Origin of the sequence: Methanobrevibacter sp. (genome assembly GCF_045636185.1) — an archaeon.
In the GTDB taxonomy this organism is placed as follows: Archaea; Methanobacteriota; Methanobacteria; order Methanobacteriales; family Methanobacteriaceae; genus Methanocatella.
In genome coordinates this window covers 1-57,671 of the sequence record NZ_JAZTXC010000109.1, presented here as the reverse complement: position 1 = coordinate 57,671, position 57,671 = coordinate 1, and the positions used below count along the sequence as shown (strand labels likewise).

Sequence of the window (57,671 nt, the reverse complement as noted above, 5' to 3'; positions counted from 1 at the left end):
GCAGTCAAATCCTCTTGGAAATTGAAAGTCACATTAATGGGGATTTTACTTTTGATTGTTTCATTTTTAAATTGTTTTAGGCTTTCATGTGTCTTTGCAGAATAGCTAATGAAAACCTCTGTTCCAACTTTAACAAGACGTGTAGTATCAATAATGATTTCGTTTTCATCCTGCTTTATAATGTTTTCAAGATAAATTCCTTTGATTTTGCCGTTATATTTAAATGCAATTCCATCGCCTTTTTCTAAAATTACAGGAATTTCTCTGTTTTTAATTTTAATAGTTACTTTTGTCCCATCAATGTTGGTAATGTCACCAATATATAATCCTTCATGTCCGGAACTGCCTCTTCCCATCACTTCACCGGGCTTATCGTTCATTATATATCCGTTGGTAAATTGCCTGTTGAAAACAAGGTGCAGGTCTTTTTCCCAATCTCCAGGATTTCCATCAATAATGTTTCTGTAGCTATTGACAATGGTCCCAATATAGTCTCCAGATTTCATTCTTCCTTCCAATTTAAGGGAAGTTACTCCAGTATCGGATATTGCGTGAATATTATTGTATGTTGCAAGGTCATGTGTTGACAGCAAAAATCCATTCCCGACATTGTATCCTCTGTATTTTAGACGATATTCTCTTCTGCATGGCTGTGCACAGGCTCCACGGTTTCCGCTTCTTCCGCTATTGTATGAAGACATATAACAGTTACCTGATACGCAGTAACACAGTGCGCCATGACCAAAGGCTTCAAGTTCCAAATCAATATTTTCTTTCTTCAATTGATTATGGATTGCTTTAATTTCTTGAATGTTTTTTTCCCTTGGAAGAACAATCCGTTTAATGTTATTTTCCCAAGCCCATTTCATTGCACTATAATTACTTAACGCCATTTGAGTAGATGCATGAACTTCTAAATCCGGAATTAATTTCTTTAATAGTTGTATCAATCCGAAATCCTGCACGATGACTGCATCAACGCCGATTTGATATAATTTGAATAGATAATCGATTACATTTAATATTTCAAAATTGTTGATTAATGTGTTGACTGTAACATGGACTTTAACATTATTTAAATGAGCATATTTAACTGCTTTTTCAATTTCTTCCATTGTAAAGTTTTTAGCAAAAGCCCTGGCACCATAATTCTGACCTGCGAAATAAACTGCATCGGCACCAGCATTTACTGCTATCACCAGTACTTCATAAGAGCCCGCTGGAGCTAATAATTCTGATAAAACCATTTTTTATTTACACCTTAATAATTTTTAGCACTTAAAGATTTGTTTTTTGTATTATTTAAAAATGAAGTTAATTGTCATATTTTAAATAATATTTTAACTAAAATTAATTCTATGTATATTGTTTTTGAAGGAATTGATGGTGCTGGTAAATCCACTCAAATTCAAATGTTGAAAGAATGGTTAGAAAATAATGGTTTGGAAGTTGAAACGATAGTGGAACCAACTGATTCAGAAGTTGGTAAATTAATAAGAGAAATCCTGCAGAGACCGGATGCAGAAACGGATAAGGTTCAAAAAACATTAGGATTGCTTTTTGCAGCAGACAGGATGCTCATAATGGATAAATTGTCTGATGATAAAAAGGTTTTCATATCTGACAGGTCATTTATTTCAAGCTTAGCTTATCAAGAACCTGCTGAGTGGATTCGTGAACTCAATAAATATGCGAAAAAGCCGGATTTGGTTTTGCTTCTGGATTTGGATGTTAAGACATCAGTTGCAAGAACCTCTGGTGAAGATGAATTTGAAAATGAGGAATTCTTAACTGGAGTTAAAGCCAATTATTTAGAAATCATTAAAGAATTTAACCATGAAATCATTGATGCGAGCAACGGCATTAATAAGGTTTCATCTGATATTAAAAAAGCTGTAGCGCCCCATGTTGGACTGTGCAAAGATTGTATTTTGTGATTTTTAAAAAATAGTAAAATTGAAGGATATTATCCTTCCAATTCTTTTAGTCTCTCAGCAATAGCGTCTGCCAAGAATTGTTTTGCTTTTTCAAGCTCTTCATATGAACCTATAAGTCTTGGTCCATATTCTCCGTGTTCGAGTTTCACATCAAATTTTTCTATTGTATGTGCAAGCATAGCTTCTCCAACACCGTTTGGTAAACCCATTTGATATTCTTCTTCTTCCATTTAATTTTCCTCCATGTATTCTCTTACTGGGGCAAAGAATTCAATTAAGAAATCTTTAATTCCATTTTTTAAATCCATTGGATGTAAGTTGCCTTCACTAAAGTCTTTGAGTAATTCTTCTTTAGTTAATTCGATATCTCCACCGAATTTTTCAGGTCTTTTAATAAGTAATGTATCTTGATTCGGATAGACAAAAGTTTCTGCGATTTCAATCATAGGATTTCCTTCAATTTCTCCTTGAGGGCAGTAACTTTTATTGATTTTTTTGGTGATTTCTTCAACAGAATCGTCTACTGCGATATAGTTGCCTTTACTTGAGGACATTTTAGCATCACCGTCAAGTCCATGTAATAATGGAGTGTGAATACAGACAGGAACATTTTCACCTATTTTTTCAAGGTTTTCACGTGCCAACATTTGGATTTTTCTCTGTTCCATACCACCCAATGCAACATCTACTTCAAGAGCAGCCATATCAACGGTTTGCATAAGGGGATAAATTACGCTGGCTACTTTTGGATTATCGTCTGCACGACTTACCTGATCCATACTTCGTCTTGCTCTTTTTAATGTAGTTAATGTAGCTAATTGATAAATTTTATTTGCATATTCACTTTCTAATTGGAATTCGGATCCTAAAATATATTCTGTAGTTTCATCAAGACCTAATGCCTGGAAACATTTTTTATTGTACTCAGCGGTTTCAGTAATCTCTTCAACTGTTCCTTTTCCATTTAAAAATGCATGGTAATCTGCAAGCAATATTTTAATTTTAAAACCTAACTTCTGCAAAGTCTTAAGTTTTTGTACAGTTACTGCATGTCCTAAATGAATTTTTCCTGAAGGCTCATAACCGGTATAAGCTATAGGTTGTTCTTTTTCAAGAATTTCTTTTAACTCTTCAGTATCTATAACTTCTAAGGTTCCTTCTTCAATTAACTGAATTTTTTCTTCAATATTCATCTTTATCACTTGATTAAGTAAATGTAATTTTCAATTTTGATAATTTTGATTTCATCACCAATATTATAATCACTGAATCCATCCTGCATTTCCAAATCAACAGCAGAATAATCGCTTGGATCTAATATTTGAATTATTTTTGGAGACATTGATATTATGGTTGTGGTTTCTATTTCATCTGCCTTTTTAACAAGTTTAATGTCCTCCATATTCTTTAGTGGAATATTTTGTTTTTTGTTTGTTTTAATGTCTGTTCCAACAACTCTGTTTTTATCAATATCTGTAACCTGAATTATCTTATTTTCAAATTCTATTATGTCATCTCTTTCAAACTCAGGAATTCTGACTGAAATCCAGATTCTATAAAGGCCTTTTCCGGTAGATTTATCTTCACTTATAAGTCTTGGAGATTCTTTAATAACTCCTCCAAATTCGTCTTTCAGTGCTTCTGCCACTTTACGGCCTGTTTTAAAAGATCCGATATAGTAATCATAACCTTCTTTAAGTTTTGCGATTTGAGGACAATATGCTAATTTATCTACTTTTGCCTGTTTATCTAGGGTTCTTGCTACTATTTCGTCTGCTTTTGCATATTCTTCAGCAGTTATTTCACGATTATCTGCTCTAAATTGAATTACTGTTTCATAATATCCTGATTGCATTTTACTGCATGGCGGGCAAACAGTTTTTTTAATTCTAACTTCTGTATCGTGAGTTTCATCAATTGAAACTCCATAAACTTCACCGACAACTTCAACAAAACAATTAGCTATTGTACCTTTAATCTGGTCAATTTCAAGGTTGATTTCTTCATTTTCAACCAAATCATTGATTTTTATATTTCTCTCTAGTGCTCGATAGATTATTTCATCTTCCGGAAGGTAAGATTCACTCCATTTTCCTTCTTCCAATCTGCTATTGCAATGGCTGCATATTTCGACATCAATGTTTTTTGGAATTTCAATCATCTTAAAATCCTTTAAAAAACAGTCAATGCAGATTTCTCCTACCATCTGTTTATCTTCGCTTCCACACTCTATACAAAACATAAAAATCCTTTAAAAATAAGAAGATAAAAAATTATAATTGTTTAAGTGGGGCTGTTGCACCACAAGCAGAACATTTTAATAAGAATATTCTACCTTCTCTTATAATTTTAGTATCTGGTCTGTTACATTCATGACAAATGACATATTTGTCTACATAATCTTCAATTCTTTCATTAATTAAGTAATGGGTAAATTTACCTTGTAATATAGCTCTAGAACCGTCTACGTTACCTGCAGTACCTAACTCTCTCATTAAGAACTTTAATAAATGTTGTGGGTCTCTATTTAAACCTTCACTCACTTCTTTAAAATTTTTAATGAATGTTCTATTACCTTGCATATCTGAATAAGCTTTAGGAATTTTAAATCTTTTGTGTTCAAATACTTCAGGAGGTAATTGGTCTATTGCTCTTTCTAATAAATCTTCATAATTATCCATATTATCACCTCATAAAAATTAGTATAAGTATAATATATTAAATATTATTTTAATCATTTATTAAGTTATCCATGCAAAGAAACTTGCAGTAGGTTGTTCGTGGTAGTCATATTAGCTATTTTCATCAGATTAAAAAATTGTTTTTGATAAGTAAAATTGATTTTAAATTAAAATATTCTTATAAAAAATAAATATTCTTATTATAAATTCTTTTTATATAAATTAACTTAGTTTAATTTAATTATCAATCTATTTAACCTTTTAAAATAAAGTTTTCATATCGATTATTGGTGGTGAATTGTATATGGCTGAATTTCAAGAGGACATGATTTTTAAGGATATTGCTGAAGAAGATGTGGAAATTCTTCTAAATATTACAAATAAAAAATCAAATGTCAAAAAAATCTGGACAAAAGAGTTGCGATTAATAGACCCTACTACATTCAGGCCGGATTTAATATTGGAGTTGGATGATGAAAATCTGATAATAGAATTTCAAAGTACAAAAGTTAATGAGAAATTTTCACAAAGAGTGCACTGTTATGTGTCAATTACCGATTACAAAAAAGAAAATGATAAACAAGTAAATCTCTGTGTAATAAGTACTGCAGAAAAATCAAAAAAAGTTTCATATAAAGTAAATGATACAAATACTTTCAATTATGACGTTATTGGAAATGATATTTTTGATGGAGAAAAAATTATTAATGAAATTGAAGAAAAATATAATCAGGAAATTAATATCACACGAAAAGAATGTATATATTTTTCACTAGCTCCAATCATGACCAAAAATCGAAACATTGAACAAAACATTAAAAAAACAGCTGATATATTAATTAAATTAAATGATATACCGTCATCAACGAAAAGATTATGTTTTGGTATTGAATGGCTATTGGTAGATAAATTTGTTGAAAATAAAGAACTAAAAAATATATTATTATATTTATTGGGTGATCAAATGAGTGCAATATATGAATATGGTGAACTAAAAAAACAAGATGGATTAGAAATTGGTAAGAAAGAAGGCATGATTGAAGGTATGAAAGAAGGCATGATTGAAGGTATGAAAGAGGGTATGATTGAAGGTAAAAAAGAAATAATAAAAAACTTATATGATTCTGGAATGACTATAAAAGAAATTGCAATAAAAACAAAAATGGATATTAAACAAGTTGAGAAAATATTAAACTAAAAAACATGAGTTGCCATCGCTAAATAGAATGTATTTGAAAGATATGCATATGCTGGTATCGGAAAAAAGTTTTTGGAGTTTCATTCAAATTTCCGATAACAGGTTATTTGGTCATGAATATTAATTACACCCTTTTAACATTTCCTGGACTTGGTTCGTATAATATTCCTCTTTGTGTTAAGTTTCTTATAAGATTATCAACTTTATCTTCACTCACACCATGTTTTTCTTCCATATTGGATTTTAAAACAGTTAATGGAGCCTGTCCATTATATTCCTCTTCGATTAATTTGATTTCATCTACAAGAGTACTCATTTTATCCCTTTCGGATTTTGGCCTTCCTCCACCAACAATGTCTGCTTCGATTTCACCGGTTTCAGGATCAACACCTGCATCTTTGAGGGACGCCATTTGAAGCCTTACTGCTTTTTTCGCATCTTCTTTTTCTACTACTTCTTTTAATTTTACTTTAGCACAGGCTTCTGATAAACGGATGATTGCCTCAAGTTGCCTTGCAGTAATTGGAACGACAGTGTTCTCTTCAGTATTGCCGCTGCTGTTTCTTGTATCCACATAGAAATTTTTTAATACTTCATTTGCTTCGTCACTTAAAACGGGATTAACATTTTTACGTGCATAAGCAATGTATTTTCTAAGCAAATCAGGTTCAATTTCATAATCCACAGCATTGGACTGGTGAATATTAAGAATGTGCTGTGCAAGCTCTGAATCACCTTTTCTACTTGGTTTATCTTCAACAATCCATATCAAATCAAAACGAGATAAAATTGGGGGTGGCAATTCAATTTGGTCAGCTAAAACTTTAAACCTATCAAACCTTCCAAATTTCGGGTTTGCTGCTGCAAGAACGGAACATCTTGAATTTAATGTTGCCATAATTCCTGCCTTTGCAATACTGACTGTCTGTTGTTCCAGTGCTTCGTGAAGTGCTGAACGGTCTTCTGACCTCATTTTATCCAATTCGTCAACACACACATTACCTTGGTCTCCTAAAACTAATGCACCTGCTTCAAGTGACCATCCACCTAATTCATCTCTAACTGCGGCTGCAGTTAAACCAGCACCAGTAGTACCCTTACCGCTTGTATAAATACTTCTTGGAGCTAATTTAGAAACATACTTAAGAATTTGGGATTTACCGATACCTGGGTCCCCTACAATAAGAATATGAATATCTCCTCTTAAACGGGTTTCATCTTCAAGTTGTTTTGCAGATCCTCCAAATAATTGCAATGCAATGGATTCTTTCACATCACGATAACCTCTGATTGAAGGGGCAGTTGATTTGATAATTTTTTCATAAATGTTAGGATCTTTTGATAGTTCTAAAATTTCCTCTTCATCTTCTTCAGATAAATGCAGTTCTTCAAATTCCTGCTCTAAAGGCTCAATATGATTTACATAAATATAATTTTTGAATTTACCGCTTCTTTCTTCCCTAAACGTTTTCAATGTTCCAGTAATTCTTACTTTATCTCCAGGATTTAATTCATCTACTAAATCATCTTCTAAAATCATCAACATCTGTTTAGGTTCAGTTCCTCCGGATAAATTCTCTAAAGGTTCCTGCATTCTTGCTGTTTGTGTGTCAATATAATGTGATTCTTCTTGGAGTAATCTGAAAGACCTTCCACCACATTCTCCACATAAAGAAGGCTCTAAAATTGTTCTGTCGGAAGTTTGCTCAACTTCATGCAGGCGCATACAGCCTCTACATTCAAAAACAGCAGTTTCAATGCGGGGTCTTATTTCATCTGTTTTTCTTACAATACCCTCTGCAGCAACAAATGTTCCAATATATTTACTTAATAATATTTTTAAAGGAATGATATTTGTCACATTTTTAAAACGAATGTTTAAATCAGCATCTTTAGCTAAGGGGTCGATATTTTTAACAGCTATTTGAGCAGCCTCAATAACTTCCTCTGGCTTATCTATTAACAAATCCGCCAAGTCTGGATCAAACACTTCTAATGTATTATAATCTACAGTTAGCGATCGGTTATCCGGATATGTTTCAAGGATTTCAAACACATCATCCTTATATGATGTTGCAAAAAATTCCTCGAATTTCGCAATTGATGTTTGTGATTTAGTAGTAGATTTCATTATATATTACATTATTTTTTCTTACTTAAAAAATTAATTGGAGGGTAAAATTTGTAAGTAAAAATTATATATTAATACCAATAAACATTATACTATTATAGATTAAATATTGGTGGCATTATGAGAAAATCTAGATTAAACTTATTTAAATCTACTTCAATGTTAATTTCCATTGTTGGGATTATTTCAATCATTTTTCTAATAGTTCTTGTTGGATTTTCCGGTTATAGTATTGTTAATAAATCAATCACTGACCAAATTTCATCAGGAAATCAATATGATGATTTGGCCCAATTGAGATCAAAATATTCTAATTTGGAATCACAATTTGACTCTGTTAAATCAACTTTTTATGCTGGTGGTGCAGATGATGTTCAAAAATATAATGATGCTAGATTAGAACTTTCGAGGGCACAATCGGCTATTGATAATGTTCAATCAGGGCTTGATGCTAACAAACCATCGAATGAAATTGATAGTAGAATAACTTTCGCTAATCAAAAATTAGCCGATGCTCAACACGCATTCGATAATCTTTAATCTTTTTCTTTTTATTTTAAATATTTGTTGATTTTATGCAGGTCTTTTTTAATAATGTCTCCGTGTGTAGTATCAATATTATGATATTCATAGTTTGAAGAAATTTCTTTCAATTCTTTTTTGCATTTATTTGTTGTAGATAAATAAATAACATGTGATTTGACTTTTGGTTTTTTGAAATTCCATTCAGAATTACTTATGGCTACGCTTATCAATTTATTTTTCAATTCCTCATCATTTTCATATTCTGCCGCATCTTTTAATAATACTTCTGCATCTTCTTTTAGTTGATTAATTTTTGTTTCATCATAGTTGCTTTTTTCACTAAATTTCAGGAGTCCATCTATAAGAACACATTTATCTACATATTTGCTTTTTTCTAAGCGTTCACAAATTAATGGTGCGAAGATACATCCATGTGAATACCCAACAATTATATCTCCATCTTGGAAAATGTCTTTAATGGCTTCATAATACTTTTCAAATGCGATTTCAGTACCATTAATTTTCTCAATTTCTTCTATTGTTAATTCGTATCTATAATCGTCAATTATGTAAATATTTCCATCGAAGTCAATATTTTTAATTAATGTGGAGAAAATAAATGATAATCCTGAATTTGGTGGTAATAAGAACATATTCTGATTTTTACTACCTTTTCTGGCTAATTCAAATCCATATTCTTTTTCGTTTCCATCAATAATTTGGGCAATATTGTATGGTGTTCTATTTTTAAATAAGGTTCTGGCATCGATGCTAATATCTTGTTTGGATAAATCAGAAACGATTTTCATAGCTATGATTGAATCTCCTCCAAGGCGAATGAAATCGTCATATAAACTAATTCTTTCTTGATTGAATGCATTTTCAAAGGATTTGACAATTATCTTTTCAGTTTCAGTATTTGGTGTAACATACTCGGCAAGTAATTTATCCACATCTACTTTAGGCAATGCATTTTTATCCACTTTGCCATTAACAGTTAGTGGAATTTCATCTAATTTAATTACATATGAAGGAACCATGTACTCTGGTTTTTGGGAATTTACATAATTGCGTATGGAGTCTGTAAGTAAATTGTCATCTAAATTGTTGGATATCACTACATAAGCCACTAATTCATTATTGGTGTCATGTTTAACTATTTGGACTGTTACATCTTCTACATAATTAATTTTACGTATTATTGTTTCTATCTCACTTAATTCCACACGGTTTCCTCTGATTTTTACCTGTCCGTCACGACGTCCAATAATTCCTAGTGATCCATCTGCCAAGACTCTTACAATATCTCCAGTCCTATACATTACACTGTATTCTTTTCTTTCATCGAATGGATTTTCAAGGAAAGCTTTTTGAGTTTCTTCGTCACGATTTAGATATCCGTCTGCAATTTGATTACCTGCAAGGTATAGTTCACCTGCTGCTCCAACGGGTACACGTCTGAACTCATCATCCAATACATAAGCTTTGATATTGTCAAGCAGGAAACCGATTGATGAAGAATCAATTCTGTTATCATAATCGATACTGGTTACATCCACACATGCTTCTGTCGGACCATATTCATCTACAAAACGATAATCTACATCTGTTTCAACTTCTCCTAGTTTTTCTCCACCAGTCGTTAAAACTTTCAATGGTGTTTCATCCACTTGACTTATAAAGATTTTAGCTACCTGTGTTGATATTTCTGTGTGTGTTACACCTTGCTTAATGAAATATTCATTCATTGCATTCACATCTAGTTTGATTTCTTCAGGAATTATGGTCAAGCATGCCCCAGCAGAAATTGTTGGGAATATAGCTTTCATCGCTACATCAAATCCGATGGAAGCAAATAATGCATAAACATCATCTTCACCAAGACCAAATGTTCTGATATAAAACTCAGACAAGTTCAATATGGACTTTCTTGTAATCTTTACACCTTTAGGAATGCCTGTAGTACCACTGGTGTATAAAATACAAGCCAAATCATTATAAATCACAGGCAAATCAGATACTGTTCCAATATTGTCTCTTAAAATATCGGATATGTTTAGAATAATTGAATTATTATCTAAAGAATTAACGCGATTATAGGTTTCATCACTAACAAGAATAACTTTGGATTTTGTATCATTTAGTATGAATTCAACACGTTCATCTGGATGAGCATCATCTAAAGGAACATAGACTCCACCTATGGACATAATACCTAAAACAGAGAACATGTATAGTTCAGACCTTTTAACTAAAAATGCAACATTGTCACCTTTATCAACACCTAAATTCTTTAAAGATTTAGCTATTTTTTCAGCAATAAATGCACCTTCACCATAAGTGTATGAATTATTTTCAAAAGATACAAGTTTATTTTCACAATATTTAATAAGATTTTCATTAAATGCATCTAAAACATCATTATATTTTAGCGGATGTTCGGTTTCATTATAGGAATCTAAAAGTTTTAAATCTTCTTTTGTTATGTAATTGATTTCGGATAGTTCTTTAACTTTGATTATTTCAAATAATATTCGTTCATATGTTTTTGCAAATCTAATGCATGTTTCATTAGAATATTTGCTTGAATGTTCTACATGAATAACATATCCATCATTCAAATCATTAATGATGCAAGAAAATTCATTTACGAAGTCATTTGGATAATTTTCTACAATGATTTCATCTTTAATATATGATACATCATTTAAATCAGAGTTATACTCAAACATTACATTATTATTTAAATTAAACTCATTTGCAAGCAATCTGTATGGATAAATACTGTTTTGCATTGAATTTAAAACTAAATCTGAAAAATTAATTAAATAATTTTTAGTGGAATCATTATTACAATTAGTAATGATTGGTATTGTACGAACAAACATGCCTAAAGCATTTTTGCTATAATCCTCATGTCTGCCGTGCTCTGTGAAATTAAAGTAAACTTTGTCACTACCAGTAAAACGTGAATATGTATATGCAAATACTGCATTTAGTAAATTACCTATAGTAATGCCATTTTTATGGGCGTATTCTTCTATACTGCTGCGAATATTTCTAATAGGGAGGGAAACTCTGCCTGCAGATTCACTAACATCTGCCAATAATTCTGGAATATTGTCCATATCTACAAATTCTTTATTGAAGAATTCATATGCTGAGCGATAATCGGATTTAAATTTACATTCAAAAGAGTCCATACTACTATAGACAAATCCTAAATCAATAACATCATCTAATTTACCTTCTAAAGCTTCTTGTATTTCCTTATTCAATATTGTACGGGAAGTAGCATCAATAATTAAGTGATGAATATTATAAAATATGAATTTTCCTTTCTCATTATTGATAATATGGAAATCCGCTAGTGATTTATTCAAATCAAATGGTTTAACTAATTCAGAATAATTCTCAGTGTTAATTTCTTCAATTGAAGGATAATTATCACAAACTAATAAAGGCATATCGCCATTGTCAAGGATACGTCCTTTTAAAATAGGATGTTTATCAATTACGGAATAAACGGCATTTATAATTTCTTCATTGTCTAAATCACATTTTAAAATTTCAGTACATGCATACGCATTGCCTTTGTCATTTACTTTTTCATCTAAATAAACACCCATTTGAGATTCGGATAAACAACAAACAATGTCCTTTTGATTTATGTCGAAATCACTTATAAATCTTAATTCTGATTTAATATTCTCAACAAATTCATCAAAGCTGTCGCCGATAAAAGTTTCACCAGCATATTCTCCTTTTATAACATAACCTTTATTAATACTAGAAACATTTAAACTGATACCATATGATGTAGAATCAATCTCGTTAATATGAATTTCATCTTCTAATTCAGAGTTAAAGTTTACTGATTCAAACAATTCATTTTTGAAAGCGAATTCAGTACTTAAGAAATTAAAAGTAACTGGACAATATTTAAATTCTAATTCTTCTGTGGTATAAATTAAGGAAGAATAATTTAAACCTAAATAATTTACCTCTTTGAATGCTTGTTTAAGGCTATAAATGTCCTGCATTAAGGAAATATTATCATAACCGTTATTTACTTCAACTAATGTTGGGTATTGGCTAGTAAACCAACCAATTGTTCTTGAATTGTCTGCTAAACTTTCATCACGACCATAAGATTCACGATTGAATATTATATTCTCACCATATGTCTTTTTATATGCTCGAGATATTGCTAAAGCCAAATATTCTTCTTCAGATAACATTAAGGAATTATTTGCATCAAACTTAGCATCAACATTAAATGCGAATGCATTACTGTTTCCTTTAATATTTGAATCATCCAGTAGATTGTTTAATTTTATCCAATGTTGTTTTTCTTCATCAGATATGTTATTTACCAATTCTTTCACATTTTCAACCCAATTTTTATAAGGATATGGTCTTACTAGGTTAACTTCTTGCTTTGCTTCTAAATTGGAATAAATTTGAGTTAAATCGTTTATTAAAATGTTCCAGCTGACTCCATCAATTATTAAATGGTGTATATTGAAAAGTACATAGCAGCCGGTTTCATGACGGATTATATTAATATCAATCAGTTTGTTCTTGTTTAATGAAACATTGGTTTGATTAAAAATATCTTCAATAGATTCTTTAAGATTATTGGATGCATCAAAGACTTTCACTTTACAAATATTGCTATCTAATGGCAATATTTCCTGAATTACTTTTTCATTTTCCTGTTTATAATTTGCACGCAACATGTCATGAATATTGGTTAACTCATTCACTGCATCTTGGAAAATATCGATATCCAAATCTTTTTTGGATTTTAAGAGGAATGTTTGTGAAAATCCATCTTCGTTAACTTTATCGAAGAAATAACTTTGAATAGGAAGTAAATCTATTTCTCCTTCAACAGGATCATATGATATATTTTCTATATTTTTAATATTTTTTGCAATTAAGTATGGAGTTTTATTATTTAATATATCTCTGGCAGTACAGGTAATGTTATTTTTTTGAAGTAATGAAATAACACGAATTGCTGTAATAGAATCTCCACCAAGATGGAAAAAGTCATCATATAATCCAACATCTTTTTGATTAAATACATCTTCAAATGCTTGTGCTATTATCTTTTCAGTTTCACTTGTTGGGGCAACATATTCTGTATGTAAACTATCAAAATCAACTTGAGGCAATGCCTTTTTATTTACTTTACCATTCACATTTAATGGAATTTCATCTAATTCAATAATAAAGGACGGAACCATATATTCAGGTTTGGATTCGCCTACATATTTGCAAATCTTATCTTTAAGGTCATCTATTTTTTTAGAAACAACAACATAAGCAACTAATTCATTATTCGTATTATTTTTAATTGTTTGTACTGTAACATCTTTAATATAATCTAATTCACGGATAACTGTTTCAATTTCAGATAATTCTACACGGTTTCCTCTGATTTTAACCTGTCCGTCACGACGGCCTACAATACTTAATGAACCGTCATTCAATATTCTTACCATATCTCCACTACGATACATTTCATTATAATCCCCTTCATCGAAAGGATTATCTAAAAATGCATTGTTAGTTTCTTCTTCTCTATTTAAGTATCCGTTTGCGATTTGATAACCGGATACATATAATTCACCAACAGCACCAATAGGTACGCGCCTAAATTCATTATCCAAGACATAGACTTTGGTGTTATAGTTTAAAAATCCTATTGATGATGCATCTGTTTTATCAATATTTTCAATTGATGATATGAATACACAGGCTTCTGTTGGTCCGAATGCATCAACTAAAGTGTAATCTTCAGGGCTTTCAAATTCACCTAATTTCTCACCACCAACAAATAAGACATTTAATGATGTATTATCCACTTCTTTCATGAATAATCTTCCTACCTGGGATGTAATGAGAGTATGGGTTACATTTTGTTCTATGAAATATTCATTCAATGATTTCATATCCAATCTAATCTCATCTGGAACAACTGATAAGCAGGCGCCTGAGTATAAAACAGTAATCATAGCTAAAAGTGCTGCATCAAAACTGATGTTGGAGAATAATCCATAAACATCATTATTACTTAAGCCATATTTGTCTTTATAAAACTCGGCCACATTTAAAATGGACTTTCGGGTAATTTTTACACCTTTAGGAATACCTGTAGTAACGCTGGTGTATAAAATACAGGCTAAATCACCATAAATTGTAGGTAAATTAGATAATGTACCTTTATTATTTTTAATAATTTCTGATGCATTCAAAATCATATAGTCTCCGAATAAATTGACGGCATCTTCACATGTCTCATCATCAACAATAATGACCTTGGCTTCAGTATCTTCCAATATCAGTTTAATTCTTTCATCAGGTAAATTATCATCTAAAGGAACATAAACAGCACCGATAGATAAAATACTCAATGCAGATAGTAAGTAATATTCTGAGCGTTGAGTATAGAACGCTACATTATCCTGTGATTTGACACCTAGGTGAGTTAATTGTTTAGCTATTTTATCTGCGATAAAAGCACTTTCACCATAAGTATAACAAACATCCTTATAAGAAACAAGGTTATTGTCCGGATATTTCGCAAGATTGTTATTAAACGCATCTAAGAGATCTTCAAAGATTAAAGGATGTTCGGTTTTATTAATATCCTCTAAAAGTTCTAAATCTGATTTAGAAACATAATTTATGTCGGATAATTCATTAACTTTAATCATTTGTGATAATATTAATTTATATGAGTTAATGAATCTTTCAATCATTGATTTAGAATATTTATCAGAATGCATTATGATTAAAGTATAGTTTCTGCCTTTCTGAATCACTTCTGCTGTGAAATCGTTAATTAATTCATCTATGTTTTCATTAATGCTTTCTTCAGTTATTTCATCAGATGTTTTATCCTCATTTTCAATCCATTCTGGCATGAATTGGAATAATATGTTGGAGTCAATATTGTATTCATTTGCAAGTTGTCTGAATGGATAATAGTCATATTTCATGACTCCATAGAGGATATCTGACATATAATTGATGAATGATGTGGTATCTTGAGTTTTACAATCAACAAGCATAGGCAATGTGTTTACATACATTCCTATTGCATTGTAATTATTGAATCTGTCACGTCCGTTGTCTGTGATGTTAAACAGTACTTTGTCACTACCGACAAATCTGGATAATGTATATGCAAATGCACTAGTAAATAATGCGTTTTCACTAATTGCATTTTCATTTAAAAATGATTTGAATATGTCATAATCTATGTCTAGGTTAATTTGCTTGAATCCAGGTCTATCGGATAATTCACTCTCTAATAAAATACCAACTTCCTCATTGTCTACTAGCATTTCATCATAAAATTCACCAGCTTCACCATATTCTTCGGATTCTTGTATTTGCTGGGTAAAAGCAGATACTTTAAGGAATGAATCATCAACTTTCAATTCATTTCCTTCAAGAATATTTTTCATATCTTGTTTAAATACATTATCTGATAAAGCGTCAAATATTATGTGGTGGAAAACCGCATATAATATATAATCAGATTCATTTTCAACGATTAAAAATCTGCATAAATTATCATGTAAATCAAAGGATTCGTTAACAAAATTGATTATAAATTCCTCATCATCATTAGAATTAATTGAAACTAAAGGTTTAGATCCTTTAATTAAATATGGAACTTCATATTCATCACTAATGCGCATGCCTAATATTGGATGAATATTTATCATTGTATCTAATGCATCTTCGATTTCTTTAATGGCGTATTCCTTGGAGATTTCCATTCTAAGTGGGATGAGGTATACATTATATTTATTGTTTGCTATAATATCCAAGTATACATTTAATTGTGCTTCGTTTAAAGGACATCCTTCTTCTAATGAATAGATGTCTAAATCCATTTGAATATTTTTAATGTTTTCTGCTATTGCTTTTGGTGTATGCAAACTTAAAATATCTGCAGCTGTGATATTATAATCTTCTAAATGAGATAATAATTTGATTGCAGTTAATGAATCTCCGCCAAGACCAATGAAATCATCATAAATACCAATTTGATCTTGATTAAACACGGTTTCGAAAGCTTCAATGATTTCACGTTCTGTTTCATTTCTTGGAGCCACATATTCTGCACGCAAACTTTCCAAATCAACATCAGGCAAAGCACGTTTATCTACCTTACCATTTACATTTAATGGAATTTCATCTAATCTTATAACATATGTCGGAACCATGTAATCCGGTTTGTGTTTATTTACATAATCACGGACATAATTAACTAACTCATTATCTTCTAAATCATTGGATGCTACAATATATGCAACTAATTCGTTATTATCATTATTTTGTATTGTTTGAACGGTAACATCTTCAACATCAGAAATGCTTCTAATGACTGATTCAACTTCTGTGAGTTCTACACGATTTCCTCTGATTTTTACTTGACTGTCCCGACGTCCAACAATGCCTAAAGTGCCATCAGGTAATAATCTAACAATATCTCCGGTACTATAAATTTTTTCATAATCTTTTTCATTATCGAATGGATTATCGAAGAATGATTTGCTGTTTTCCTCTTCACGATTTAGGTATCCTGGTGTTAATTGGTGACCTGCAAGGTATAATTCACCAACCGCACCTAAAGGTACGCGACGATGTTCCTTATCTAAAATGTATCCTTTAACATTGTCAATAAAGTATCCGATACTTGAATGATGTATACGGCTGTTTGCAAATATGCTTGTGGATACAGCTAAGTTCTCTGATGGCCCATATGTTTCAAATGGTCCAATTGAATCTGGAGCATTCAATTCGCCTAATTTCATTCCTCCGAAACATAAAAGTTTAATTGTGGTGTCCATTCCACTTTCTGCAAATAGTTTTCCAACTTGGCTCGTGATATATGTGTGAGTACAACCATGTTTAACATAAAATTCATTTAAAGCATTCAAATCTAATCTAATGTCATCTGGAACAATATACAATGAACCACCAGTAACAATAGGTGCATATAGGGCAGCAGTATGAATATCAAACACATATGAACAATGCATTCCATAAATGTCATTACAAGTAAATTCAGTTTCTTTTACATACCATGAAACAAAGTTATTTATAGCTTTACGGGTAGTTAAAGAACCTTTTGGAGTACCTGTAGTACCACTAGTATATAAAACACAAGAAATATCTTTTTCATTCACTTCTACAGTGTTCAAATGATTTAAACTACTGATATTATTGGTGATGTCTGATACATTTAAAACATCAATATCCAAATTATTATCTGAAATAATTTTATTGATGCGTTGTTCTGTTTCATCACTGGCAATAACAACATTGGATCCACTATCCCTAAGCATTAAAATAATACGGTCATCAGGATATGTACTTTCAATAGGGACATAAATTCCATTAATGGATAAGACACCCATACTTGCTAATAAATACCATTCTGAACGATTAACAAAAAGGGCAACGCATTCTTGAGAATAAACTCCCAAATTATTCAATCTATCGGCAATTTCTTGAGCAATAAATGCACTTTCACCATAGGTATAGCTATTGTTGCCATAACCTAGAAGAATTTTATTTTCATATTTTAATAGATTGCTATTGAATGCATCTAAAATATCATTGAATTCCAAATCGGATTCAGTCTGATTAATTTCATTTAAAATCTCTAAATCGGATTTTGTAATATATTCAATATCAGATAATTTGTCAACATGGATTATTTGTGATAATATTAATTTATATGAGTCAATGAATCTTTCGACCATTGCTTTGGAATATTTATCCGAATGCATAATTATTAAATTATATTTTTGACCTCTTTGAATAACTTCAACTGTCAAATCATTAATTAAATCATCCATTTCTCCAATGATGCTTTCTTCGGATATTGATTCAATTTCAGCAGGAGTTTCATTATCATTACTAATCCATTCAGGTAAGAATTGGAATAATATATTAGAATCAATATTATATTCTTTTGCAAGCTGTCTAAATGGATAATAGTTATATTTCATAACTCCATAGACGATATCTGACATATAATTAATGAATGATGAGATATCTTGAGTTTTACAATCAACAAGCATAGGTAAAGTGTTTACATACATTCCAATTGCATTGTAATTGTTGAATCTGTCACGTCCGTTATCTGTGATGTTAAATAGTACCTTGTCACTACCGACAAATCTGGATAATGTATATGCAAAAACACTGGTAAATAATACATTTTCACTAACTTCATTTGTATCTAAAAATGATTTAAATAAGTTATAGTCTATTTCTAAATCACTTTGACAAACGCTTGGACCATCAGCCATCACGCTATCTAATAAAATGCCAACCTCATCATTATCTGCCAGCATTTTATCATAGAATTTATGGGCTTCATTATATTCTTCAGATTCATGGATTTGTTGTGTAAAAGCAGATACTTCTAAGAATGATTCATCAGGTTTTACAATTCCACCATCAAGAATTGTTTGTAAATGTTGTTTAAATATGCTATCTGATAATGCATCAAAAATAATGTGGTGGAATGCAGCCAATAATAAATATTTATCTTTATTTTCAACAATTGAGAATCTGCATAAACTGTTATATAAATCAAATGGTTTTGTTAAAAATTCTGTAATAAATCCTTTTGTTATATTATTTTCAAGGGATATGTTTGGTTTAGATCCTTTTACTAAGTAAGGAATATCGTAGTCATTATCAACACACATACCCAATATTGGGTGAAGATTAATCATTGTTTCTAATGCATTAAATATCTCATTAACATCATATTCTTTTGAAATATCCATGATAATTGGAATAATGTAAGAATCAACTTTATCATTTGCAATAATATCTAAATATACATTTAATTGTGGTTCATTTAATGGACAACCAGTATCTAAATTATATATATCTAAATCAAATGATTTTCCTCCAATAGCATTAGCAATTGCGTAAGGGGTACGTAAACTTAAAATATCTGCTGCAGTAATATTGTGGTTGTCTAAATGGGATAATATCTTAATAGCAATTAGGGAATCTCCTCCGAGATGGACAAAGTCATCGTACAAACTAATCTTGTCTTGATTAAACACTTCTTCAAATGCATTAATAATTATCTTTTCATTATCTGTAATTGGAGCAACATATTCTCGTTGTAATGAATCAAAATTAACTACAGGCAATGCATTTTTATCTACTTTACCATTTACATTCAAAGGAATGCTGTCTAGTTTAATGACATATGATGGAATCATGTACTCTGGTTTATGTTTACCAACATGATTATGAATTGAATCTTTTAATATATTTCCATCTAAATCATTAGATACTACTACATATGCCACCAATTCATTATTGGTATCATGTTTAACTGTTTGAACTGTCACATCATCCACATAATCTATTTCACGTATAGTTGTTTCTATTTCACTTAATTCTACACGGTTTCCTCTGATTTTAACTTGATTATCGTTACGTCCGACAATTCCCAGTGAACCGTCAGGCAATACTCGCGCTAAATCTCCACTGCGATACATTATATTGTAATCTTTATTATCAACGAATGGATTATCTAAAAATGCATTGTTTGTTTCTTCATCACGGTTTAAGTAACCTTCCGCTACTTGGTATCCTGCTATATATAGTTCTCCAACAGCACCTAATGGTACGCGTCTTTTTTCATTATCCAATACATATGCTTTGGTGTTGTCAAATAAATGACCTATGGATGAAGCATCAACTTTATCTTCTATATTAATGCTTGTTACATCAATGAATGTTTCTGTAGGGCCATATGTATCAAAGAACTTGTAGTTTGTATCTGTTTCTATTTCACCTAATTTTTCACCACCAGCACATAAAACTTTAAGGGAAGTGTTATTTGTTTGGCTGATAAATAATTTTGCAACTTGTGCAGGAAGGTGAGCGAAAGTGACATTATGCTTCATAAAATGACTATTCATGGCATTCATGTCTAATTTAATTTCATTAGGGATTATATTTAAGCAGGCTCCTGAAAAGATTGATGCAAATATTGATTCCATAGCCACATCAAAACCAATGGAAGCATACAATGCAAAGACATCATATTTTGTCAATCCATAATGTTTAGCATAAAACTCTGAAAAGTTAATTACGGATTTTCTAGTTATTTTAACACCTTTAGGAACACCAGTTGTTCCACTAGTGTATAAAATACAAGATAAATTACCATAATTCACACTTAAATCGGATGATTCACTAATATCCTTTTTAAGGATATCTGAAATATTTAAAAGCACAGTATCATTGGCTAAACTACAAACGCGCTCATAAGTACTGTCACAAACAATAATGGCTTTAGTATCATTATCTTTTAACATGAATTCTATACGCTCATCAGGATGTGCATCATCCAATGGAACATAAACTGCGCCTGCAGACAAAATACCTAAAATAGAAAACATATATAGTTCAGATCTTTCAACTAAAAACGCGACTTTATCGTCCAATCCAATGTCTAGGTCTTTTAAAGCAGTTCCAATCTCATTTGCAATAAATGCTCCTTCGCCATATGAGTAAAATCTGTCTTTATAACAGACAAGTTTGTTATCTGGGTTGTGAGCTAAATTATCATTAAATGCATCTAAAATATCATTATATTTTAGTGGATGTTCGGTTTCATTATAAGAATCTAATAGTTTTAAATCATCATCACAAACATAACTGATTGCAGACAATTCATTAACACTAATTAATTGGGATATTATTAGTTTATATGATTCAATGAAGTGTTCAATCATATCTTTCGAATATTTTTCTGAATAAAGGATGTTTATAACATAACTTTCGCCTTTTTGAATAATGTTGACACTTAAATCTGTAATAAAGTCTTCCATATCATTAATGATGTTTTCAGGTGAAACTTCTATTTCACTAATGTTTTCATCATCAAGACCAATCCAATCAGGTAGGAATTGGAATAAAATACTGGAATTTAAATTATATTTATTGGCCAGTACTCTGAATGGATAGTAGTTGTATTTCATTGCCCCATAAATTGTTTTAGACATATAATCTATGAATGATGCTGTAGTTTGATTTTTACAGTCTGCAAGTATAGGCAATGTGTTTACATACATTCCAATGGAATTGTAATTGTTAAATCTGTCACGTCCGTTTTCTGTAATATTGAATAATACTTTTTCACTACCGACAAATCTGGATAATGTATAAGCAAATGTGCTGGTGAATATTACATTTTCACTAATTCCTTTTGTATCTAAAAATGATTTAAATGTATTATAATCTATTTCTAAATCACTTTGACAAACACCAGGACCATCAGACAATGCAGAATCCAATAAAACACTAATTTCATCGGAATCCACTAACATTTCATCATAAAATTTGCCTGCATCATCATATTCATTACTATCTTGTATCTGTTTATTGAATGCAGAAACTTTTAAGAAAGAATCATCGACATTTACTATTCCGCCATTGAGAATTGTTGCAAAATCTTGTTTAAATACTCCATCAGATAAACCATCAAATATCATGTGGTGGAAAACAGCTATTAATTTGTAATCTTCTTCTGTTTCAATAATTAAAAATCTGGACAAGTTTTCATATAAATCAAATGATTTAGTTAAGAAGTTATTAGTGAATTCATCATTAATTTCATTTTCAATAATAATTTGTGGTTTGGATCCTTTAATTAATAGGGGCATGTCATATTCATCACTAACGCACATGCTCAATATTGGATGAACTTCCAGCATCTTATCTAAAGTATTGCTGATTTCTTCAATATCATATTCCTTAGAAATTCTCATTTCAAGTGGAATGAGGTATGCGCTGACTTTATTGTTTGCAATAATGTCTAAGTATACATTTAATTGTGATTCATTTAAAGGACATCCATCTTCTAATGAGTAGATATCTAAATCCAATGAAATATTATTAATGTTTTCTGCTATTGCTTTTGGTGTACGTAAACTTAAAATGTCTGCGGCAGAGATATTATAATCTTCTAAATTGGATAATAATTTGATTGCAGTTAATGAATCCCCACCAAGAGTCATGAAATCATCAGTTATACTGATTTTTTCTTGATTAAATACTTTTTCGAAAGCATTTGTAATGTCTTTTTCAATTTTATTTCTTGGAGCGATATATTCTGCACGTAAACTTTCTAAATCGACTTCAGGTAATGCTTTTTTATCTACTTTACCGTTAATATTTAAAGGAATTTCATCTAATTCAATAACAAATGAAGGAACCATATAATCAGGTTTATTTTTAGCTATGAATTTACAAAGTGAATCTTTTAAGTCATTTATTTTTTCTTTTGTAACTACATAAGCAACTAATTCTTTATTTTCATTGTTGTCTATTGTTTGAACGGTAACATCAATAATGTTATCAAATTCATGAATAATTGATTCCACTTCGGATAATTCTACACGGTTTCCCCTGATTTTTACTTGTTTATCTCTACGGTCTACAATAGCTAATGTGCCGTCAGGTAAGAATCTAACCATATCTCCTGTACGATACATCATATCGTATTCTTCATCGAAAGGATTTCTTAAAAAGGCTTCTTCGGTTTCTTTGTCACGATTTAGATATCCTTCAGCTATTTGATTTCCTGCAAGATATAATTCTCCAACGGCTCCAACAGGCACTTGTCTGAATTCATTATCCAATACATATCCTTTCGTATTATTTATTAAATAACCGATTGATGTTGAATCAATTTTTTTATTAACATCAATATTGGTTACAGATACACATGCTTCTGTTGGTCCGTAATTATCAATGAATCTATAATTGGCAGGTGTTTTTACTTCCCCTAATTTTTCTCCACCGGTAACCAAAACTTTTAATGAAGTTTCTTCAATACTGTTTATGAATAATTTGGCCACTTGTGTTGTAATATTGGTGTGGGTAACATTATTCTTGATAAAATGCTTATTTAATTTATGTATATCAAGTTTAATGTCTTCAGGTATTATGTCTAGACAAGCGCCACAGCATACTGGTGAAAGAACAGATTTAATAGCACCAACATCAAAACCAATTGAACTGTATAACGCAAAGATGTCATCAGAATTTAAACCGGAATCATTAATGTAAAACTCAACAAAGTTAATAATAGCTTTTCTAGTAATTTTTACTCCTTTAGGAATGCCTGTAGTACCACTTGTATATAGTATACAAGCCAAATCACTATATGTGCTATCTAAATGAGATATTTTTTCAATTTTATCATTTAGGATATCTGATATATTTATGATTTTTATATTGTCTGTTGTGTTTTCTACACGCTCATAATTTTCATCATCTGTAATGATTACTTTAATATTTGCATCATTTAATATGAAGTTTACACGTTCTTCAGGAAGTTTTTCTTCCAATGGAACATAAACTGCGCCAACAGATAAAATACCCAAAATAGAAAAGAGATAAGATTCGGATCTTTTAGTTAAAAATGCGACATTTTCACCTATGTTAACACCACTATCTTTTAAATGATCAGCTAGTTGTTTTGAAATAAATGCTCCTTCATCATAGGTGTATGAATTATTCTCAAATGACACTAATTTATTTTTAGGATATTTGATAAGATTATTATTAAATGCATCTAAAACATCATTGTATTTTAATTCATATTCAGTATCATTATATGAATTTAAGAGTTTTAAATCATCTTCTGTTATGCAATTAATGTTTGATAGCTCTTTAACTTTTGTTATTTCAGATAATATTAATTTATATGTTTCTGCAAATCTTTCAATTGTTTCTTTGGAATATTTGTCTGAATAAGTTATTCTTAAGATAAAACTATTGCATTCTTGTATGACTTCAAAACTAAAGTCATTAATAGGACTGTCGGTATTGATATTGTTCTCTCCATTAACCTCTGTGATATGAGTAGAACTATCAACTCCACTGACCCAGTTAGGAATATATTGGAAAATAATGCTAGAATCAATACCATATTTTTTCGCTAATGTTCTAAATGGATAATAATTGTATTTCATTGCATCATAAATTAAATTAGACATTGAGTCCATATATGATTGTATGTCCTGATTTTCACAATTGGCAACTAATGGTATTGTATTTACATACATTCCTATTGCATTATAGTTGTTTAATCTATCCCGTCCGTTTTCAAGAATGTTAAATAGTGTTTTTTCACTACCTGTAAATCTGGATAATGTATATGCAAAAATACTTGTGAATAAAATGTTTTCATTAATGGAATATTTGTTTATCAATTCATCAATTGATTTGTCATCAAATTCTAAATTAAGATGATAAACGCCTGAATTATTACCATTCACATCGTTTAGTAATGTACCTGCATCTTCTATATCAGTTAACATTGAATCGTAAAACTCTTCTGCTTGAGTATATTCTTCGATTTTTTGAATTTGTTGTGTGTATGCGGACACTTCTAAAAATGAGTCGTCGACATCAATTTTTTCATTATTAAATATTGATAATAAATCCTGTTTAAATACATTATTAGATAATGCATCAAATATTAAATGGTGGAAAACTGCATATAATCTATATTCGTTTTCATTTTCAATAATCAGATATCTAGATAAACTGCTATGTAAATCAAATTCTTTTGTTAAGAACTCATCAATAAATTCCTTATCATTTTCAGATTTAAATAAAATTTCCGGGCCATGCCCTTTTATTAAATATGGAATGTCTGTACTATCATCAACACACATATTCAAAATAGGATGGATTTCTAACATCTTATCTAAAGAATCTGCTATTTTGTCATAATCATATTTTTTAGGTATGCTCATTGAAAATGGAATGATATATGCATTCATTTTATTATTGGCAATTATATCTAAATATACGTTCAATTGAGGTTCATTTAATGGACAACCACTTTCTAATGAATAAATATCCAAATCAAATGATTCTTCATTAATATTTTCTGCAATATTTTTTGGTGTACGTAGACTTAAAATTTCTCTTGCTGTAATATTCTGTCCTTCCATATGTAGAAGTACTTTAATTGCAGTTAATGAATCACCACCCAACTGGATGAAATCATCATTCATACTGATTTTTTTATGGAATACAGCTTCAAATGCATCTACAATCATCTTTTCATTTTTTGTTATTGGTGCAACATATTCGCCATGCAAACTTTCTAAATTAATTTCAGGCAATGCATTTTTATCGACTTTACCATTTGGATTTAAAGGAATTTTATCCAGAGGTATGATGAATGAAGGAACCATATAATCAGGTTTATTTTTACTTATGTGGTTAGAAACATATTTTGCAATTGAGTTTTCGTTTAAATCACCTGATGTAACGACATATGCAACTAATTTACAGTAGCTTTTATCTTGTATTGTCTGAACTGTAACATCTTTAATTAATTTCAAATCACGGATAGTACTTTCTATTTCAGATAATTCTACACGATTCCCTCTAATTTTAACTTGTTTATCTCTACGGCCTTCAACAGATAATGTTCCGTCAGGCAATAAACGCACAAGGTCTCCTGTACGATACAATAATTTATAATTTTCATCATCGCTGAATGGATTATCAATAAATGCTTTTTTATTTTCTTTTCTACGGTTTATGTAATATTTTGAAGTTTGATAACCTGATAAATATAATTCTCCAACAGCACCATAAGGAACAGGTCTTTTTTCATTATCTAAGATATATGCTTTGGTATTATAGCTTAATGAACCCACTGATGAAGAAGTTATTTTGTCTTTATTATTAATTGATGAAACAAATACAAATGTTTCGGTCGGACCATAAATGTCGATTAGATTATAATCATCAGGACTTTCAATCGCACCTAATTTTTCCCCACCAACTAATAAAACTTTTAATGAAGTATTTTCTACGCTTTGTACAAAGAGTTTTCCAACTTGTGTTGTAATAAAAGTATGGGTAATGCCATGTTCGATGAAATATTCGTTCATTTCATTAATATTTAATTTTATATTGTCTGGAACTACATATAAACAAGACCCAGCATATATTGCAGCAAATACTCCTAATGAACCAGCATCAAAACCAATATTTGCAAATAAGCCATAATTATCCGCATTGCTTAATCCATATGTGTCAACATAATATGATGACATATTAATAACGGCTTTTCTAGTAATATTCACGCCTTTAGGAAGACCTGTAGTACCGCTGGTGTATAAAATACAAGCCAAATCACCATATTCAACATCTAATTTGAATAAAGTTCCATTTTCTTGATTTAATATGCGGTCTATGTTTAAAATAATGCAATTTTTGGATAATCCTTCAGCTCTTTCATAAGTCTCATCACTTACAATAATTACTTTAGGGTCAGTATCTTTTAGTATGAATTCGATTCTTTCATCTGGGAGGGTATTGTCTAATGGAACATATATGCCACCAACGGACAGGATACTTAAAATACTAAATAAATAGTTTCCTGAACGATTAACTAAGAATGCAACATTGTCTTGTGAGTTAACTCCTAATTTTTTTAACTCTTCAGCTATTTTATTAGCAATAAATGCTCCTTCACCATATGTATAGACTTTATTGTTTACCTTTGTCAAGTTACTGTTTGGATATTTGGAAAGATTATTATTAAATGCATCCAATATATCATTGTAGTCTAAATCATGTTTAGTATCATTAAATTCATCTAAAAGTTTTAAATCCCTATTGGTAATATAATTAATGTCTTTTAATGCATCTTTATTTATTATTTGAGTCATTACTTCTTTAAATACTTCAACAAAACGAATAATTGTATCTTTTGAATATTTGTCTGTATGTTCAACAGTTATGAGATATCCGTCATCCAGATCATTTATAACACATAAGAATTCAGAAACTAAATTATAATTCATCTCTTTAAATTTAATTCCATTCTCTATGTCTGATGTATCATTTAAATCATAATTGTATTCAAAAGTAACATTATTTTTTAAATCAAATTCATTTGCAAGTAATCTATATGGATAAATGCTATGAAGCATTGAATCCAAAATTAAATCGGACACCTGATTTAAATAATCTTTTGTTGATGTGTTTTTACAATTTATCAATAATGGGATTGTTCGAACAAACATTCCAAATGCATCTTGGGAATAATCTTCATGACGACCATGTTCGGTAAAGTTAAAGTAAACTTTGTCGCTGCCTATAAGGCGGGAATATGAATAGGCAAATATTGCATTCAGTAAAGAACCTATTGTGATATTATTTTCATGAGCAAATGCTTCAAATTGGCTACGAATATTGTGGATTGGATAAGTAACAATGCCTGCCTGTCCGCCAATATCTGTCAATAATTCTGGAACATCATCTAAATCGTTAAATTGATTATTGAAGAAGTCATATGCTTCCTGATACTGTTTTTTATATTTTGAATCAAAAGCATCATAGCTAGCTTTAATAAAACCGTAATCTATTTTATCATCGGAATTTTTATTTAAAATTTCATCTAATTCTTTATTGATGATAGCTCTTGTTGTAGCATCACTGATGATGTGGTGAATGTCATAATATATTGTTTTATTGTTTTCATCGATGCTGATATAAAAACGGACTAATAATTTATCTAATTCAAACGGTTCAATAATTTCAAAAATGTCTGTAACTTCATTAAATTCAATTGAAGGATAACTATCACAGACTAAAAGAGGCATATTTGGAGTATCTACAATATGGCCTTTTAAGATAGGATGTTTCTCAATTAATGTGTGGATAGCATTTATTATTTCTTCACGGGTTGTATTTAAATCACATTCGTAATATCCAGGATTTGAATATGCAGTACCTTTTTCCTCGATTTTTTCATCCAAGTAGATTCCTAGTTGTGGTTCAGACAAACAACAAGTTAATCCTTCATCAAATTGGTAATTGCCGATAAATTTTAGTTCAGATTTAAGATTTTCAAAGAATAAATTGATTTTTTCAGCAATATAGGTGTTTTTAGCATAATCTCCACCGATAATGTATTCATCATCAACGGAAGCAATATTGACTGTAATACCATAGGATGTGGATTCAAATTCTGATTTATTAATGTTATCTTCAGATAAAAAGATATTAAGTGATTCAAATAGCCTATTTTTAAATATGAATTCAGTACTTAAGAAATTAAATGTAAGTGGACAATGTTTATATTCCAATTCATCGCTTCCATATATCAATGACCCGTAATTCAAACCTAGGTTATTAATATTTTTAAATGAATTTTTAAGGTTGTAAACATCTAATATTAAAGAAATATTGTCATAATCATTGATTAAGTCTAATGATACAGGGTATTGTGTGGTAAACCATCCGATGGTACGACTGACATTAGCTAAAGTTTCGTCACGACCATAAGATTCACGATTAAGGATGAGATTTTCTCCATAAGTCTTTTTATAAGCACGTGCAATAGATAATGCCCAGTATTCTTCTTCAGATAACATTAATAAATTATCTGGATTATAATAATTTTCCGCTTTTAAACTGTATACTATTGATTTTCCGCAAAGTTTGGAATCATCAAGTGACTCATTAAGTTCCAGCCAATGTTGTTTTTCTTCATCAGAAATATTATTTGCCAGTTCTTTCACATCATTAACCCATAATTTATATGGATAAGGTCTAGGAAGGCTGATTTTATTTTTAGATCCAATTTTATAATAAATATAGGATAAATCATCTATAAGAATACTCCAGCTGACACCATCAATGATTAAATGGTGAATAACAAAAATGACATATGATTCGTTATTGTGGTGGAAAAGTGTTATATGGATTAAATTGTTTTCATAATTTAATTTATTATGGATATCTCTAAAAATACTTCTTATTGAACTGTTTATGTCATCATCACTATATATTTCATTTATTTCGCATACTCTTGTATTTACAGGCAATATTTCTTGAATAGGTTCATTATCTTCAAATCTATATGTTGCACGTAGCATATCATGAATATTGGTTAATTCATCGAATGCAGATTGTAATTTATTTAATTCTATTTTTTCTGTTGATTTTAGAATATAATGTTGGTTGTATTCATTTTTATTAATTTGATCAAAGAAATAACTTTGAATAGGATGTAAATCAACAATACCTTCTACAGCATCATATGAAACATGTGAAACTTCCTCTACATTTTTAGCAATTAAATATGGGGTTTTGTAATTTAGTATATCTTGAGCAGTGCATGAAATATTGTCATTTTGGAGCATTGATATAAGGCGAATGGATTTAATGGAATCTCCACCTAAACGAATGAAGTCATCATATAGACTAATGTTTTCCTGATTAAATATGATTTCAAAAGCGTTAACTATTATTTTTTGTGTTTCTGTTACTGGAGCGACATATTCTGCACGTAAACTATCTAAATCAACTTCGGGCAATGCTTTTTTATCTACTTTACCATTGACATTTAATGGAATTTCATCCAGATTAATGATGAATGATGGAATCATGTAATCCGGCTTGTGTTGTGATACATAATCTTTGATTAAATTTGCAAGTGCATCGCCAGTTGATTCGTTGGATACAACTACATACGCTACTAATTCATTATTGCCCTTATTATTTATTGCTTGGACTGTAACATCATCAACATAATCTATGCTTCTGATTACTGATTCAACTTCGGGCAGCTCTACACGGTTTCCTCTGATTTTTACTTGATTATCTCTTCTACCTACAAAACCTAAAGTGCCGTCACTTAAGAATCTTACAATATCTCCAGTCTTATAAATACGTTCATATCCTTTTTCATTATCAAATGGATTATCAAAGAATGCTTTGGCATTTTCTTCTTTATTATTTAAATAACCTGGTGTTAATTGATGGCCTGCAAGATATAATTCTCCTACTGCACCTAATGGAACACGACGGTGTTCATTATCAAGAACATAACCTTTGACATTGTCAATAAATCCGCCTATGCTTGTGTGATGTATACGTTTGTTGGCAGGAATGCTTGTGGAAACTGCTAAGTTTTCGGAAGGACCATAAATTTCAAGCGGGCCGATGGAATCCGGAGCATTCAATTCACCAAGTGTCATGCCACCTAAACATAATAACTTAATTGTTGTATCCATACCGCTTTCGGCAAATAACTTACCTATTTGGGTTGTGATGAAAGTATGAGTACAATTATGTTCGATAAAGAAATCATTTAAAGCTTTCAAATCTAATCTGATATCTTCAGGAACCACATATAATGAACCTCCACTAATAACCGGGGCAAATAATCCATGTGTATGCATATCAAATACATAGGAAGAATGCAGTCCAAAGACATCTTGTGATGTGAAATTCGTTTCTTTAACATACCATGAAACAAAGTTATTTATGGCTTTTCGAGTAATTTTAACTCCTTTAGGAATGCCAGTTGTACCACTAGTGTATAATAAGGAACCAATATCATTTTCACTAATAGCAGTATTATATAAATGGTTTAAACTACCAATATTGTCGTTAATTAAATCAGATACATTCAAAACATCAACATTTAAATCATTTTCTAAAATAATGTCGCGGATCTTCTGTTCTGATTCATCTGTTACGATAACTGCTTTTGAATGGCTGTCTTTCAACATTAAAATAATACGTTCGTTAGGATAACTTGTATCAATAGGCACATAAGCTCCACCCATTGATAAAATACCCATGCTGGCTAACAAATACCATTCAGAACGATTAACAAATAATGAAATGAAATCTTGGGATTTGGCGCCGAGATCACCTAATTTATTTGCAATTTCGTTTGCAACAAATGCACACTGGCCATGCGTATAAACATTGCCTTCATAACCGATTAGAATGTCATTTTCATGTTCTGGTAAATTAGCGTTAAATGCATCTAAAATATCATTACAGCTTACTTCTTCTTGTGTTTGATTATAGCTATCTAAAAGTTTAATATCGCCATCAGTAATAATATCAATATCAGATAATTTCTCAGCACTAATTATTTGGTATAATATTAATTCATATGTCTTTGCAAAATGTTTTATGGTATTTTCACAGTATTTATCTGAATACATGATATTTAATGAATATTTGTCTTTATTTTGAACTACATCCACACTCAAATCACTGATAAAATCAGTCATGTCTTTAATAATATCTGCATTGGATTCATTGCTATTTTCACCAAACCAATCTGGGACATACTGGAAAATAATGCTGGAATTAATATTATATTCATTAGATAGTAATCTAAATGGGTAGTAGTTGTATCTTATCACATCATAAATTAATTCAGACATATATTTAATGAAATTTAAACTGGACTGATTTTTACAATCAACTAATAACGGCAAAGTATTAACATACATTCCTATTGAATTGAAATTGCCAAATCTGTCCCGTCCGTTCTCAACAATATTAAATAAGACTTTTTCACTACCTGTGAATCTAGATAATGTATAAGCAAAAACGCCTGTGAATAATACATTTTCATTAATGTTATTCTTTTTGATAGTCTCTCCAATATTTTTATTTAACTCTATACGATAAACTCCTGGTCCGTCAGTAGATATGTCGTCTAATAAATTATTTGCATCTTCATTATCTGCCAACATCAAATCATAAAATTCTTTAGCAATTTCATATTCTTTGGCCTGCTGTATTTGTTGGTTAAATGCAGATACTTTTAAAAATGAATTATCGATATCAACTGTTTCATTATCAAGTAATGCTAATAAATCTTTTTTAAATACTGTTTCAGATAATCCATCAAATATTAAATGGTGGAAAACCGCATATACTATGTTTTCATCATTATTTTCAATAATCAAAAATCGGCATAAGCTTTCATATAAATCAAATGGCTGTTTTAAAAATTTATTGAGTGTTTCATCATCAATTTCGGATTTAATTGAAATTTCTGGTTTGTTTCCTTTCACTAAATATGGAACATTAAATTCATCGCTTACACACATATTAAGGATTGGATGAACATTAATCATTTCATTTAAAGCATTATGTATATTTTCTCCAGAATATCTCTTTGGAATATTCATATTTAGTGGAATAAGGTATGAATCAATTTTATTGTTTGCAATAATATCTAAATACACATTTAATTGAGGTTCATTTAACGGACATCCTCTTTCAATAGAATATTTGTCAAAATTAAAAGAACATTCGTTAATATTCTCTGCAATTGCTTTTGGTGTGTTTAAACTTAAAATGTCTGCCGCTGAAAGATTATAATCTTTAAGATTTGATAATAATTTAATGGCGGTTAATGAATCTCCACCTAAACGGCTGAAATCATCGTTTATACTAATTTTTTCTTGATTAAATACTTCTTCAAAAGCTTTTACAATGTCTTTTTCTATTTCATTTCTTGGTGCAACATATTCTGCACGTAAACTATCTAAATCAACTTTAGGTAATGCTTTTTTATCTACTTTACCATTAACATTTAATGGGATTTCATCTAAACCAATGATAAATGAAGGAACCATATAATCAGGTTTATGCTGCGATACATATTTTTTGATTGAATTTTCAAGTGCATCTCCCGTCAATTCATTTGATACGACAACATAAGCTACTAATTCATTATTACCTTTGTTATCAATTATCTGAACTGTCACATCATCAACATAATCAATTCTTCTAATTGCTGATTCGACTTCAGGCAGTTCTACACGGTTTCCTCTGATTTTTACTTGATTATCTCGACGATCTACAATAGCTATTGTTCCGTCCGGTAGGAATCTAACCATATCTCCAGTACTGTAAATTTTCTCGTATCCTTTTTCATAATCGAATGGATTATCGAAAAATGCTTTTTCATTTTCTTTTGCACGATTTAAGTATCCTTTACTTAATTGATGGCCTGCGAGGTATAATTCTCCTACAGCACCTAATGGAACACGGCGATGTTCATTATCTAGAACATATCCTTTAACATTGCTAATAAATCTGCCAATGCTTGTGTGATGTATACGTTTGTTGGCCCAGATACTTGTAGAAACTGCTAAATTTTCAGACGGACCATAGGTTTCAAATGGACCGATGGAATCTGGAGCATTTAACTCTCCAAGCTTCATTCCACCGAAACACAATAATTTGATGGTAGTTTTCATGCCGCTTTCAGCGAATAATTTACCTACCTGACTTGTAATGTATGTGTGGGTACATTCATGTTCAACATAATAATCATTCAAAGCTTTTAAATTTAATCTAATGTCTTCTGGCACTACATATAATGATCCGCCAGTAATTATTGGAGCATATAGGGCCGCTGTGTGAATATCAAATACATAGGAGCAATGCATTCCATAAGTATCCTCTGATGTAAAATTGGTTTCTTCAACATACCATGAAACAAAGTTATTAATGGCTTTACGTGTAATCAGGGAACCTTTAGGAGTACCTGTAGTACCGCTGGTGTATAAAACACAGCCAATATCATTTTCGCCAACTTCAATTGAATTTAAATTAGTTAAACTGCCAATCTCTTCATCAGTAATTTGGGATACATTTAAGACATCAACATTCAAGTCGTTATCTAAAATAATTTTAAGCATCTTTTGTTCTGTCTTATCTGTTACAATAACAACTTTTGATTGTGTGTCCTTTAACATTAAAATAATACGTTCATCAGGATAAGTGGCCTCAATAGGAACATAAATGCTGTCTATTGTTAAAACTCCTAAACTTGCAAGTAAATACCACTCTGAACGTTCAACAAATAATGATACATAATCCTGTTTAATGATGCCCATGTTGGTTAATTCATTAGCTATTTCATTTACAATGAATGCACTTTCCCCATAGGTATATGATTCATCTTCATATCCAACAAGAATTTTGTCTTCATGTCTTAATAAATTGTTATTAAATTCTTTTATTATATCTCCATATTTTAAAGTGCATTCTGTCTTATTATATGAATTTAAAAGTTTGATGTCCTCTTCTGCAGTTAGATTTATATCAGACAATTCATTGATTTCAATTATTTGGGATAATATTAATTTATATGTTTTAGCAATATGTTCTATTGTGTTTTTTGAGTATTTGTCTGAATATGTAATATTTAACTCATAAGAATCTTCTTTTTCTATAACTGCAGTATTTAAATCATTAATAAAACCAGTCATGTTATTAATCATATCTTCAGTAATGGCATTTTCATCATTATTAGTTTCATTAAACCATTTTGGCTGATATTGGAAAATAATATTGGAATCTATATTGTACTCATTTGCTAAAAATCTGAATGGATAATAGTTATATCGCATTACATTATAAACTAAATCTTGCATATAATTAATAAATTCGGTAATGGATTGATTTTTACAATCAACTAATAATGGCAATGTATTTACATACATTCCGATTGAATTGTAGTTGTTTAGTCTGTCTCGTCCATTTTCGACTATGTTGAATAATACTTTTTCACTACCAGTAAATCTGGATAAAGTATAAGCAAAGACACTAGTAAATAATATGTTTTCTCCGATATTTTTATTTCTAATAAATTCCTTTATGTTCTTATCAAGATTTATTGTATAAGTTCCGGATTCATTATCTACTGCATCATCTAATAAAACACTAACTTCGTCATTATCTGCTAACATTATGTCATAAAAGTTTTTAGCATCATTAAATTGTTCTTTTTCTTGAATTTGTTCGTTAAATGCAGATATTTTTAAGAATGAATCATCAACATCAACTAAATTACCATTAAGTATACTTAATAAATCTTTTTTAAATGCATTTTTAGATAATCCATCAAATATTAAATGATGGAAAACACCATACAGGTTATATTTGTCATCATTTTCAATAATTAAAAATCTTGATAAACTGTTATGCAAATCAAATCTTTCAGTTAAAAATTTATTAAGCAATTCATCATCAATTTCGGATTTAATCCCAATTTCTGGCTTTTTCCCTTTCACTAAATATGGAACTTCAAATTCATCACTTATGCACATATTTAATATTGGATGAACATTAAGCATTTCCTGTAACGCATTGCATAGATTCTCTTTTGAATATTTTTTTGAAATATTCATTTTCACCGGAATAATGTATGAATCATACTTGTTATTTGCAATAATGTCTAAATATACATTTAATTGAGGTTCATTTAAAGGACATCCATCATCTAAAGAATAAACATCTAAATCAAAAGAATTTTCGTTAATATTTTCCGCTATTGCTTTTGGTGTGCGTAAACTTAAAATATCTGCTGCTGAAATATCATACTCTTTAAGATTGGATATTAATCTTATGGCAGTTAGTGAATCTCCTCCCAATCGAGCAAAATCATCATAAATACTAATTTTTTCTTGATTATACACAGATTTAAATGCATTCACAATGTCTTTTTCTTCTTTTGTCGTTGGAGCAATATATTCAACATGTAAACTTTCTAAATCAACTTCCGGTAAAGCTTTTTTATTTACTTTACCATTGATGTTTAATGGAATTTCATCTATTTCGATGACAAATGATGGAACCATATATTCTGGTTTATTTTTAATTACATGATTGCATACATAATCTTTAAGGTTATCAACGTCATTTGATGTAACAACATAAGCTACTAATTCATTATTACCATTATTCTCAATAGTTTGGATTGTAACATCTTTAATAAGATTTAATTCACGAATTACTTCTTCAATTTCTGATAATTCGACACGATTTCCTCTAATTTTTACTTGACTATCGCTACGACCAACAATAGCCAATGATCCATCACTTAATACTCTAACCATGTCCCCACTGGAGTACATTACTTTATAATTTTCATTATTCTCAAATGGATTTTCTATAAATGCTTCTTCGGTTTCTTTTTCACGGTTCAAGTATCCATCAGATAGTTGGTAACCTGAAATATATAATTCTCCGATAGCACCTAGCGGTACACGTCTAAGTTCATCATCTAATACATAAGCTTTAGTATTATAACTTAATGGGCCTATTGAAGAAGAATCTATTTTATCAATATTTTTAATTGAAGAAATGAATACACAAGCTTCTGTCGGACCAAATGCATCAACTAAAGTATAATCTTTCGGACTTTCGAATTCACCTAATTTTTCTCCACCCACAAGTAAAACTTTTAGTGAAGTGTGGATTACATTTTCTATGAATAATTTTCCAACCTGTGTTGTAATTAATGTATGAGTAACACCGTGGTTTATGAAATATTCATTCATTTTTTCTATATCTAATCTGATGTCATTTGGAATAATGGATAAACATGCACCACTGTATAAAACAGTAACTATTGCTAATAATGCAGCATCAAAACCAATTGTTGAAAATAGGCCATAAATATCATTATTGGTTAATTCATATTTGTCCCGATAAACTTCAGCTAAGTTAACAAGGGATTTTCTAGTTATTTTAACACCTTTAGGAACACCTGTAGTACCGCTTGTATACAGAATACAGGTTAGCTCTCCATAATCAACATCTAAATTGGATAAAGTTCCAATATCCTCTTTCATTAATTCTGAAATGTTTAAAAGATTAACATTATTGTTCAAGTTTTTAACCCTTTTATAGGTTTCATCGCTCACAATAACAACTTTGGATTGAGTGTCATTTAATATGAATTCAATACGCTCATCAGGATGCTTGTCATCAAGTGGAACATAACAGGCTCCCATAGATAGTATAGTTAATGGACAGAACATATAGTATTCGCTACGTTCAACCATAAATGCAACATTATCCTGTTTTTTAACGCCCATATCTTTTAAACAATTGGCTATTTTATTTGCTATGTATGCAACTTCAGCATATGTATATGAACGATTTTTGTAGGATACAATTTTATTGTTGGGATATTTGGAAAGATTATCATTAAATGCATCTAAAATATCTTCGTATTCTAATTCATGTTCTGTTTTATTAATTGTATCTAATAATTTTAAATCTGATGTTAAGGTATAATTAATCTCAGATAATTGTTTTACTTTAGTAAATTCCTGTAAAATAAGTTTGTATGTTTCTACAAATCGTTTAATCATGTTTTTATTAAATTTATCTGAATATAAGATTTTAATTCCATATTTTTCCTCTCCAGAATTAAAAATATAAAATGCCATATCGCCCTGAAAATCATGTTTTAATTCTTCAATAGACTTTATAAATTTATTATTGGCTGTTTTATAAAAAATATCCTGTGCAAATTGGAAAATTATATCTGAATTTAAATCGTATTCATTTGCTAGAATATGGAATGGATAAAAATCATATTTCATGGTGGAATTAACTAATTTTGATGAATATTTTAGGAAGGAATTTGTGTTTTGATTTTTACAATCAATAAGTAACGGCAATGTACGAACATACATTCCTATTGAATTTGATAAATCCAGTTGTCCTCTTCCGTCTTCAACTAAATTAAATAGAACTTTTGATGAACCGGTGAATCTTGATAGTGTGTAAGCAAATACGCTGGTGAAAAATTGGTTATATGTGATTGAATTATCTTGTAAAAATGAATCTAAATATTCATTTTCTATTGTTAAATAATCGTTATACTCATTATTTTTATTTTCTTTATCTATGGATGATAATAAATCATAACATTCTTCCCTGTCAGTTAACATTTCATCAAAGAATTTTTTTCCATCATTCATGTAATTGGAGTCAATAATATTATTTTCTTCAAATGAAACCTGTCTTAAAACTCCATTATCAACAAAATCATCAATATTTTCATTTAAAATGGCAAATATATTATCTAATAGGATATTAATGGATGTTCCGTCGAATATTAAATGGTGACAATCCATACATAATATTAATGTTTCGCCTTCTTTAACAATTAAAAAACGAGATAAATATTTATCTATCTCAAAAGGATGTACAAAGCTTTCAATATCTGCTGGGGATCCTTCAATGATTTTTGGTTCACCATCAAAACAAAAAGAAGGCACATCATTATCTATTAAAACACGTGCTTTTAAAATAGGATGGATTTTAAATAATTTATTTAATGCACTTTTAATTTCGTTAATTGAATAAGAATCATTGAATTTTATTTTGAATGAATTATTATATGCACTTCCCACATCATTTGCAATTTCATCCAAATAAACATTTAATTGGGATTCGGATAATGGGCATAAGTCATCAAAAGTATAATTAACTTCATTATTTATTTCATTTGAATTAAATTTGATAAAGTCACTAATTTTAAGTGGTGTTGACAATTCGATTAATTTATTGGAGGATATATCTACATTTAATTCATTTTTTAAATATAGTTGTAATTTCATTGAAGATAGTGAATTTCCACCTAAAGCAACGAAATCATCATCTATTAATATGAAATCTTTGTTTAAAACCTTTTTAAATCCTTCAATAATGGTTTTAAGGATTTCATCATCAACATCTTCATTAATGTTATTTTCACCGATTTTTTTCAATGCAAATTTGTCTATTTTACCATTTACATTTAATGGAATTTTATCTAATTTAATAAATAGTGAAGGAATCATATATTCAGGTAATTCCATTTTTAAAGCGTTTTTAATGTCATCTATATTTACATTGTCTGTTGTAGTATAATATAATATCAATGTATCGTTTTCTACATCTAAATAGCTTTCTTTTATATTAAAATTATTTAACGTGTTTATTATTTCATTTGTTTCTACACGAAAACCTCTAACGGATAATTGATTATCTTCACGGCCGATGATTTCAATTTCACCATCAAAATTATAAAAACCAATATCTCCCGTTTTATACATTCTTTTATTGCTTTCACAATCAGAGTGGGGGTTATCAATAAAACTATTGTCGGATAAATTATCGTTGATATATCCCGGACTTATATATTCGCTTGAAATGCATATTTCTCCAGGAACGCCAATAGGAACTTGTTCATTATTTTTATCTAAAATATATGCCCAGGTATTACTTAGTGGTTTACCGAGAGGGATATGTTTATCCATATTTTTCAAATCAAAAATTTTAGTAATTGCTAAAATTACTTCGGTTGACCCATAAAAATTAACTAGTTTTGTATAATTTTCCCTATATTCTAATTCATTTATCTTTGCACCTGCTAATGTCATATATCTTATTTTCAAATCATCATTTTCAAAAATAGGAATACCTACACTAGGAGGTAAAGTTATTATATCTATAGGTTTTTCTTTAAGTTTTTTTATTAACAATAAACTGTCTTTCCGCTCATCTTCATTAAAAATTCTAGCACTTGCACCAAGGTATAATGCCCAATACATTCCATAAGATCCGACAAAACTAAAACTTGCATAGCAGCCAATAATTTCTTCTCCGGAAATATCAAATATCTTTCTATAAGCATTACTTATTCCGCTAATTTGTTTATTGGAGATTTTTACTCCTTTTGGAAGACCTGTTGTACCTGAAGTAAACATTATGGTAAATAAATCATCACCAGAACTTTTTATTTCAAAATCAATATTATTATTAGTTTCTAAATCATTTGCGATGATTGTGTTGATATCAAAATCATATAAATCTTCATATTCTTTAGATATGATGATATTTTGGGATTCGGAGATGTTTATCATATGTTCAATACGTTTTTGAGGATATTCTGGATCAATTGGAATGGATGCGGCACCAATTTTATTAAGCGCTATGACTAATGCAGGAAAATAATAATTCCGTGATATCATTAAGCAGACTGGAGTTCCTTGATTAATATTATAGTTATTAATCAAATCATATGCAATTGAATTTGTTAATTTATCAAATTCCAAATAAGTTAATTGTTTATCTCCATCGTCTATTGCAATACTATTAGGATTCTTAATTGCATTTTCATGGACAGCCAATCCTATTGTTTTATCATTATCAACATCAACTCTGTCACTTTTACAAAATTCTGCAATTAATGATTTATCTTCTTCACTTATTATTGGAATATTTTTACAAAGTTGATTTGATGAATTTAGAACATTATCGATTACTGATTCAATATTCATTAGCATATGGTCAATGTAAATTTCTTCAAATAAATCAGTATTATATATTAATTCCAGTGAATCCTTATGGATATTCAGTATTAAAGCACATTTTTCTTCATTGGCAATGGAATTATTATTTAAGTCTGTTAAATCATAAATTGAGTAAAATGATTTGATATCAGTATAATTTTCAATATCTGCTTTGCTATGCTTTTTTGTTTCATTTATAATATATTCTATTTTACTTAAATGCTCATTAAATGATATATTTTCATCATAATCAATTTTTAATAGTGTTGTTTTACCGGAATTTTTATTGATAGTATTAAATAAGCATCCTTGAGTTTTGTCAACACGGGATAAGTATAAAGAAAATATTCCAGTTATAAAATTAAATCTAGAAATGTTATTCTTATTTAAAAAAGTATGGGGTGATTTGTTTTTAAGAGTTACTTTTTTGGTTTTATATGAATTTGATTTAATGTTATAAAATTTCACATACTTTTCTGCATCTGAAAGCATATCATTCCAGTATTTTAAATCTTTATTAAATTCCTTTGTATTCAGATATTCATTTTTTTCAAGTTTATCATCTGAATTATTAAACAAATTATTCATAGTATCAATTTATCATATATTTTTTACAAATATTATTAGGTTTATATTATATATAATATTATTTGTTGCACTGAAATTATGGCATGATGTATTTTCATATTTTAAGGAAATTTATTTAACGCGATGTTTATATCCTAAGCCAACAACATACATTTCAGAGCTTTTTTTACGTGAGGATGGAGGTTTGGTTGTTTTAACTTGTCTAAATTTCTTTTTAAGGCCATCCAGCATAGCTTTATATTCTGGGCCTTGAAATACTTTCATAACTAAATTGCCTTTATGTTCTAGAATATTATCTGCTATTCCAATAACTGCATTTGTCAAATCAATGGACCTTAATTGATCTAGATTTTTAATACCGCATAATTCTGGAGAAGCATCACTCATTACCACTTTTGCTTTTCCTCCAATAACACGCATAATCTTGTCCTGAACTTCCTGTGTTGTGAAATCTCCTTTTATTCTATAATAATTTTCTTCGGGAAGTGCTCTGATATGATTGAGGTCAACACCAACCACTATACCTTCTTCTCCGACTCTTTCTAAAGCTACCTGTGACCATCCTCCGGGTGCGGCTCCAAGGTCAACAACGGTATTTGATTGTTTTATAATCTTATATTTTTTATCTAATTGTTTAAGTTTGTAAGATGCTCTTGAACGGTAATCTTCTGCTTTTGCTCTTTTGTAATATGGATCGCTTTTTCTCTCCATTTGCCATTTACTGCCCATTTTAATCCTCCGGATATTGTGTAAAATCAAGTGCACTACATACTGGGGCGCCAATTTTAATTATTTCCACATCAACATTTTTATCATTAACTTCAAGCAACATCACGGTTCTGTCTGCAAGTCTAGGCACAATCGGACTTCCAGGATTTAAAAGCAAAACATCTTCAATTTGCTCTATTTTTGGTTGATGTGAATGTCCAGAAATTAAAATATTCACATCCAATTGCTTTGCTAAGTATAATAATTGCTGAGTATCGCCTCTCGGATAAACTTCACCATGGACTACTCCTATTTTAATGCCTTCAACCTCAATTGTTCTAGCCTTTGGCAAATCAAGACCTGCAACTCTATCCATGTTTCCTTGAATGGCCATTACGGGAGCTATTTCTTCTAATTCATCAATAACTGATTGTGTTGTTAAATCTCCTGCATGGATAATCAAATCAACATCTTTAAATGCATCTAAAACGTTTTGGGGAATTATTCTGGCCCTATCTGGAATATGTGTATCTGAAATTAATCCTATTAGCATATTTTTTCCTCAAATATATTCTGTTTATCATCACTTTTAAATTTTAAATAAAAACAGTTATTAATTTATAATTACATAAATAATATCATCATCTTCGAGGATTGATTTTATGGGTAAAGTAAAAAAAGAAGACATATTGGAGATTTTAAGTAAATATGATAAGGACGAAATAACTATCGCTACCCTTGGAAGCCACACTTCTTTGCATATCTTGCAAGGTGCTAAAGAAGAAGGCTTTAGAACAGCTATTGTCTGTGAAAAAGGAAGAGAAGTACCTTATCAAAGATTTAATGTTGCTGATGAATATATCATTGTCGATGAATTTAAAGACATTGTTAATGAAGAAGTTCAACAACAATTAAGAGATATGAATGCAATTGTGGTCCCACATGGCTCATTTGTAGCTTATGCCGGTTTAGACAATGTTGAAGACAAATTCAATGTTCCTATGTTCGGTAACAGGGATGTTTTAAGATGGGAAGCTGAAAGAGATAAAGAAAGAGCATTGCTTGTTGAAGGTGATGTCCGTATTCCTTATAAATATGACAGCCCATCTCAAATCGACAGACCAGTAATGGTAAAATTCCCTGGAGCAAGAGGAGGAAGAGGATATTTTGTAGCATCCTCCACAGAAGAATTCGATGCAAAAATCGAAGCTATGAAAGCACGTGGCTGGTTGGATGATTCTGATGTTGAAGCAGCACACATTGAAGAATATGTTTCCGGTTGTAACTACTGTATACACTATTTCTATTCAGCACTTGATGATAAAGTTGAATTGATGGGTATGGATACAAGATATGAATCCAGTATTGATGGATTTGTAAGAATGCCAGCAAAAGACCAACTGGACATTGATTTAAGTCCTTCTTATGTTGTTACTGGTAACCACCCTGCTGTAATTCGTGAATCATTACTTCCACAAGTCTTTGACATTGCTGATAAATTAACTGAAAGTGCTAAAAAATTAGTTGCACCTGGATTAAATGGTCCTTTCTGTATGCAAACATTAGTAAATGATAATTTAGAAGTAATTTGTTTTGAAATCAGTGCTAGAACTGATGGTGGAACTAACACATTTATGGACGGATCTCCTTACTCATACTTGACCTATGGTAAACCAATGAGTATGGGTAGAAGAATTGCTTTAGAAATTAAAAACGGTATAGAAAGAGATGAATTAGAAAAAATAATAACATAATTTAGTTATTATTTTTCTTTTTATTTTTATTTTTATTTTTTCCAGTTTTTTGCTGTTTTTCATATTCTATTTTTGCTTTTTCACGACTTCTTTTAGCCCATGCACCAACAAATCCTATAAATGCTCCAATAAGAAGGAAAACTAATATTACTATTATTATTCCAGTGGTCGTTGAATAAAATGGTTCATTTCCAAATGCTTTTGTAACTAATGCTAAATATATTAGAGGTGTTGCTGCAATTGCACCAAGTACAGTTCCATATTTGATATTTTTGGCTGACCATCCTACATATAGCAAACCTACTGATGAGAATAGCATTAACCAATCTTGACCTCCATTTGATGCAAAAATGGCTAGTCCTGCAGTTATTGCAGACCCTATAATAAGTGATCTCCAATCAATATCATTTTTTAAATCCATATTCTATCTCCTATCTTTTCTTGATGAAATAAGTCCTCCAAATGCTCCAGTAATCCCCATAACTATGGCATAGTAAATTAATTCCATTACCACATCAATTAAACTTGTTATGCCAGATATTGTAAATCCAGTAAGTCCTCCCAAAATTCCGGTTAGACTGCTTCCTACTGTAACAAGTATTATAAAAAGTATGGCCGATACGATTGTACCAAATGCTCCGGCAACAGCAGCATTCCACATTCCTCCAAGGGCTCCTGAATGGGCGATATAACCCACAATAAAACCTACAATTAATAATCCTACAAATTCGTAGTGTCCAAAGAACGCTTTAACGAAAACAGCCAGTATAAAACCTATTATTACTGCACGCCAGTTAGTCATTATTTCACCTTTAAATAAATTAATGAATATTAATTTATATGTAGGTATTAAAAAGATTTGCGATATTTAATACAAGTCTGATAGCTTATCTTTGATTTGTTCAAGTACTGCTAGATGCATTCTTTTTGTAAATTCTGCCCTATCGTTTTGATTTAAAACATCAAGATAACCTTGTGATACTAAATTAAATGCAAATGGTGTAGGAATAACGGTATTAATTGTTTTTATTTCCATTTCTTCTGATGCAATCCATTCTATTACTTTTTGAGCATTTTCAACATCCATATAATCTTCAAGGGCTTCTCTTTTTGCTTCTTTTAATATTGAGAAATTTTCATCCATGTCCTGAACAAATTTAAGCAATATTTTTCCACGAACCTGCTGGCGTCCAACAGATTTTGATTCTCCTTTATATCTTCTTAGTGTCATTAACGAACGGCCTGCACAATGCCTGAATCTGCTGGCCAGCGTTTCTGTTTTATCAAGTGATTGTGTAAGTATTGGACGAAAATTTTCAGGGGTTAATTGACTGAATGATTCAAGTCCGCCAATTTTTGTGTCTGAACTTAAATAAAATCCATTGTCTGATATGGATATTGTAACATTCATATTGTATCTTCTTGCTACCAAGTAAGCTACTGCACGGGAGAGTGCATCATTTACCTTTCTTCCAAACAGACTGTGGAATATTACGAAGCGTCTGTCACCAAAACCGCGATAATATTCGATGAGTAATTTTCTATTGCTTGGAATTTGAGCATACTTGAATTGCTCAACAAAATATTCATAGATGGAATTTGCAGCAAAATCATCTACATAAAGATAATCATATATGAATTCCATTATATGCTCTTTACTTCGTCTGTATTGAAACATGGAGTCCATGTGTGCTCTAAAACGTTGAATATCCATTGCCAAATCAAAAGATAATGGCAACTGTTGTGAAAACCATGAAGGAATTGTTGGCGGGCCACTGGAAGGTGAAACATTAATTGTCATACCTTTGCCGTAGTTAAATCGGTATGTGTCTCCCCCTAAGACAAAAGTATCTCCTTTTTTAAGCCTTTCCATAAATTCCGCTTCAATTCTACCGACAGTTTCTCCATCACATTTAACCAAAACACCTGAACTATCTGGAATAGTGCCGATATTTGTTGAATAAAGCATTCTGGCTAATTTGCCTCTTTTACCAAAAGTATTCTCCTTATAGTCAATCCATATTTTGGCATAAACATATCTCTCTTCAAGCTGAGGATATTCTCCTGCCATATAACTTAAAACATCTTCATAGTCGTCTCTTGTGAGGTCTTTATAGCAATAGCTTTTTCGAATAATGTCATAGGCATAATCGATATCCCAGACATTTTCAATGGCCATTCCGTAAATGTGCTGTGCTAATACGTCCAAACAGTTTTTTGGAATTTGGATTCTGTCAATTTTTCCTTCCTTGGCATTTTTTAAAAGAATGGAACATTCCACTAAATCGTCCCTGTCTGTTACAATAATTTTTCCCCTTGATTTTTCATGCAGTCTATGTCCACTACGACCAATTCTTTGTAGGGCTCTGGAAACGGATTTTGGTGAATTAATAAGAACAACCAAATCAATATAACCTATATCAATACCCAATTCCAGAGATGTTGATGATACAACAGCTTTAAGTTTCCCTTCTTTTAAGCTGTTCTCAGTTTCCAGCCTAACTTCTTTGGATAAGGAGGAGTGGTGGGCCATGATATTTTTGCTATTGTAGTTCATTGGAAACATTTTTTTAAGATTATACACGAATCTTTCAGTTCCGCTACGGGTATTGGTAAAAATCAATGTGGTTTTATTTTCCTGTATTAAATCATCTAGCATGCTGTATAATCCTAAACGCGTATCCTCTTCATCTGCAATGGTAATGTCACTTACCGGACACATTACTTCCATGTCCAGATCCTTCAGATAATTAATGTTGACAATTTCACAGTCTCTTTCAATACCGTATTCATAGCCAACTAAAAAACGGGCAACTTCATCAAGAGGACTAACAGTAGCTGAAAGACCTATTCTTGTAAAATTACCTACCAGGTGGTGCAATCTCTCAAGAGATAAACTCAAATGAACTCCACGTTTATTCTCAGCCAGTGAATGAATTTCATCAACAATGACATATTTAACATGGCTTAATTTTTCCCTAAACTTCGGAGCAACAAGAAGAATGGATAACGTTTCTGGGGTTGTGATTAGGATATGCGGCGGTACTTTGAGCATTTTTTGCCTTTGATACTGGGTGGTGTCTCCCGTTCTTACAGCTTTTCTAATGCCTAATGGTTTGCCTGCAATTTCTTCTATTTCTTGCAATGGTTCTTCCAGGTTTTTTTCAATATCGTTATCCAGCGCTTTTAAAGGAGAAATGTAAATGCAATAAACCTTATCTTCAAGCTTTCCCTTTTCGGATAGTGTTGTCAGTTCACTTATTATTGATAAAAAAGAAGTTAATGTTTTACCTGAGCCTGTAGGTGAGGAAACTAAAATATTTTTATTTTTATGAATTTCAATTATGGATCTTTTTTGAGCAGGGGTAAAGTCATCAAATTTATTGTCAAACCATTCCCTTACCCAGGGATGCAGTATTTTGTAAATTGCTTTTTTTGAATAGTTTTTTGTCTGCTCATGAATCATATTATCAATTTAGTTTTGCCTTAAAGATTATATATTTTTGAAATCTAATAATAAATATATTGATATTAGAGGTTATAAAAATGCCTAATTTAACTATGAATGAAGCGATAGAAAATCTTAAAAGTGAAGATGTAAGTGTTAGAAAAGAAGCTATTGAATCATTAATTGGTGTAACTGATGAAGCGGCTATTGATCCATTAATTGAAGCTACAACAGATGATAATGCACAAGTTAGATTTAAAGCAGCAGAAATTTTAGGAAATATGGGAAATGTTGCATTTGACAGATTAGTTTCTAAATTCACATCAGAAACAGGTAAAAACAAAAGATTTTTAGCATTCGCTTTAAAAGAAACTCACAATGAAAAAGCTATTCCTTTATTTGCTGAAGCAGTAAGTGATGAGGACTTTGGTGTTAGAAAAGTCTCAATCCGTGCTTTAGGTGAACTTCAGGCTAATGATGAATTGGATACTATTGCTAAAGGTTTGGAAGATGAAGATTGGGGTGTAAGGTTAGCAACCATACATGCATGTGCTGATTTAGCTTCTGATGAATCAATTGCATTAATTAAAAAAGCAAGAAGGGATGAATCAGATAAGGACTTTAAAAAATCCTGTAACAAGGCAATTAAAAAGGCTGAAAAAAATCAAAAGGCTAAAGCAGAAGGTAAAGTTGTGACAAATACAATACCTATGAAAACAATTAAGGAAATGGAATCCACCAATCCTCAAAAAGCAATCAAGGAATATGAAAAATATGTTCAGGCTGAAAGCGATAAGGATGCTCCATATAAAAGATTAGCTATTTTATATAGAAAATTGCGTCAGGAAGATAAAGAAATTGAAGTTCTTGAAAAAGCAATTAAAGTATTGTCTGAGAAGAAGCCTGGAAAAGAAAAATGGTTTGTCAACAGATTGAATAAAATGAAATAATTATTTTTCGATTAATTCATACAAATCATCTCTTCTATTTTTTAAAACGGGAATTTCATTCCTTACTTTTTTTATTTCATCCAAATCAATTTCAACTGTTTTTAATTCTTCTTTTTGACCTAACTGGCAGATTACTTCACCCCAAGGATTTACAACAATCGAATGACCATAACTGTGATAGCTTGAATCTTTATTCAATGCAGGTGCAACACCGACACAGAATACCTGATTGTCAAGGGCTCGGGATCTAAATAATAGCTCCCAGTGGGCAGGTCCTGTGGTCATGTTAAATGCTCCTGGATAAAACAGTATGTCTGCCCCATTATTAACATTTATTTGGGCTAACTGGGGAAATCTAACATCATAGCATATTCCCATACCAATCTTTCCAAAATCAGTTTCACAAACGCTAAATTTATTTCCTGGTGTTAATGTATCGGATTCCTTAAAATAGATTCCGCCTTCCACATCAACATCGAATAAATGCATTTTGCGATGTTTTGCAATAATCGTGCCTTCTTTGTCAAACAGATAACTGGTATTGTATATTTTTGAATCCTCTTTTTCAGGTATTGATCCTGCGAGGATATAAGTTTCATGTTTTTTTGATAATTTAGAAATAGAATCTAGTGTAGGGCTTGATTTTTCGTTTTCCGCATATTCGACAAATTTGTCATTGGAATATGGGCAGTTGAACATTTCTGGAAGAACAATAAAATTAGAATTATGTTTTGCAGCTTCATTTATCATTGAAGTTGCTTTTAATATGTTTTCTTGCTTATTGTCAATAACATTCATTTGACATAAAGCTATTTTTAATTTATTCATGGTTAATACTTAAAAATTAATTGAAAAGTATGAAATTAAATCATACTTATTCAACATGTGCGGATTTTAATACAGTTTCAATTTCACTGGAATTGACGTCATCAATTGTTTTTCCTGTTATTTTGAATACATTTAGGGTATTGTTAGATAATATTGAAACATATCTTGTAAAAGTACCATTTGTACTCTCTATAATAACATTTGATGCATTTTTTCCATCAATTTGCATTGGCTGAATCGTATTAATATAACCGCTACTTCCTTGAGCAGAACTTATTCTATCATTATTTACTTCATATATTGATGAAAATGCACTAGTAACATTATAATACTCTATTACAGTACCATTACTGCCCTCAAAAAAGACCGCTCCAGTATGTGATGCATCGCTTCCATTTATCTCGTTCCAAGAGGATGCAGGAGTAAATGAAATTTTAGCATCTGAATATTTAGCTGAAGTATTGTTTTGGTTTGTTATATTAGCAGATGGTCCTGTAGCTACAATTATACCAATTACAATTAAGGTAATAAGTAAAATAGCACCGATGACAATTTTATTATCTTTGATGATTTGAATTGTACTTTCTTCATTTTCATTTTTATTAATTATTGGTCTGTCTTCAAAGATATCTTCTTGTATAGGGGCTTTTACTTTTGGTTTGGGAAATTTATATCCACAATTTCCACAAACTGGAGCACCATCGTAACTAGGATTTCCACATTCAGGACATTTTTTCACAGATTTACCTCCTATTAAAATTTACTATATTACTTATAATATTTAAAGTAAGTGATTAAAATATATAATTAAGGTGGTATTAAATGTCAGATGAAAATAAAATTGATGTTAATGATATTAATTATGCTGTTTATAAATTAGGTACTTGGGAAAATAATTATGAAATTAATCAAATTGGTTTATCAAAAGAAATTCCGGTAACTAAACCAACAATAACTCATATTAAATTTACTATGGATGAAATTAGAAAATCTCAATTTGATATTTCGGATAAAACAGTTAATGGTTTCGTAGCTATTGCACTGCAATTGAATCCGAAAGTTCAAGAAATGGAATTGGATGACGTTATTAGTTTGGAACAGGAAGAATATGATAAAATAATAGAAGAATTGGATAATTTGGATTTGTTGGATGAAAATTCCACAATTGACTTGGATGATGAAACTTATCTTATCTATAAATTAGAAAAGGAATGCCATGTAACCACATCCATTCCAGCTAATGAACATACCAAAAAATTCTATGAAGCAGAAATGAAAAGAATTGATGATGCAGTTTTAAATTAAAATGCATCCAATGTAACTTTTTTATCTCTTTTTAATTCACGAGGAGGTTCAACGCTGACAAATTCAATACCTTCCTCTTCAATCATTTCTCGGGCATCTTCCATAAGTGATGGTGCAACTAATACTGCCCTGATTCTCTTTTTTTGAGCCTTACATTCTTTTAGATAATCATTATCTGTATTTTCCAGATCCTGCAGATATCTTCTTATTTGCTTTACAGCACTCACGCCGGCTTTACGTGCTTTCAATTCCAAAATCATTAAATTCCCATCACTATCTTTTCCTAAAATATCTATAAAACCGTGTTCGACACTATATTCTCTAGTTTTTGGTGTAAAGCCTTCCTCGATAATATGGGGTCTTTCCATAATCATGTCGCTCATGTCCTTTTCGTATCCTGCCTGTTCAAGTTCCTCAAAATCTTCAACATTTGCATAGTTGATGAATTGAATTTGCCTTACCTCAACAGTCAGTAATTCTTTTGGTGTCCTTCTGTGACTTTCAAGAATTAAGCGGTCATCTTTCATATAACTTCTGGTTTTGGATTTTGGCGGTTGCCAATTAACGGGTTCCACTTTTTTATCTTGATGTATTAAAAAAGACCCGTCTGGTTTAATCAGTATTATACGTTCTCCCCAGTTTAATTGGCTTAAAGCACGTCCCTCATATTCCACTTTACAACATGCAAAAAGAATTATTGTGGCTCTTTTACGCATAGCCTCTTCAACTAATTCATATGCTTTTTCACATTCAGGTTTTTCAAGAATTTTATATTTCATTACTTTTTACATTGGTTAGATTAATTTAAATATTTTGTTTTTAAAAAGTAAATTTAGATATATTGATGGTGAATTAAGATGTGTGAAGATGAATACTTTGATGAAAAAAGACAGACTTATGTGATGGATTCATTTGAATTTTCAAACGGAAAAATTTTAAATAATGTCTCTGTAGAATATATGACATTTGGAACTCCAAAATATGATGGTGATATAATTACTAATGCGATAATTTACTGTCATGGTTCTTTAGGTAATTTTTCTGGGGTTAAGAAGATATTTCCATTATTATATGAAAATGCACCATTCGATGAAAATAAATACTTCTTTATTTCAATGTCTGCTCTCGGATCTCCGGGTTCATGTTCACCCTCTTCAACTAATTTAAAAAGTAAGTTTCCAAGTTATAATATAGGGGATGTAGTGAATTTTCAAAAACAATTTTTGGCCGAAAAATTCAATATTAATCATGTTTTAGGTATTATTGGAAATTCTATGGGTGGTTTTGTAGCTTTAACGTCAGCTATTTTATATCCTGATTTTGCAGACTTTATAATGCCTGGTGTAAGTAGTTTTAAAGTTGCAGGGCATGATTATATTCTATCAAAATTTGTCAATGAAATAATAACTTCTGATGAAAGTTATGAAAAGGGAATTGATAATGATTCTCTAAAAAGAACATTAAGATTGGCAAGTCTTGCTGAATTCAATTTTGGTCTTTCTAAAGAAGCGTTAAGAGAAATGCCAAAGGAAGAATTGTCTCTTAATTTTGATGAATTTGGTGATGAAAGTCTATTTCTAGATATTTATGACGTAAAATACTGTAATGAAGCTTGTATGAATTATGATGTCGAAAAGGATTTGAATAAAATAACTTCCAAGGTTTTTATCATTGCATGTTATCAGGATCCACATTTTCCTCCTGAACTTGATGCCATTCCAATGTCTAAGATGATTAAAGACTCTAAATTGGTTATAATGGATTCAGAATTGGGACATTTATGTTTTAATGAGCTTGAAAATATTTCTGATGAATTAAGTAAATTTATGGGCAAATTTGGGGAATAAAATGATAGTTAAGATAACTAATTTTGATGAAAATGCCGAAATTCCATATGTTGACTATGAAGTTTCACAGCTGATGCAGAATCAAATGGATTTTTTAAATAATAACTTGGATGAAGAAACATCTATTGATGATGATATTTTAAAGATTAGAGTTTATTTTGAAGATTTTTTCCCTTTCCAAAGTGATGTGGCTAAAATTAGATTAGAAGATTTCATATCACGTGAAGAGATTGAAATGAATGTTTTTCTTTCTAGTTTTTTGGAAGATATGTGAACGAATTTCACATATTTCTTTGATTATTTTTCCACTATTTGTATGTTTAAATTGTATGTCTTTATTTTTTTTATGATTATTATTATATAATATAAAAATTAGATTTGTATTATATATCAATTCCAGGGGATTGATTTTATGGATAATGAGATATATTATTTAAAAAATGAACAACACTTTTTTGATGAATTTGAGTTTAAAAACGGTTATATTATAAAAAATGCCAAAGTGGATTATGGTGTTGTTGGAACCCCAAAATATGATGAAGAAGGCAATATTATAAATGCTATTTTATTTTGCCATAATTTCATGGAGGATTACTCATCCATTTCTAATGTTAGCGGTTTTAGGGAAGAAATTAATGTAATAAAAGAAGATTATTTTATAATTTCAATAACTTCTCTTGGCTTTCCCCAGTCTTGCTCTCCTTCAACTTCAGGATTAAACAAGGATTTTCCAAATTATGGAATTGAGGATTTAGTGAATTTTCAAAGACAATTGCTTAGTGAAAAATTTCCAAATATTAAAAAATTAAAAGGAATAATCGGTCATTCCATGGGTGGATTTACTGCTTTAGGTTTTTCCATATATTATCCTGAATATATGGAAAGTGTAGTTCTTTTGGACAGTTCTTTTAAATCCCAGGGATATAAATATGTCTTTTCAAATCTGGCTAATCGTATTATAGATCAATGTTCAGAATATTCACAGAATATGTATGATGAATCAATTTCAAGAATGTTAATTCTTATTTCACAAATTCATTATCTAATGAGTTTTTCAAGTGATTATTTAAATGAATTGTCTAATGATGAGATTGACATGTCTATAGAAAGATTCGCTGATGATATTTTATTTTTAGACATTTATGATATCAAATTTTGTAATGATTTTATTATATCATTTAACTTGGAATCAGAATTAGATAAAATAAAATGCAAATTGCTGATTATTTCATTTAATAGTACTAATTATTATATTCCAAAATTTGATGCTATTCCTTTACATGAATCCGTTGAAGGTTCACAGTATTTATCTTTTAATTTGATTAGAGATTCAGACAATAAAAATGAACTTATTAAAGTGATAGATGAGATTAGAAAATTTTTAGAGTCTGTTTAAAAAAATGAATTTTAGCTAGATTTCAATCTAGCTATTTTGAAGCTTCAAGCATATGTTCAACAGCTTTTAAAGATTTGCTTGCAACTTCATCAGGTACTTTAACTTCTGGAGATTCATTTTTAAGTGAATCCCTTACTTTTTCTAAAGTGTGAAGCTTCATTGTTTCACAGATTGCTCCCTCAAGTAAAGGATATAATTTTTTGCCGGGGATTTCTGCATTTATTCTTGTAATCATGTCAATTTCGGTACCGATTACAAATTCGTCATGATCACTTTCGGCTATAAATCTCAACATTCCTCCGGTTGATAATACTTCATCACATGCTTCCTGAACATTTTGATTACATTCCGGATGGCAGATGATGATTGCATTTGGATATTCTTTTCTTTTAAGTTCCACGTCTTCAATATGGAATAATTTATGGACATAGCAATGTCCTCCTTTAGGTGTTGGAATGATTTCCTTATCGGTTCTTTCTTGTACATGTGCTGCTAAATTGTTGTCTGGCCCGAATAATATTTTATCTTGATTTAAACTTTCAGTCACTTTAACTGCATTTGCAGAAGTACATAATGTGTCGGCATGCTGTTTTGCCTCAGCAATACTATTTACATAAAGTATTACTCCTGCATCAGGATGTTCTTCTTTTGATTTTAATAATTCTTCTTCAGGTAACATATGAGCCATTGGACATTCTGCATTTATATCTGGAATAACAATTTTTTTGTCCGGATTTAAAATATATGCAGTTTCCGCCATAAAATCCACACCACAAAATACCACTAAATCCTTATCATCGATTTCAGATGCTTTTATACATAATTCTAATGAATCACCTAAAAAATCAGCAATTTCCTGTATTTCTTTTGGCTGGTAATTATGTGCAAGAATTATTGCATTTTTTTCTTCTTTCAGCTGCTTTATTTCATCATGTAGAGAACTCATATTTTCACCTATTTAGTAAATTTTCTTACCTCGTTAGTAATAATTAATTTATAATCATCTTTATTATTTATGTCTTTTATCCAAAATGATATTTTAACATTTGTTTCTTCAAAAGTTATGTTCTTTGCATAAATTCTTGCCTTAGGTGTATCTAAGACACCATCTAATTGGTTTATTTTTTCTAAAATGTATGAATTAAATTCATCAAGATCAATATTGAGTGGTAAACCTGCCAAAATGTCAATACGGTATTTTTCAGGAGGTTTAAATAATGTAAATAAATTATTTGTTAATGTTGAATTGGGAATGATGCTTTGAATGCCGGTGTCATCTATAATGGTCGTTGTTCTTAAATTTATTGATTTAATCACTCCCTTTCTTCTATTCATTTGAATTGTGTCTCCAACTTTGATACTTCTGCCCAGTATCAATGTTATTCCAGATAATAAATTGGAAATCAAATCTTTTGCAGCAAGGCTCACTGCAATACCAACAATACCCAAACTCAATAGTGTACCATATAAATTAATTCCAAATAATTCAAATATGCTCACTAATGCTATAAAATAAATAATGAATACAATAATGTCTCGAATAAGATATATTCCAGGAATATTCTCTTTGAAGCGTTCCATGCGATTTAATCCTTTTGTGATTAATCTGCCCGCCAATGTTGTTATGATAATAATGGCTAGTATAGTAGCTAATGTCCAAATCATATTATGAGGAATTTCCATTTTATATCTCCTTTTTCATTAAATCTTCAGCAAGTTCAGTATTTTCAAAAATTTCTCGTGCTTGGGCCAGTAAATCACTGACATCAGTGTATCTGGTACTGATGTGGGTCAATATTAATTTTTCTGAGTTGGAATAAAGTGCAATTTCTGCAGCATCTTTTGAAGTTGAATGACCATGTGATTCTGCTTTATCTTTGTCTTCAGCTTTATATGTCGCTTCATGAATTAAAATACTTGAATCTCGTGCAAATTCAATCATTTCTTCACAGGGCATAGTGTCTCCGGAATATGTTATTTTATGACCCTTTCGGGGAGGTCCTAAAACTTGTTCCGGATTTATGGTTTTGCCGTTAACTTCAACAGGTATTCCTTTATGAAGCTTTCCAAAATCGGGACCTACTGGAACTCCCAATTCAATGGCTTTTTCACGTAAAAATCTTGGTTTTTTAATCTCTTCAACAGAATAGGCTAAAGCTAATGTATTATGTTTAACTCTCTGAGCTTTAATTATATATTCTTCATTTTCAATAATTGTTCCGCTATCAATTTCAACCCATTCCAGTGGGAAATCAAAATTAGGAAAACCCAAGTTGGAACCCAAGTTGGATATTGCATTGCGCAAATTATCTAGGCCTTTTGGTCCATATATGGTTAATTCGGTTTCACGGCCTCTAAAATTCATTGACTGTAAAAGTCCGGGAATGCCCAATATATGATCTCCATGATAATGCGTAATAAAAATCTTTGAGATTTTCATAGGGCTTATTTTCCCATATATTAGTTGTCTTTGTGTTCCTTCACCACAATCAAATAATATAGTTTCACCAAATGCTTTTAATACAATTGCAGGATGGCTTCTTGAACTTGAATGAACTGCAGATGAGGTTCCTAAAAATGTAATTTCCATAATCTAATCACTTATTTTTATATTGTATTAAAATATATATTCTATATGATATATTAAATTTTTAGGTGATTTTGTGAATAAAATACTAGAATATATGCTTGAAGAAGATGAGGGATTTGGTGATATAACCTCAAATAGTGTTATTGATAAAAATGAAGAAGTATGTGCATATATTATTTCTAAAGATGAAGGTATTTTAGCAGGTATCAATGTAGCTAAAGAATTATTTGAATCAAAGGATATTAAGGTTTTATTCCATTTAAATGATGGAAATGAAATAAAAAAAGGGGATTTATTGATGTCCCTTCAAGGCAATGCCCGAGATGTATTGCTGGTTGAGAGAACTGCTCTTAATTTATTAATGAGGATGAGCGGTGTGGCCACTGCAGCAAATGATTATGTAAAATTGGTTGACGGAAAAGTTATAATTGCGGGCACCCGTAAAACTCAACCTGCTATCGGTAAATTTGATAAATTGGCTTTACAAATTGGTGGGGCTGATACTCACAGATTTAGTTTGGATGATATGGTTCTAATTAAGGATAATCATATTTCAGTCGTCGGATCTCCTCTTGAAGCTCTTAAAAAAGCACAAAAAAATGTAAGCTTTTCTAAAAAAATAGAAATAGAAGTGGAAACACTTGAAGATGCAGTATTGTGTGTTGAAAATAAAGCTGATATCGTGATGCTGGATAATATGGATGCTTCAAAGGTTAAGGAGGTTTTAGCCGAACTTGAAAAAAGAAATATTCGTCAAAATTCCTTAATTGAAATTTCAGGTGGAATTAATTCTGAAAATATTATGGATTATGTTGATTTGGGCGTTGATATTATCTCAATTGGGGGTTTAACCCATTCTTCAAGAAGCTTGGATTTTAGTTTGAAAGTTAAAAGATAGATTAATCATTGTTTTTTAATTAAATTCATTTTTCATTCTTCTAGTTTTTTTCTAAAATATCTGCTAATCTTTTTTTTATTTTTTTCCTTTTTTTCAAATCCACAGAAAAACAAACTTTTAATAATATTGTAAAAGATATTAATATACATATAATAATTTTATGTTTTGTTATAAATGGTGATTCAATGGTAAAAATAGCTAAATTGGCATTGGAAGATGGAACTGTTATTAAAGGAGAAGGATTTGGTTATGAAGCTACTAAATTGGGCGAACTCGTTTTCTCAACAGGTATGGGTGGTTATACTGAATCTTTAACTGATCCGTCTTTTAAAGGAGAAATATTAATGTCCACTTACCCTTTAGAGGGTAATCATGGGGTAAGTGAAAAATGGTATCAATCTGATAAAATTCAGGTTGAAGGTTTTGTTTGTCGTGAAGTTTGTCGTGAATTGTCTAACTTCGGACCTCAAAAAACTTTAGATGAATTCTTAAAAGAATTTAAAACTCCAGGTATCAGTGGAATTGATACAAGGGATTTAACTTTAAAGATTCGTGAAAGAGGATCTCTTAAAGCAGCTATTACAACTGAAGATATTGATGATGACAAATTAGTTGAAATGGCTAAATCACAACCAAGCATTGAAGATAAAGATGTTGTACCTTTGGTTTCAACAAAAGAAATTAAAGTTTTCAATGAAGATGCTGATAAAAAAGTAGCGTTAATTGATTGTGGTGTTAAAAGAAATATTATTAACTCATTTTTAGAAAGAGATATTGGTGTTATTTTATTCACATATGACACTGATTATAAAACCGTTTTAGATTACTCTCCTTCTGGATTGATGATTACTTCCGGTCCG

General features: G+C 30.4%; 29 protein-coding genes (1 of these 29 running past the window's edge). 11 read left to right on the top strand and 18 right to left on the bottom strand.

The features are described from left to right. Window positions 1-1,247, bottom strand: partial view of a DUF3656 domain-containing protein gene (locus tag ACKI3Q_RS06235; RefSeq protein WP_407415325.1) — the 5' portion only. Its footprint begins 1,246 nt before the window's first position; the window shows 1,247 of its 2,493 coding nt (coding positions 1-1,247); the start codon lies at window positions 1,245-1,247; the stop codon falls past the left edge of the window. A 90-nt stretch (window positions 1,248-1,337) separates the two neighbouring features. Between ACKI3Q_RS06235 and tmk the strand changes: the two genes are divergently transcribed. Further along, window positions 1,338-1,937, top strand: a complete 600-nt coding sequence (gene tmk, locus ACKI3Q_RS06230) for a dTMP kinase (RefSeq protein WP_407415343.1) — start codon at window positions 1,338-1,340, stop codon at window positions 1,935-1,937. A 29-nt stretch (window positions 1,938-1,966) separates the two neighbouring features. Here the strand turns inward: tmk and ACKI3Q_RS06225 are convergent, their stop codons facing one another. The 4 genes from ACKI3Q_RS06225 to ACKI3Q_RS06210 are packed head-to-tail and all read right to left on the bottom strand — an operon-like array spanning window position 1,967 to window position 4,618. Next, window positions 1,967-2,167 (bottom strand): hypothetical protein, encoded by a 201-nt coding sequence (locus ACKI3Q_RS06225; RefSeq protein ID WP_407415323.1) that lies wholly within the window; start codon window positions 2,165-2,167, stop codon window positions 1,967-1,969. Next, window positions 2,168-3,130 carry a tyrosine--tRNA ligase gene (locus ACKI3Q_RS06220; protein ID WP_407415321.1) on the bottom strand — a complete coding sequence of 321 codons (963 nt, stop codon included), beginning with the start codon at window positions 3,128-3,130 and terminating at the stop codon, window positions 2,168-2,170. Between the two features lie 5 nt (window positions 3,131-3,135). Beyond that, entirely contained in the window at window positions 3,136-4,179 is a 1,044-nt protein-coding gene (locus ACKI3Q_RS06215) for a 60S ribosomal export protein NMD3 (protein ID WP_407415319.1), read from the bottom strand. A 31-nt stretch (window positions 4,180-4,210) separates the two neighbouring features. Further along, entirely contained in the window at window positions 4,211-4,618 is a 408-nt protein-coding gene (locus ACKI3Q_RS06210) for a translation initiation factor IF-2 subunit beta (RefSeq protein WP_407415317.1), read from the bottom strand. Window positions 4,619-4,922: 304 nt separating this feature from the next. Here ACKI3Q_RS06210 and ACKI3Q_RS06205 point away from each other — a divergent pair, with 304 nt between their 5' ends. Then, window positions 4,923-5,816 carry a hypothetical protein gene (locus tag ACKI3Q_RS06205; RefSeq protein ID WP_407415315.1) on the top strand — a complete coding sequence of 298 codons (894 nt, stop codon included), beginning with the start codon at window positions 4,923-4,925 and terminating at the stop codon, window positions 5,814-5,816. 124 nt (window positions 5,817-5,940) lie between these two features. Here the strand turns inward: ACKI3Q_RS06205 and ACKI3Q_RS06200 are convergent, their stop codons facing one another. Continuing rightward, window positions 5,941-7,947: an ATP-binding protein gene (locus ACKI3Q_RS06200; protein ID WP_407415313.1), complete on the bottom strand. Its 2,007-nt coding sequence runs from the start codon at window positions 7,945-7,947 to the stop codon at window positions 5,941-5,943. Window positions 7,948-8,067: 120 nt separating this feature from the next. On the opposite strand from ACKI3Q_RS06200, the gene ACKI3Q_RS06195 reads away from it, so the two are divergent. Next, window positions 8,068-8,487, top strand: coding sequence for a hypothetical protein (locus tag ACKI3Q_RS06195; RefSeq protein WP_407415311.1), 420 nt, complete (start codon window positions 8,068-8,070; stop codon window positions 8,485-8,487). Between the two features lie 11 nt (window positions 8,488-8,498). Here ACKI3Q_RS06195 and ACKI3Q_RS06190 read toward each other — a convergent pair whose 3' ends face one another. The 3 genes from ACKI3Q_RS06190 to ACKI3Q_RS06180 all read right to left on the bottom strand — a co-directional run bounded on the left by ACKI3Q_RS06190 (window position 8,499) and on the right by ACKI3Q_RS06180 (window position 42,348). Further along, window positions 8,499-41,087, bottom strand: coding sequence for an amino acid adenylation domain-containing protein (locus tag ACKI3Q_RS06190; RefSeq protein WP_407415309.1), 32,589 nt, complete (start codon window positions 41,085-41,087; stop codon window positions 8,499-8,501). A 111-nt stretch (window positions 41,088-41,198) separates the two neighbouring features. Continuing rightward, the gene (locus ACKI3Q_RS06185; RefSeq protein WP_407415307.1) at window positions 41,199-41,816 is read right to left on the bottom strand and encodes an RlmE family RNA methyltransferase; all 618 of its coding nucleotides are present in this window, start codon (window positions 41,814-41,816) and stop codon (window positions 41,199-41,201) included. Between the two features lies 1 nt (window position 41,817). Continuing rightward, window positions 41,818-42,348 carry a metallophosphoesterase gene (locus ACKI3Q_RS06180; RefSeq protein ID WP_407415305.1) on the bottom strand — a complete coding sequence of 177 codons (531 nt, stop codon included), beginning with the start codon at window positions 42,346-42,348 and terminating at the stop codon, window positions 41,818-41,820. A gap of 109 nt (window positions 42,349-42,457) precedes the next feature. Here ACKI3Q_RS06180 and ACKI3Q_RS06175 point away from each other — a divergent pair, with 109 nt between their 5' ends. Then, window positions 42,458-43,549 carry a formate--phosphoribosylaminoimidazolecarboxamide ligase gene (locus ACKI3Q_RS06175; RefSeq protein WP_407415303.1) on the top strand — a complete coding sequence of 364 codons (1,092 nt, stop codon included), beginning with the start codon at window positions 42,458-42,460 and terminating at the stop codon, window positions 43,547-43,549. Between the two features lies 1 nt (window position 43,550). On the opposite strand, the gene ACKI3Q_RS06170 is transcribed toward ACKI3Q_RS06175, so the two are convergent. The 3 genes from ACKI3Q_RS06170 to ACKI3Q_RS06160 all read right to left on the bottom strand — a co-directional run bounded on the left by ACKI3Q_RS06170 (window position 43,551) and on the right by ACKI3Q_RS06160 (window position 47,015). Then, on the bottom strand, window positions 43,551-43,970 hold the full coding sequence (locus tag ACKI3Q_RS06170) for a hypothetical protein (protein ID WP_407415301.1): 420 nt from the start codon (window positions 43,968-43,970) through the stop codon (window positions 43,551-43,553). 3 nt (window positions 43,971-43,973) lie between these two features. Further along, window positions 43,974-44,351, bottom strand: a complete 378-nt coding sequence (locus ACKI3Q_RS06165) for a DUF5518 domain-containing protein (protein WP_407415299.1) — start codon at window positions 44,349-44,351, stop codon at window positions 43,974-43,976. A 66-nt stretch (window positions 44,352-44,417) separates the two neighbouring features. Continuing rightward, window positions 44,418-47,015 (bottom strand): ATP-dependent helicase, encoded by a 2,598-nt coding sequence (locus tag ACKI3Q_RS06160; RefSeq protein WP_407415297.1) that lies wholly within the window; start codon window positions 47,013-47,015, stop codon window positions 44,418-44,420. An 80-nt stretch (window positions 47,016-47,095) separates the two neighbouring features. Between ACKI3Q_RS06160 and ACKI3Q_RS06155 the strand changes: the two genes are divergently transcribed. Further along, window positions 47,096-47,947, top strand: coding sequence for a HEAT repeat domain-containing protein (locus tag ACKI3Q_RS06155; RefSeq protein WP_407415295.1), 852 nt, complete (start codon window positions 47,096-47,098; stop codon window positions 47,945-47,947). On the opposite strand, the gene ACKI3Q_RS06150 is transcribed toward ACKI3Q_RS06155, so the two are convergent. Both ACKI3Q_RS06150 and ACKI3Q_RS06145 read right to left on the bottom strand, forming a co-directional pair. After that, on the bottom strand, window positions 47,948-48,775 hold the full coding sequence (locus ACKI3Q_RS06150) for a carbon-nitrogen hydrolase family protein (protein WP_407415293.1): 828 nt from the start codon (window positions 48,773-48,775) through the stop codon (window positions 47,948-47,950). 46 nt (window positions 48,776-48,821) lie between these two features. Next, window positions 48,822-49,514: a zinc ribbon domain-containing protein gene (locus ACKI3Q_RS06145; protein WP_407415291.1), complete on the bottom strand. Its 693-nt coding sequence runs from the start codon at window positions 49,512-49,514 to the stop codon at window positions 48,822-48,824. 83 nt (window positions 49,515-49,597) lie between these two features. Between ACKI3Q_RS06145 and ACKI3Q_RS06140 the strand changes: the two genes are divergently transcribed. Then, the gene (locus tag ACKI3Q_RS06140) at window positions 49,598-50,080 is read left to right on the top strand and encodes a hypothetical protein (RefSeq protein WP_407415290.1); all 483 of its coding nucleotides are present in this window, start codon (window positions 49,598-49,600) and stop codon (window positions 50,078-50,080) included. Here the strand turns inward: ACKI3Q_RS06140 and nucS are convergent. Continuing rightward, entirely contained in the window at window positions 50,077-50,859 is a 783-nt protein-coding gene (nucS, locus tag ACKI3Q_RS06135) for an endonuclease NucS (RefSeq protein WP_407415288.1), read from the bottom strand. The genes ACKI3Q_RS06140 and nucS overlap by 4 nt on opposite strands. A 78-nt stretch (window positions 50,860-50,937) precedes the next feature. On the opposite strand from nucS, the gene ACKI3Q_RS06130 reads away from it, so the two are divergent. The 3 genes from ACKI3Q_RS06130 (at window position 50,938) to ACKI3Q_RS06120 (ending at window position 53,323) form a co-directional block, all read left to right on the top strand. Next, entirely contained in the window at window positions 50,938-51,927 is a 990-nt protein-coding gene (locus ACKI3Q_RS06130) for an alpha/beta fold hydrolase (RefSeq protein WP_407415286.1), read from the top strand. A gap of 1 nt (window position 51,928) precedes the next feature. Continuing rightward, complete coding sequence (locus tag ACKI3Q_RS06125; RefSeq protein WP_407415284.1) at window positions 51,929-52,201, top strand: DUF5750 family protein; 273 nt, start codon at window positions 51,929-51,931, stop codon at window positions 52,199-52,201. Between the two features lie 138 nt (window positions 52,202-52,339). Next, window positions 52,340-53,323 carry an alpha/beta fold hydrolase gene (locus ACKI3Q_RS06120; RefSeq protein ID WP_407415282.1) on the top strand — a complete coding sequence of 328 codons (984 nt, stop codon included), beginning with the start codon at window positions 52,340-52,342 and terminating at the stop codon, window positions 53,321-53,323. 31 nt (window positions 53,324-53,354) lie between these two features. Here the strand turns inward: ACKI3Q_RS06120 and nadA are convergent, their stop codons facing one another. Genes nadA through rnz form a run of 3 tightly spaced genes read right to left on the bottom strand, consistent with a single transcriptional unit; the run spans window position 53,355 to window position 55,913 of the window. Next, the gene (gene nadA / locus ACKI3Q_RS06115) at window positions 53,355-54,269 is read right to left on the bottom strand and encodes a quinolinate synthase NadA (protein ID WP_407415280.1); all 915 of its coding nucleotides are present in this window, start codon (window positions 54,267-54,269) and stop codon (window positions 53,355-53,357) included. Between the two features lie 8 nt (window positions 54,270-54,277). Beyond that, the gene (locus tag ACKI3Q_RS06110; protein WP_407415278.1) at window positions 54,278-55,006 is read right to left on the bottom strand and encodes a mechanosensitive ion channel family protein; all 729 of its coding nucleotides are present in this window, start codon (window positions 55,004-55,006) and stop codon (window positions 54,278-54,280) included. A gap of 1 nt (window position 55,007) precedes the next feature. Continuing rightward, complete coding sequence (rnz, locus tag ACKI3Q_RS06105) at window positions 55,008-55,913, bottom strand: ribonuclease Z (protein ID WP_407415276.1); 906 nt, start codon at window positions 55,911-55,913, stop codon at window positions 55,008-55,010. A gap of 73 nt (window positions 55,914-55,986) precedes the next feature. On the opposite strand from rnz, the gene nadC reads away from it, so the two are divergent. Beyond that, window positions 55,987-56,811, top strand: coding sequence for a carboxylating nicotinate-nucleotide diphosphorylase (gene nadC, locus ACKI3Q_RS06100; protein ID WP_407415274.1), 825 nt, complete (start codon window positions 55,987-55,989; stop codon window positions 56,809-56,811). A gap of 185 nt (window positions 56,812-56,996) precedes the next feature. Beyond that, window positions 56,997-57,671 (top strand): carbamoyl-phosphate synthase domain-containing protein (locus ACKI3Q_RS06095; protein ID WP_407415272.1); only part of this gene is annotated, 675 nt, incomplete at its 3' end.

Coding starts and splice junctions, on each gene's coding strand:
- ACKI3Q_RS06225 (WP_407415323.1), bottom strand. CDS start 2,167: ATGGAAGAAGAAGAATATCAAATGGGTTTACCAAACGGTGTTGGAGAA.
- ACKI3Q_RS06220 (WP_407415321.1), bottom strand. CDS start 3,130: ATGAATATTGAAGAAAAAATTCAGTTAATTGAAGAAGGAACCTTAGAA.
- ACKI3Q_RS06215 (WP_407415319.1), bottom strand. CDS start 4,179: ATGTTTTGTATAGAGTGTGGAAGCGAAGATAAACAGATGGTAGGAGAA.
- ACKI3Q_RS06210 (WP_407415317.1), bottom strand. CDS start 4,618: ATGGATAATTATGAAGATTTATTAGAAAGAGCAATAGACCAATTACCT.
- ACKI3Q_RS06205 (WP_407415315.1), top strand. CDS start 4,923: ATGGCTGAATTTCAAGAGGACATGATTTTTAAGGATATTGCTGAAGAA.
- ACKI3Q_RS06200 (WP_407415313.1), bottom strand. CDS start 7,947: ATGAAATCTACTACTAAATCACAAACATCAATTGCGAAATTCGAGGAA.
- ACKI3Q_RS06195 (WP_407415311.1), top strand. CDS start 8,068: ATGAGAAAATCTAGATTAAACTTATTTAAATCTACTTCAATGTTAATT.
- ACKI3Q_RS06190 (WP_407415309.1), bottom strand. CDS start 41,087: ATGAATAATTTGTTTAATAATTCAGATGATAAACTTGAAAAAAATGAA.
- ACKI3Q_RS06185 (WP_407415307.1), bottom strand. CDS start 41,816: ATGGGCAGTAAATGGCAAATGGAGAGAAAAAGCGATCCATATTACAAA.
- ACKI3Q_RS06180 (WP_407415305.1), bottom strand. CDS start 42,348: ATGCTAATAGGATTAATTTCAGATACACATATTCCAGATAGGGCCAGA.
- ACKI3Q_RS06175 (WP_407415303.1), top strand. CDS start 42,458: ATGGGTAAAGTAAAAAAAGAAGACATATTGGAGATTTTAAGTAAATAT.
- ACKI3Q_RS06170 (WP_407415301.1), bottom strand. CDS start 43,970: ATGGATTTAAAAAATGATATTGATTGGAGATCACTTATTATAGGGTCT.
- ACKI3Q_RS06165 (WP_407415299.1), bottom strand. CDS start 44,351: ATGACTAACTGGCGTGCAGTAATAATAGGTTTTATACTGGCTGTTTTC.
- ACKI3Q_RS06160 (WP_407415297.1), bottom strand. CDS start 47,015: ATGATTCATGAGCAGACAAAAAACTATTCAAAAAAAGCAATTTACAAA.
- ACKI3Q_RS06155 (WP_407415295.1), top strand. CDS start 47,096: ATGCCTAATTTAACTATGAATGAAGCGATAGAAAATCTTAAAAGTGAA.
- ACKI3Q_RS06150 (WP_407415293.1), bottom strand. CDS start 48,775: ATGAATAAATTAAAAATAGCTTTATGTCAAATGAATGTTATTGACAAT.
- ACKI3Q_RS06140 (WP_407415290.1), top strand. CDS start 49,598: ATGTCAGATGAAAATAAAATTGATGTTAATGATATTAATTATGCTGTT.
- nucS (WP_407415288.1), bottom strand. CDS start 50,859: ATGAAATATAAAATTCTTGAAAAACCTGAATGTGAAAAAGCATATGAA.
- ACKI3Q_RS06130 (WP_407415286.1), top strand. CDS start 50,938: ATGTGTGAAGATGAATACTTTGATGAAAAAAGACAGACTTATGTGATG.
- ACKI3Q_RS06125 (WP_407415284.1), top strand. CDS start 51,929: ATGATAGTTAAGATAACTAATTTTGATGAAAATGCCGAAATTCCATAT.
- ACKI3Q_RS06120 (WP_407415282.1), top strand. CDS start 52,340: ATGGATAATGAGATATATTATTTAAAAAATGAACAACACTTTTTTGAT.
- nadA (WP_407415280.1), bottom strand. CDS start 54,269: ATGAGTTCTCTACATGATGAAATAAAGCAGCTGAAAGAAGAAAAAAAT.
- ACKI3Q_RS06110 (WP_407415278.1), bottom strand. CDS start 55,006: ATGGAAATTCCTCATAATATGATTTGGACATTAGCTACTATACTAGCC.
- rnz (WP_407415276.1), bottom strand. CDS start 55,913: ATGGAAATTACATTTTTAGGAACCTCATCTGCAGTTCATTCAAGTTCA.